Below are 44,897 nucleotides of genomic sequence, written 5' to 3'. Positions count from 1 at the left end.
CTGGGAAAAGACCGAGCTCGTGCGCAAGTCCCCGGCCGGGCTGACGGTTTCGTCGATCTCCAAAAGGGCCGCGGCGAGGCTGAAGCCGATCGCCGCGGCGATGAGGCGCGGCTGGTCCTGGCCACCCTGGCGAATGAGCTCGAGGATGCTCGAGTAGCTGTCCGCCGTGGTCTCCAAAAAGCGCCGGGCGTTCTCAAAGCTCTCGCCCTCTTGAGCCTCCATCTTGTTCACCACCTCGCGGAGGTCGGACGGGTAGATGTCCAGGCTGGCGTGCTGCTGCTCGGAGCCGATGGCGAAAAGGTGCAGCGCGCTATGCGGGTCGAAGGCCTCGCCCTGCCGCCGCCGCACCTCGACGGTGAGCTCGGGCATGATCCACTGAATCGGGAGATAGTCCTCGTTCAAGATGACCGCGGCGAGGTCGCCTGCCGGGCTCTCGAAGCTGACGTAGGAAACCGCCATGCCCTCGTCCGACCTCGTCCCTTGGTAGTAGGCCGCGTTGCCGAGGCGCCGCGAGTAGAAGAGCAGATCGTTCTGGTTGGTGGCGCTCAGCACCAGCGAGGACGCTGCTATGTCCACACACGCGCCAGCTATGCAGCTCTCGCCTGCCGAGCAGCAAACGTCACCGCAGATGTTCTCCTCTGCACAGCAAACGCCGCCCTTGCAACTCTCTCTTTCCGCGCAGCACTTCCCGGCGCAGAGGTATTCCGGCGGACAGGGCGGAGCCCCGCACGGCGCGATGCAGCGCGAGAGCTCCGCCGGAGGATCGCTGCAGCAGCCGCTATTGGGCGCGTCGCAAAAGTAGCCCGCGCCGAGATAGGCGCAGTCGGCACTGCTCGTGCAGAGGGGCAGATAGCAGGTATTCGGCAGCTGACCACAGCGGATGTCTCCCTCGGCGCTCAAGACGCAGAGACAGGTCTCTTCCTCGTTGCAGTACTGACGGCTACCGCAGGCCGAGGCGACAAGGCAAAGCTCGGCGGTCTCGGTCTGGCAGGTGCCGTCGGTGCAGCTTTCGCCAGCTTGACAGCAGGCGTCGCCGCACACGGTCGTCCCCTCGGGACAGGCAGGCTCCGGCGGTCTGCTCGAGCTGCCGCAGCCGACGCCCAAGGTGGTGAGCAGACCGCCGGCAACGGTTACGGAGAGGAGCCTTAGCGCCTCGCGCCGGGACGTCGCCCGCCCGAGGTCGCGGGTGAGGCTGTCGAATATCCCGCCGTCAGGTACCTTGTCTTTTGCCATGATGTCTTTTTCCATGATCCCGCGCTTTCTCGGCAGCTTGCCGTAGGCTATGGGCGGCGTACATGATCATTATGAAACCGGCTTGGAGATGGCTCTTGACCACGTTGTCCTCCTTTGGCCCTTTGGGCCTGAACTTGCCTTTGTTATCTCGATCCCACACAGCGTCAACCGCAAGCCTTGCTTAGCGTCCCTCCTCCCCACAGCCCAGACTCGAGTGGCTAACGTTCTACGCCCTCACAGAGAAGCATGACAAAGCTAGCGTGACTGGCGCGTGACTGGGCTGTGACCGGCAGCAAACCATCAGGGGCGACCCGGTGGATCGCCCCGTGAAAGAACCGTTTAGCTGCTTACGGCGTCAAGTCTTTAAAACTCGCCCTCTTCGGACTCAGGCCCTCCAGGAAAGCCGTAGTTGACGAGGCGAGCCGTAACCAGGTTGAGCAGCGCGTCGCCTTGTGTCTGGCTGCTAGAGGCCAGGCGGCCCGCGGAAACGAGCGAGCCGGTCGTGAAGCCCGCCTCGTTGAGGGCCGCTTGCGTGTCGGCGGGGAAGGTGAAGCTGCCGTCGTCTCGAGCGTAGCAGGCAAAGGACACGGTCTCAGCCTCACCCACTTCGCCTGAGCCGAAGAGCACCACGGCGATATTCGTGCCGTTCGCGCCGCCCGACCAGGTGAAGGTGGTGCCCGTGGTGATGGCGGTGGTGTCTTCCGGCCCGGTCAGGGCAAAGGCGGCCACGCTCGGCAAGGCCACGCCCGCAAAGGCCGGGAAGCCGTCCTCCGCCCCCGGAATGTCGAGGGTCAGGCCGGTATCGGGCAGCGGCGGCGCCGGAGGATTCATGAAGTCCGTGATGTAGCTGTAGAGCGTCTCACCCTCGACTTCGGAGGTCTGGCGCGTCAGGGTGGCGTAGACCGAACCGTTCGCGTTGACGGTCAGCGGGTCTCCGGCGTCTAAAGACCTGCCCTCGAAATCGGGCAGAGGATCAATAGGGCCGGGGCCCTCATCCGTGAGGACAAAGCAAGTGTCCAGCAGGGGCGCGAGAAAGTTGCCGTCACCCGGCACGGACTGATTCGTCTCGATAAAGGAGCCAACGCCGTTCACGAAGGCAAAGCCATTCATCCCGGCAGAAGAACTTTCCGCCAGGAAGACGTTCCCCACCTTGCCGCCGGTGACCACGGCCTCGACGTTCACGGTCGCGGTGGCCGTCACCGAACCCGCGTCGTTGCTGGCGGTCAGGGTGTAGGTCGTCTGCACCGTGGGAGAAACCAGGGCGCTGCCGGTCGCGTCAACCGCGCCGATGCCCTGGTTGATGCTGACGCTGGTCGCATTGGTCACGCTCCAGGACAGGGTGCTCGAGCCGCCGGGCTCAACCGTCACGGGATTGGCGCTAAAGTTCTCGATGGTCGGCGGATCGCCCGACGCGCTCCCCACGGTTACGGTAAAGGTCGCGGTTTTGGGCGTGAGAGAACCGCTGGTGCCGCGCACGGTGAGGGTGTAGGTGTTCGGCGGCACCTCGTCGCCCACGTTGACGGTGAGGGTGCTCGCAGCCGTCGCCGGATTGGGAGTGAAGCTGCCGCTGATCTGGCTGGCTCCGTCTCCCACGACTCCGTCCGGGCCCTCGAGGCTCAGCTGAACCGCGCCGGTAAAGTCCCCGGTGCGGGTGATGGTTACGGTCACCGTGGTGCTGCCGCCCTGCGCGACCGAGCGGCTGCCGGGTTGCACCGTGAGGTCGAAGCCGGGGGTCGGGGTGCCGCCCCCGCCGCAGGCCGACAGCAGCGTTGCCGTCAAGAGAATAATGACTACCACGTAAACGTTGCGCATGCTTTCCTCCTTGTGCTCGCCCCTTCTCAGGGGCGACGGAGCAAGCTTAGGCGGGCGTGCGTGACTGGAGCGTGACTGGGCGTGTTCGCACAGCACCCCGAAGGGACGGCGATCAACAGCTACGAAGGCCAGGCCGCGGGGACGTCGAGGCCGGCGAGGCGAGCAGCCCCCAGGATGGCCTTGTTCACCGGGTTGTCTTCCAGGAAGCTGCGACGGTACTCGAGCGGGACGTCGCGGTCAGCTACGCCTAAGACCCAGTTCACGCACGTTCGAAGGTGGTCGGGAGCCGTGGGATCGTCAAGTGCGGCCAAGACCCGGTAGTGGGTGAAGAGCACTTCGCCGAGGTAAAAGTCGACGGGGTGGCAAGCCTCCAGCAGAACCATGCTTGACTGCACGTGCCGAAGGGCTTCGTCCGCTCTGTCCAGGTCAAGAAGGGCTTGTGCGCAACGGACTTCGGCGGCAATCTGGAGACCGGCGAGCTCGAGCCTCTTGGAGGCCGTCAGCGCTTTGCAGGCAAGCGCATATCCCGCCTCCGGCTCAAGCTGTGGAGCCTGTAGTATCCACAGCTTGCACGAGAGAGATGGTTGCTCGGCCGTGCGTAACAGCTGGTCCAGCTCCCTTAAGGTGTCACCGGGATCCTCTTGTCGGCTTGCCAACAGCTTGGCGCGGAGGAGGAGGGCGTCACTGCGCTTTTGGTGCGTCAGGTTTGGTTGACTGAGGGCAGCCTCGACGTGAGCCTCTGCTTCACGGAAGTTGCCAAGCTCGGTAAACAGCGCGGCGAAGCACCTGTGCATCGGTTCCAGTTCGATTCCATGGCTGTCCAGTTCCCGAACGCGTTCCAGACAGCCTAAGGCATGTCTGTAGCGGTTGAGGTGCTGCCAACAGCAACTCATGGTCAAAAGCACCTTGGGTTGGGCTGTGCCGCCGCCGCCGAACTTCGTGAGCAAAAGATCCGACTCGGCGAGAGTGTGCAGTGCGTCTTGCACGAGACCCAAGGCGAGCTGGCTGGCAGCCGCATTTCTGAGTAACAGGGGCCGCGCCCAGAGTTTTTCGCCCCAGTCTTGAAGCGCTTGGTCGGCGCGGCGATGTAAGGAGACGGCTTCGCGGTGGCGGCCGAGCTGGTCGAAAAGGAGACCCAGGTTCGCGAGAGCGGCAACGGAAGCCTCTTTATGATCCAGCCGCTCGCTCAAGGCGACGAACGTTTGATGTGGCTCGATGGCTTCGGTGATGCGACCTTGTCCGAGCAAGGCGACACCGAGCAACTGCTGAAACTCGGCTTGCAGCAAAAGGTGCCCGGCGGTGACAGCGTAATCGCAACCCATGCGGGCAAGCCGTTCTACCTCGGTAAACCGTTTCGCCAGCAGGTAAAATTCGGCCTGCTTAACCCATACCCTGGCTTGCGTTTCCGGTGTTTGACTGAGGTTTTGCAATTTGTCGAGTACTGCCTGGGACCTTGCGCCCACGTCAAAGCGGCCAAGCAACTCGGCACAAGCTTCTAACGCCTCAAAGGCGCCCTGCTTATCTCCTCGAGCCTCGAGGCCGTTCGCCGCCCGCTCGTAGAATTCGGTAGCTTGAGTGAACTGGAAGGCCTTTTCGGCCTCTTTGGCTGCCTTTAAGAGCCACGGTACCGCTCTTGGTTCATCTCCCGCTTCCACATAGTGCTGGGCAATGCGCGCAGGATTGGCCTCATGAGCCTCGAGATACCCGGCGCAGCGGCGGTGCAGCAGGGCTTTGACGGGCGCCGGGATGGTGGTGAGCGCCGTCTCGTAGAGGAGGTCGTGGCTGAACCTGTCGCCCGCAAGGATATGGCGCGTCTCCAGCTCCCGCCAGCTTGCGGAGAGCTCGAGGGGGGCGGTGTCCAGCAGGTGGGCGGCCAGCTCGAGGTCGAAGTCCTCGCCGGCGACCGCCGCGCTCCACAGGAGCCTGCCGGCTTGGGGCGAGAGGCGCTCCAGGCGCTGGCGAATCAGGTTGCTCACCCGACCGCTTGGGGGCAGCGGCGCGAGCGCCTGAGCGGGGCTGTCGGCGCTCAGCTTGCCCGCTTCATAGAGGCTCTTGACCGTCTCGACGATAAAGAGCGGGTTGCCGCCGGTAAAGCGGCTCAGGGCCTCGCTCAGCCCCGCGCCGGTGGGGAGCTTGAAGCCGTCGACGAGGACGGCGACCGCCCGCTCGTCGAGGGGCTTGAGCTCGATCAGTGCGGCCGTCCCCGCTTCGACCAGCCGCTCGATATAGGCGGCGGCTTCAGCGGCGAGTTCAAAGCTGCGGTAACAGTCGATAAAGCGGGGCAGCCCGCCGGGCCGTCCAAAGGGTGCGTACTTGCCGGTCAGGTAGACGGCGACCTCGCTGCTGGCGAGATCGTAAAAGTGCAGGTCGTCGATGATGGCGGCGGCCAGACCCCGCAAGCCCAACAGGAGCAGCTCGCCTTGGGCGTCGAAAAAGCGCAGCTTGTCGGTCTCGCTCGCCAGGGGCGGAGGCGCTTCGCCCTGCTCGAGCTCGGGCAGGAGCCGCGACAGCTCGACGCGCAGCCAGGGCTCGAGCCCTAGCTCGGGTCGCGCCGCTAAGATCTGCCGCCAAGCGCGGGCGTTGGCGGCATAGGGCACGGCCGCGTCGCCGGGGCGCCCGGAAAAGCGCAGGTAAGGCCCTTTGGACGCGGCGAAGTCGTGCGCCAGCCGGGTCTTGCCCAGCCCCGCTTCGCCCGCGATAAAGATGAACTGGCCCGCGTCCCAGGCCTCCTCGAGCCTCTCCCAGTCCTCTTCCCGGCCCGCCAGGACGGGCGGCCGCTGGATCGCCAGCGGAATCGGCCGGCGCGCCCCGGCGACCGGCTTGGGCAACAGGCCGCCCGCCGCGATCTCATCGGCCAGCCGCAGCGTCTCGGGCAGCGGCTCGACGCCCAGTTCGCGCCGCAGCAGCTCGCGGCAACGCGCAAAGGCCGCGAGCGCGGCGGCGCGGTCGCCCGAGAGGTAGTGCAGGCGCATGAGTTGGCGCTGCGCCTCCTCCGAGACCGGGTCCTGGGCGACGAGCGCGGCGGCGAGGCCGAGCGCGCCCTGAACGTCGCCCTGGCTCTCGAGGCGGCTCATCTCGCCGCTCAGGGCCTCCCGCCTCAGCTTCAGCAGCGTTTCGCGTTCGGCGAAAAGCCAGTCGGCAAAGTCCGGGAGGTCGTCGTAGTCGAAGGGGGCGAGGAGTTCGCCGAAGAGCGCCAGGGCCTCGCGGTTGGCGCCGGAAAACATCAGCACCTTGAACCGCGCCGCGTCCGCCTGGACGGCGGCGCCGAGCTGCAAGACGTCGCCGCCCGTCACCAGCTGCTCAGCCGTATCGGCACGCAAGCGGTGCAGACACTGCCTCAAGTTGCCGCGGGCCTTGTCTTCGGGCCGGTCGGGCCAGAAGAGCCCGGCCAGCCTGGACCGCGATGCCTGCCCCTCGAGCGCCAGATAGGTCAAGAGCGCCGCCGTCTTGCGCTCGAGGGCAAGCCGCTTGCCCTCTCCCTCGAGGCAGACCTCGCCGAGCACCCGCAACTGCCAGGTGGTCATGACAAGAGTATAGGGCAAAGGCCCCGTGGAGGTAGTACGTCATCGTTTTGGCCTTGCTAGGGCCTTGCGGCACAGCCTGCCGGAAGCTCGAGGCCGGCTACCTCGGTGAGTTCGTAGCTCCAAATGGTCGTCTCCTCGCCGCGTCTGCCCCTGATCTCGTACTTGACGAGGGTGCCGCCCTCCCGCGCCAGCCACAGCTCCCCTTCCAGCGCGTCGTAGTTGGGGCTGTAAGGGGGCGGGTCGAGCGTGTAGCGGTCGGCGAGGATGCCGCCCACGCTCTCACCTGCCGCTGCGAGCGTCGCGCTCTTGAAGCCCGTGGTGTCGGCGACGCCGATCATGGGCTCGAGCTCCCGAAACTCGGGCATGGGCTGGCAGATGGCCTCGCCGCCCTCTGGCGCGGCGTAGAAGACGGCCTGGCCGCCGACCTGGTAGCTGGCCCTGCTGAAGTTTTGGGGGGCGCCGAAGCGTTCCCGCGCGTGCCGGTCGCCCAGGGCGGTCAGCTCGTTTATCCACTCGTAAATCTCCTGCTGCCCCTGCGCGCCCTCTCTCACCATCACATAGTGCTGGCGGTAGGCCGGCAAGTTCTCCAGGCCCCTAGACACGTCGCTCAAGTAGACGTCCGCGCCGTACTCGAGGTTGAGGGTTGGAGGCTGGGCGGAGGCCATGCCAAGCAAGGCAAAGACGATCAAGACAAGGCTGAAAAGTTGCATGTTCTATCCTTTCACTGCCTTTTCAGGCGCTCGAGCCAGCCCCTGTCGAAGCTCGGGTCGAAGCTCAGGTCGAAGCTCAGCCCGCTGCTCGGCGCGCTCACCAGCCGGCTGATCGCAAAGTCGATGTCGCTCACGCCCTGGCCGGGAACCGCGGCGACAGTCTCCGGGTATTCGCCGTAGTAGTCGCCCGCGTCGATCTCATCGTTGTCGTTCTCGTCGGACCAGGCCACCACGTAGTGCTCGCCGGGCGGCACCGCCAGGGTATAGCTGGTGATGACGCCCTGGCTCCCCTGGAAGCCGGTCAGGACGAAGTCTCCCCCGGCCTCCTGGAAAGCCACCACCACCATCGGCCCCAGCGGACCTGCCGGCGGCGCGCTCCCCTTGCGGAAGAGGACGGGCAGGCGGAACTCCTCGGCGCCGGTCCCAACCACCAAGTCGAGGCGGTAGGAGCCGTCCGCGGCCGCCTGTGAGCGGTCCACGCCGACGACAGTGCTGACGCTGCCGCCCGCGGGGAGGCTGCCGCTCGCCGGCGCCCCCTCGCCTAGGTAGAGGACCCCGTCTAGAACGTCACCGGGGTTGCCGGCAGCGGGCTCGTAACCGACGATCTCCCAGCCGAGGCTCGAGCCGCTGCGGTTGGTGAGGGTCAGGGCGAGCTCCTCCGAGGAGGCGGCAAAGTCCAGCGGGTCGGGGTTGAAGACGAGCCCCTCCGCGGGCGGCGGTCCGCTGCTCACCGCCGTGACGGCCGCGTGCGCGTCGATCAGGCCGGCGCCACAAAACGCCGGAGGATGGCCCGCGCAGGCGTTGCCGGTCAGGGGCCGGGCCATCACCTTGAGGACGCTCAGGATCTCGGCGGCGGTGAGCGTGGGCTCGAGGCCCTTCATGAGCGCCGCCACGCCGGCCACGTGCGGCGCGGCCATCGAGGTGCCCTGGCTGAAGCTGTAGCCGAACTCCCCGCTGCTGTCATCGAAGCCGAGGCTGAGGACGCCATCGGGAAAACCGTCGCCGCTCAGGTCCACCCGCACGTCGCCGCCCGGCGCCATGACGTCGATGCGCTCGCCGTAGTTGCTGTAGTGGGCGCGCTGCCCCAGGTAGTCGGTGGCGCCCACGGTGACGACGCCGCTGCAGTTGGCCGGATAGAAGCCCCCCGCGTCGGCATTCTCGTTGCCGGCGGCGACCACGACCACGGCTCCGCGCGCCAGGACCTGGTTGAAGGCCTCCTGCTCAAAGGCGCCGCAGCGGCCCGGTCCCCCGAGGCTCAAGTTGAGGACGGCGGCGGGGTTGGCGTTCTCCGGCACCCCGGCGACCCCGAGGCCCGCCGCCCAGAGCAGGCCTTCCATGATGTCCACGGTGGTGCCGCCCTCCAAACCCAGCACCCGCACCGGCAGAATCCGAGCGCTCCAGTCCACCCCGGCACCGCCAAGCCCGTTGTCCGTCGCGGCGGCGATCGTCCCCGCCACGTGGCTGCCGTGATAGCCGGTCAACGCGGCGGGACCAGGGTCGTAAGGGTCGGCGTCGCGCCCGTCGCCGTCGGCGGCGTTCTTGGGGTCCGAGATGAAGTCGTAGCCCGGCAGCACCTTGCCGGCCAGATCGGGGTGCGAGGCGGCGGCGCCCTCCCGGTAGAGGATGCCCGAGTCGAGCACGGCCACGACCGTCCCCGCGCCCGTCCCCACACCCGTAGTGACGTCCCAGGCGGCGGGCAGATTGATGGCGGGGTAGTGCCACTGGAGGGGATAGAACTCGTCGTTAGGGGTCTTGAAGGGCCGCCACAGATAGTTGGGCTGGGCGTAGAGCACGTCGTCGCGGGCGTTCAGCGCGCGGACCAGCTCGAGCGTCTCCTCCTCGTCCAGGCCCGTGGTCCGGTAGAGCTGCGCCGAGGCGAAGGCCAGCGGGCGGACGCGCTGGAGTTCGAGCCCGTTCACGCTGAGGCTAGAGAGCGACTGCGCGCTGAGCGACCCGAACCTGACGATGACCTCGCCGGGCACGAAGGCCGACTCGGCGCTCACCTCGGCGCCGGTCGCCCGGCTGAGGTTCGCCAGCGCCCTGACGAGGCTCGAGCTCCCAGTCCCGGCGACGCCGACGGTGCCGGAGATGCTCGTCGCGCCGGCCGCCTCGACCGTGAGGCTGAGCGTCGCGCTGTCGCTGAGACCGCCGCTACTGCCGACGACCGTGAGGCTGTGCTGGCCGGGCGCCGCGCCCTCGCCGGCCGTGAGCGTCAGGGTGGCGCTCGCCGACCCCCCGGCGACGATGACCGGAGGGGCGCTGACGCCCGCCGGCGGCGACGCCAGCGATACGGCGACGTCGCTGCCGAAGCCGCCCGTCCGGCTCAGGACGACCGTCACCGCGGCGCTGCCCCCCCGAGCCACGGCGAGGCTGGGGGGCGAAAGCTCGAGGCTGAAGTCGGGCGGAGGCTCACCGCCGCCGGGGCCGGGGCAGGCGGTGAGGAGGAGGCTCAGGGCGAGGTAAAAACTTGCAAACTTGCGCATGCCGCCTCCTAGGGTTGGTTGAACTGGGCGTAGCGCGCCAGCCGGTAGTTGGTCCTCACGCTGCCGCCACAGAACTCGGTGTGACTGGCCTCGTAGCCGATGCGCGGATTGCCGGCGCTATCGAGGGCCAGCAGGTAGTCGACGAGCGTCCAGCCGGCAAACGCACAGCCGGTGCTGGGGTCGACCGGCCAGCTCTTGTCGACCTCACCGCCCGAGTCGAAGACCAGGCTCTGCCAGGACGACCCCGATGCCTCGCAGTCAGCGCTGCACCAGGCGTAGACCCCACCCGTTCCCGCACCGTCGAAGACCAGGCGCGGCCGGTTCTGGCCGTCGAGCGCCAGGTCCACGTCCATGCCCTGGTCTTGCCCAAAGCCCAGCTGGTAGCCGTCCCAGTTGTCGCCGTTGCTGCAAGACGTGTTGCACCAGATGTAGTAGAGCGCCTTTCCTGCCAGCCCCCGCTCCGCGTCCAGGTCGCCCGTGTAGAGGACCATGCGAGGGCGGCCCGCCGCGTCGAGCTTCATGGCAAAGGTGCCGACCGTCGGCTCGAGGGCGAACAGGGGCGTCTCCGTCCAGCCAGCCGCGTTGTCGCAGCCGGCGTTGCACTCGAGGTAACCCACGAACGGCACGTCTTGCCCGTTGACCTCGTAGTAGTCGTAGAAGGCGAGGCGGGGCTGGCCCGCGGGCGTCAGGGCCAGCATCGGGCGCTGGAGGACGTAGGGGCTGAGCCGCAGCCTGCGCCAGTTGGCGCCGTCCGTGCAGGAGGCGTCGCAGTAGACGTAGAAGGTGCCGTTCTCTGCTTCGATATGCGAGTTCTTGTAGGTGTAGACAAAGCGGGGTCGCCCTTGTGCGTCGAGCGCGAGGAGGCGCTTGCTCGTCTCGGTGAGGTCCTGGCCCGTCGGGATGGTGGTCAGCGTCCACGCCGAGGCGTCGGTGCAGTTGGCATTGCACTCGGCGTAGCGAAAGGCCTGATAGACGTCCCAAAGCATCCTGGGCCGGCCCTGAGGGTCGAGGACGAGGTTCACCTCGAAAGCGGATTCTCTGGCGCCGAGCGCGACCAGCGTGAACCTGCTCGCCTCGGTGCAGTCTCCGGGGCAGTAGCCGTAGAACATCGGGTGATCGTCTGAGGCGCTGGCAAAGTCGTGCGCCACGTGAACGCCGCCCGCGGCGTCCACGGCGACCTTCGGCGCCTCGGTGTTGTAGATGGTGTCGCCCATCTGGACGAAGGGGAGAAAGAAGGTGCTGATGGCACCGCCCCCGCCGCCGTCAGCCGTGACCCTCACCGTGGCCTTGGCGCTCACCGAGCCCGCCGCGTTGGTGGCGGTGAGGGTGTACTCCGTGGTCTGGGCAGGCGATACCGCTGTGCTCGAGCCCGTCACCGCGCCCACGCCCTGATCTATGACGAGGCCGGTCGCGCCCGTTACGCTCCAGGAAAGCGTGCTCGCCTGGCCGGGAGCGATGGTCGCCGGGTCGGCAGCGAAGGCGTGGATGATCGGCCGCTCACCACTGCCGTTATTGCCGCCGTTATTGCCGCCGCCCTCACCGACCGTCAAAGCGAGCGAGGCCATCCGGCTCACGTTGCCGCTCGAGCCCTGGACCGTCAGTGAAGCGGGGCCGCTGGCGGCGCTGCTCGCGGCGCTGAGCGTCAGCTCGGCGCTCACCGCGTCGGCGGGAATCGTCAGGGGCGCGGCGCTGATGCCAGCAGGAGGATTGTGCAGCGAGACGCTCACGGCGCCGGTGAAGCCACCCGAGCGCTCGAGCGTGACCGTGGTGGTGGCGACGGCGCCCCTAGCGACGCTCAAGCTGGCGGGCGTGAGGGAAAGCTGGAAGTCGCCACTGCCCGGCGGCGCGGAGGTGCCGCCGTTGCAGGCGGCGAGAAACGCCGCCACCAGCACCACGAGCAGGGTCAAGTTGCCTCTTATTTTCATCTTCTCCTACCTCCTGTATTCCCTTGCAAGAACCGTGAGAGCAGGCTAGTCGAGGAGGCGTGACTGGAGCGTGACCGGCCCGAACAGGGTGAATCGGCACGATGCAGTGTCCGCTCGCGTGGACAAGAGCCAGAGAGCAAACCGGCAAGCATCAGGCTCAGCGCTAGAAGCTTAAAATGCATCGCTCGCTCAGTCTCCCCGATAAAAGATCGATGCTTCAGGGTATTCCGGGTCGATGTCGAGGAGGCCATCTCCACCTAGCCTTAAGTTCGTCACCTCGAGAACTGTCGAGCCGTACTCGTCCTTGTCTATGCTCCAGAGGAGATACCTGGTCTCGAGCGGGTCATCGCGCTCGTAGTTCCAGGACTCGTTGCAGGTGTCCTGGCTCTTGAACTTGTTGACTCCCTGCCTGAGCATCATCACCCGGTCCTCGGTCAAGACCGTTCCCGCCTCGTAGGCGAAGATGGTGGTGGTGCAGGCGTACACGCTCGACTGCATCATGCCGCTGTACTCGTAGCGGCCGTCCGGGTAGAAGGTGTAGCTGAAGCCGCTACCCGTCGGCGGCGCCCAGGCACCGCTGTTCGGGTCGTAGTACTGCGTGGCCGAGCCAGACCCTTGCGACCAACCGCCCAGCAACTGGCTGGGAGGTCTCGCCGCGCCCCCTGGGGGCGCCGCCTCTCCAAAGCGAAGCTCGATACCTTCGGCCGGAGGGGTGATCAGGCTGGGCTCGGTGCCGCCTTGATAGAAGACGAGCTCGTGCTCGCCCATCTCGCCATCGCCATCACCGTCTTGCCAGGCGATGAGCAGATACGGCCCGGCGCTCAAGCCCTCGAGCCGGTAAGGGGCGCTGGTGCCGCTGTGACGAATCTCGACGTGGCCGCTTCGCGCCTCGTCGCAGCCGCCAGCGCTCGGGTAGCAGGCGATGACGACTGTCCCGGCAACGCCTCGTGGCGCAAAGACCGTGCCCGCGATGAAGCTTTCGTTTTGCGCCAGGCCGGGCATGAGGGCCATGAACGCCAGGGTCAGGCTTAATCTTCTCGTCACGTCAGGTCTCCCCTCGTCTCACCGAGAGGATAGGAAAAGGAGCGTGACTGGAGCGTGACTGGCGCTTGAGGTGGTTAGCGGGAAACGGCCAGACCCGCCTCCCGCGCCTCACCTAGGGGGTGACTGACGGGCGGCGCGAAGCCGGCGCAGGAGTCGTCTCAGGTTGCCGCGATCAGCGCCGGCTGCTAGTTGTTGGCTATGACCTTGAGGCTGAACTTGCCCGTCTTGGCGACCTGGCCGTTGCTGGCGCCGACCGTGACTTCGACCGGGGTGTCGCCCGTGAGCGCCGCGTTCTTGGCCGCCTTGAGCCTGAGGACGCCCTTGTCCGCGAAGATCTCGACGTCCTTGGCGGTGACGCCGTCGGGGGGGTCGATTAGCTTCACGGTCACGGGCCGCGCGTAGAGCGGGATGACATAGCTGACCTTGACCGTCACCGCAACCTCACCGCCGCGCTTGATCTCGACGATCTCGTCGTCCAAGCCGATAGTGTACTCGAGCATGGCGCGGTCGATCACCACGCCCTCCAGACCCATCCCGCAGCCCGTCAGCAGGCCGAGGACCAGCACCAGCGGCAGAAGCCGCACCTTGACGACACGTCCCATCCCAGTCTCCTTTCTCAAGACCTTTCTCAAGATCTTACGAGGACACCTTAGCGGGAGCAGCGTGACTGGAGCGTGACCGGCTAGGGCGGCTCGCCGGAAGGACCCTTGGCCCTTGGGCAATTTTGTTATAGTGCTAGCTTGACACGGGAGAGCGTGCCGGTAGCCGGGCGTGACGCCAGGGCTGACCGGTGCTTGAACTGCGAACGTCGTACCGTTTCCCGCTAGAGGAGGTTTTGGTGAATGCAAGAGCAATCGTAGTGACGTCGGGCAAGGGAGGCGTCGGCAAGACGACCACCACCGCCAACGTGGGGGTGGCGCTGGCCAAGCTGGGGGAAAAGGTCGCGGTCATCGACACCGACGTGGGCCTGCGCAACCTGGACGTGGTGATGGGCTTAGAGGGCCGGGTCGTCTACGACCTGATCGACGTGTTCGAGGGCAAGTGCAAGCTCAAGCAGGCCTTGGTGCGCGACAAGCGCGTCGAGACCCTGCACCTCCTGCCCGCCTCGCAGACCCGCGACAAGAGCGCCTTGAGCGAGGAGCAGATGCAAAAGACGGTCAGGCTGCTCTTCGAGGAGGAGGGCTTCGACCGGGTGATCATCGACTCGCCGGCGGGCATCGAGTCGGGCTTCCAGACGGCGGCCTCCGCCGCCGACGGCGCCCTGGTGGTGGTCAACCCCGAGGTCTCGTCGGTGCGCGACGCCGACAGGATCATCGGGCTCTTAGAGGCGCGGCAGATCGCCGAGGTCAAGCTGATCATCAACCGCCTGCGCCCCGAGATGGTCAAGCGCGGCGACATGCTCGAGGTCAGCGATGTCTTGGAGATCCTGGGCGTCAAGCTGATCGGCATGGTCCTAGAAGACGAGCAGGTGCTGGTGTCCACCAACCTGGGCTCGCCCGCCAGCCTGAACGGCGACTCCAGGGCCGGTCAGGCCTTTCGCGACATCGCCAAGCGCATCCACGGCGAGGACGTGCCCTTTGCGAGCAGCGAGCAGAGCGGCGGCCTTATGGGCCTGCTCAAGCGGCTGTTTGGAGGCAAGTGATGTTCCGGCGGCTGTTCGGACGCGAGAAGAGCAAGGACAAGCTCAAGGACCGCCTCAAGCTGGTCCTGGCCTACGACCGCGCCAACCTCTCCCCCAGGCAGATGGAGAACTTTCGCGACGACCTCCTGGGCGTCATCAAGCGCTACTTTCCCTCCGAGGGCGACTACGACGTCAAGCTCGAGCAGCACGGCGACAAGATGGTCCTGGTCGCCAACATCCCCATGAACCAATAAGATGATTAAAAATTGAAGATTAAAGATTTTGAATTTTCAATCTTCAATTTTTAATTTTAATCGCCCTTCAGCAGCTGATGACCGCGTTCTCGGTGCCCTGGTCGTTCCGCACGGTTCCGTCGGCCGCTTCGTCGTTGATGAAGTCGCGCTGGCCGCCGCGAACGAGCATATAGCGGAACTGGTAGTCGCGGCCCGGCTCGACCTCCTGGACGAGCTTCCACTTGCCGCCCTTGACCTTTTCGAAGGGGACGGGCTTCCAGCCGTTGAATTCGGCGAGGAGGTGAACCTCGTCGGCCTGGTGTCCGGCGGGGAGTTCGAAGGTCAGTTTGCACACGTTGCGCGACTTGACCGTCTGCTTTTTGATCATGGTGATAACTCCTAAGCCTGCTCCAGCTGCAAGCGGGTCAAAATTGCAGTCTGGAACCCGGTTGCGCGCAGTCTATGTTGAAGACGCTCGGCAAGTCAAGTCCGGCTTTCACGGTCGCCAAATCCCTTTTGGGCATAGCGCAAGCTTGCCGGCCCCTTTACGCCCGCCAGATGGTATAAGCAGTCATGATCCGTCTCGACGTGCAAACCCTACCCGAACGCCCGGTGGACGACGTCGCCGTGGTGATCGACGTGCTCAGGATGACCACCACCGCCGGCCTGCTCTTCGCCGAGGGCCTGGCGGAGCTCTGGGTCGTCGCCGCGGTCGAGGCGGCGCGCGAGCTCGCGGCGGGGCGCGGGCTGCTGCTCATGGGCGAGCGCCAGGGCAAGGCGCTGCCGGGCTTTCACGGCGGCAACTCGCCGCTCGAGTACACCCGAAGCGTCGCCGGCAGGGGCGCGGTGCTCTGCACCAGCAACGGCTCGAGGGCCGTCGAGTTCGCCGGCGGGGCGCGGCACCTCCTGCTGGGCGCCATCGTCAACGCCCGCGCGGTCGCGGCGCGCGCGCTCGAGCTTGCGCGAAGCGAGATCAGCCTGATTTGCGCCGGCACCGGCGACCGGCTCTCCTTTGACGACGTCTTGGGCGCGGCCTGCATCGCCCGCGAACTGATGAGGCTCGAGCCCGCCCTCGAGCTGAGCGACGGGGCGCTCCTGGCGCTGGCAGCCCTGGAGAGCAGCCCCGACCTTCACCAGGGCCTCAAGAGGGCGAGGCACGGGCGGCTGCTCGTGGACATCGGCTTTGGTGACGACCTCGCCTTCGCCGCTAAGCTGAACAGCCTTGCGGTCGTCGCCGAGCGCAGCGGCCAAAGCCCGGCGCGCTTTGTCAAGGCTCCGTCCACCGGGGCTCCGGTCACCAAGGCTCCGGCCACCGGGGCGGCGTGAGGCCAGAAGACGCCCGCTACGTCGTGGCGGTCGCTGCGGTCATCTTCAGGGGCGGCAAGGTCTTAGCGATGCGCCGCGCCGCCCACAAGGACGCCGGCGCCGGTCTCTGGGAGACGCTGTCGGGCCGGGTGCATCCCGGCGAGGAGCCCGTGGACGCGGCCAGGCGCGAGATCGCCGAGGAGTGCGGGCTCACCGTCGTGCTCGAGGAGCGCCCGATCAGCGCCTACTGCGCCAAAAGGGCCGGCGAGGACATGATCCTGATCCTCTACCGCGCCGACTACCTCGCGGGCGAGGTGATCATGTCGGACGAGCATGACCGCTACGCCTGGCTCACGCCCGAGGAGTTCGCCCGGACGAGCACGCTGGACAAGCTCGCCCAGGTAGTCAGGGCGGAGAGCCTGCGCGAGGTTCGCAAGGGTGCCTGACTTGTCCCTGCGCCTCATGCGGCTCCTCTTCGCTGAGGCGACGCGCTCGCCGGAGCTGGCCGCGCACTACAGCAGCGGCCAGATCGGCGTCTTGCGCTTCATGGTCGCCTACTTGACGCACCAGGCCGACCTCGGCAGGCTGCGGCCGCACGACCCCGAGGCCGCCGCCCGCGCCTTTTTGGAGGCGATGTTCGGCTACGTCCTCAGCCGCGACATTCTGCCCTATTTCAGTGAGGGCCAGCCGGAGTGGGGGCGCTATATCGACGAGGTCGTCACCACCTTCGTGAGGGGGCTCGAGGCCGGTGAGCAGCGCGACCGAGGCCGACCATGATCGAGGTTCGTACCCTGCGCTATTGCTACCCCAAGGCGGCCGAGGCAGCCGTCAGGGGCATCTCGTTTGATGTAAGCACGGGGGAAATCTTCGGCTTCTTGGGCCCCAGCGGCGCGGGCAAGAGCACCACGCAAAGGGTTCTGACCGGCCTCTTGAGGGGCTACGGGGGCAGCGTAAGGGTGATGGGCAAGGAGCTGCGCGAGCGCGGCGCCGACTACTTTGAAACCGTCGGCGTGAGCTTCGAGCTGCCCAACCACTTCCTCAAGCTGAGCGGCTTGGAAAACCTCGCCTACTTCCGCTCGCTCTACAGCGGCGATACCGAGGCACCGGAGGGGCTGCTCGAGCGGCTCGGCCTCACCGACGCCGCCCACCTCCTGGTCGCCCGCTATTCCAAGGGCATGCAAATGCGCCTCAGCTTCGCCCGCGCGCTGCTCAACAAGCCGCGCTTGCTCTTTCTCGACGAGCCGACCTCGGGTCTTGACCCGGCCAATGCCAAGGTCGTCAAGGACCTCATCCTGGAAAAGAGGACGACGGGCACCACCGTCTTTCTGACCACCCACAACATGAGCGCCGCCGACGAGCTCTGCGACCGGGTCGCCTTTATCGCGGACGGCGAGATCAAGGCCGTCGGCGCGCCCAAGACGCTCAAGCTCGAGCACGCCGAGCGCACAGTCAGGGTCGAGTACGGCGAGGGCAGCAGCGCAAGCCGCGACTTTTCTCTAGACGGCCTAGGTCAAAACGCGGACTTTCTGAGGCTCCTGCGCCAGGAGACCGTCCAGACCATCCATAGCCAGGAGGTCACCTTGGAAACGGTGTTCCTCCGCGTCACCGGTCAGGGGCTGGCGTGACAAGGGCTGACGTAAACGGCTTCACCGCCACCTTGCGGCTCGACTTGGCCCTGCAGCGGCGCAACCACCTCTACCTCTTCACCGCCCTCACCACCGTGCTGCTCGCGGTCCTCCTGCGCGCCTTCGTCCCCGGCGAGGCTTTGGCCGAGTTCCTGCCCGGCCTCTTTTTCCTGTGGCTGGGCAGCAGCACCTTTATGTTCTGCGCCGCCATGTTGCTCTTCGAGCGGGGCGAGGGCAGCCTGGACGCGCTCGCCGTCACGCCGCTGCCTCCTAGGGCCTACCTGCTCTCGAAAGTTGTCAGCCTGACGCTTCTGGGCACAGCCGAGAGTCTGGTCATCCTCCTCTTCGCTTACGGCAGCTTGCCAACGCTGTCCGCGGTGAACCTGTTCTTCCTGCTGCCGGGTCTCGTCGGTCTGGCGGCCCTCTACACCCTGCTCGGCCTCGTCGTGGTGGTGCGCTACCGCTCGGTGACGCACTTTGTCGTCACAGCGCCCTTCGTCGTGGCGCCCCTTTTCATCCCGGCGTTGGGCCTGATCGGCCTCTGGCACCCCCTCTTCTACCTCTGGCCGACGCAGGCGCCGCTTCTCCTCTTGCAGGGAGCCTTTGGCGGGCAGGGGTCCTGGCAAATCCTCTACGCCGTCCTCTACACGCCCTTGACGCTGCTCGCCGCCTTCGTCTGGGCGGAAGGCGCATTCGACCGTCACGTCATCGAGCGGCGAGCGGCCTAGCCGTGCGCCCGCTCACGCGCATCTTGCGCCTCGGCGCCAACGACCTGCGGCTGGTCCGGCGCGACGCCTTCTTGCTTGTCATTGCGGCCGTGCCGCTCCTGACCGCGCTCTTCCTCCGCTTCGGCCTTGTGCCCCTGAGCCTCTGGTTGGAGGCCCATTGGGGGCTCGAGCTGGCAGCGCACCACGGCTTCATCGTGAGCTACTTGGTCGTCCTGATGACGCCGTTCGCCGTCGGCATCGTCCTCGGCTTCATGCTGCTCGACGAGCGCGACGAGCGGACCCTGGAGGCGCTTCGGGTCACACCGGTGCCGCTGCGCGGCTATCTGCTCTACCGGACGGCCGCCGCCGCCCTCTTGAGCGCCGTGCTCACGCCCGTCGCCTGGTCCCTGGCGGACCTGGTGCTGCTGGCGCCGGGCAGGCTCCTGGCGACTGCGCTCGTCGCCTCGCTAATTGCGCCCCTCACGGCGCTCCTCTTCGTGGCGCTCGCGGAAAACAAGGTACAGGGCTTCGGCGTCATGAAGGTGCTCAACGCGCTCACCCTTCTACCCGTCGCCGCCTACACCCTGCCCCTGCCCTGGCAGTACGCCGTGGGCCTGGTCTTTCCGCCCTACTGGCCGCTCAGGGCCCTCTGGAGCTTTGTGGACGGCAGCCCCGGCGCGTGGTTCTTCCTCGGGTTGGGGCTCATCACGCAGCTCACCCTGCTCGCCTTCCTGCTGAGGCGCTTTGACCAGCTCATCTACGCGCGCGGCTACTGAGCGCGATTGACTTCGCCTTTTCGCCCTGCTAGGATTCCAGGATGCCGACGCCCCTGCCCCTCGACAATTCCGACGATCGGGTGCTCGGGACATAGGCGCCGGTCGTAGCGCGCTTGAACCCCGAGCTCAGCCTCGGGGATTTTTCGTTTTGGAGGATTTATGGTGACAGCAGGAGAACACGTGACGGAGGGGGCTCGAGTCTTAGTCGCCAATCTCGGTGAGTACGTCGGGCGGGAGGTGAGCCTGCGGGGCTGGGTGCACAGCCGCCGCGACCTGGGCGGGGTGCAGTTTCTCTTGCTTCGCGACCGCAGCGGCGTGGTGCAGTGCGTCTTTCACAAGACGGCCATTCCGATAGGCGAGAGCTGCGTCAGGGTCGAGGGCAAGGTGGTCGAGGCGGCCAAAGCGCCGGGCGGGCTCGAGCTTCAGGCCAGCGCGCTCACCGTCCTCTCCCCCGCCCTGGAGCCCGCGCCCATCGAGATCTCCAAGGAGGACTGGCACGCCAACCCCGAGACGCTGTTGGAGTACCGCCACGTCTCCCTGCGCGGCCTCAAGGCGCGCGCGACTTTGAAGGTCCAGGCCGAGCTGGTGCGCGCCTTTCGCCGCTATCTGAACGCGGCGGACTTCACCGAGATCTTCACCCCCAAGCTCGTCGCGGCGGGCGCCGAGGGCGGCGCCAACCTCTTCGAGGTGGACTACTACGGCAAGCGCGCCTACCTGGCGCAGTCGCCGCAGCTCTACAAGCAGATCATGGTGGGCGTCTATGAGCGGGTTTACGAGGTGGCGCCCGTCTACCGCGCCGAGCTCTCCCACACCAGCCGCCACCTCTCGGAGTACTTGAGCCTCGACGTGGAGATGGGCTTTATCGACTCCGAAGACGAGGTGATGGATCTCGAGGAGGCGCTCCTAAAACGTATGATGGCCGACGTCGGCGAGAGTTGCCGGGCTGAGCTGGGGCTGATGGGTAGGGCGCTGCCCAACCTCGAGGTGAGCTTTCCCCGCATCCCCCTGCTGGAAGCGCGCGAGCTCGTCGCCGAGCGCTACGGCCACAACACGGGCGGCAAGGACCTGGATCCCGAGGCCGAGCGACTGATCGGCCGCTGGGCACTTGAGGAGCATGGCAGCGACTTCGTCTTCGTGACCCGCTACCCGCAGGCCGCCCGGCCCTTCTACACCTACCCCACTGGGGACGGCCTCAGCCGCGGCCTGGACCTGATCTTCCGCGGCGTCGAGATCACCAGCGGCGGCCAGCGGATTCACGACTACGCCATGCTGGTAGGGGAGCTCGAGCGGCGTGGCCTGGACAAGGAAGCCTTTTCCGGCTACCTCGAGGTCTTCAAGTACGGCATGCCCCCTCACGGCGGCTTCGCCATCGGCGCGGAGCGGCTGACGGCCTTGCTGCTGGGCATCGGCAACGTGCGCTTCGCGCGGGCCTTTCCGCGCGACGGCAGCAGGTTGCAGCCCTGAGCTTTCGCTGCGAGACGAGTTTTCTGGCCCCTTGCCCCTCCTCTTGACAACTCTCCCAAAGCCTATTAGACTACTAACTCAATGGAGAATATAGGGTAGTCGTTATGCTGACCAAAAAGACCAAGTACGCGCTCAAGGCGCTCACCTCCCTCGCCCAGGAGTACGACCGCGGCCCGGTGCTCATCGCCGAGCTCGCCCGGCGCGAGCGGATTCCCCGGAAGTTCCTGGAGCTCATCTTGCTCGAGCTCAAGAACCAGGGCATCCTGCGCAGCAAGAAGGGCAAGGGCGGCGGCTACGCGCTCGGCCGCAAGCCCGAGGCCATCAGCCTGGGCCACGTCATGCGCGTGCTCGGCGGGCCGCTGGCCCCTTTGCCCTGCGTCAGCCAGAGCGCCTACCAGCCCTGCGAGGAGTGCCTGGACGAAGCGAGCTGCCGGATTCGCCTGGTGATGAAAGACGTTCGCGACGCCACCACCGAGATCCTCGACAACACCAGCCTCGCCGACCTGATGCGGCGCGGCGACGCAGCCCCTTTGCCCCTGGAAGTCATCGCCCCTGGAAGTCATCGCTTGAGCGCTGGCGCTGTAAGCCTTGCGCTAGACGAGCCCCATAGAGAGGATGCTGATGATGAAACCTAGCCCGCGCTCATCTGAACCCCAGCCCCGAGAAGGGCTCGAGGAGGCGATCCTGGCCGCCCTAAAAGGCATCCGCTTCGGCTCGGTGGAGATCACCGTGCACGACGCCCGCGTCGTGCAGATCGAGCGCAAGGAGCGCTTTCGGCCCGGTGACGAAGGAGGCGCCCCTATCGGCAACGTAGCCAGCTAGGACAAGAACGATTTTTTCGGTGCCGACCAGATCGCTGGAGGCATAGCCAAACACCACAAGCAGACACCACAACCAGAACTGACCAGACCACTGGAGGTTCTCATGAGGGAGGTTGATTCCTTGAGACACGTCCATGGTTTTTTCTTTGTGTGCGCCAAGCCGCACGTCGAGCCGCCCGCGGCGACCAGGTTCCATGAGCCAGGAACGGGATGAAGCCGTCGCGGCGGCCAGCGAAACCGTCAGGAGAATTCTCGCCGCCATCAAAAGCCTGCGCTACGGTTCGCTCGAGATCACCGTCCATGACGGTCGCGTCGTGCAGATCGAGCGCAAGGAAAAGATGCGCCTCGACAGGAAAGGGGAAGAGGAATAAGAGCCTAAACCGTAGTTTGAACTACAGTGTTTTTGTTAGGCAGGCCCAAAATCACGCCTAATCCCTTTCAATCTCTTTGCCTGGCCTCAGTGACCGCTAGCCTCTCACTCGAAGACCGCTCTATACCTCCACCTGCTCCTCCGAAAGGACCCCTGCTATGCGCACTACCGCTGCCCGTTTCATCGTCTGCCTGTTGACCTTCGGCTTTTCGGCCCTCGCTTCCGCTCAGAGCGTCACCCTGCTCAACGTCTCCTACGACCCGACCCGCGAGCTTTACCAGGAGTTCAACACCGCCTTCGCCGCGTACTGGCTGGCCGAGACGGGCCAGAGCGTCACCGTCAACCAGTCGCACGGCGGCTCGGGCTCACAGGCCAGGGCGGTGATCGACGGGCTCGAGGCCGATGTGGTCACGCTCGCCCTAGCTTACGATATCGACGCCATCAGCGACCGTGGGCTCATCGCGCCGGACTGGCAGACGCGCCTGCCCGGCAACGCCTCGCCTTACACCTCCACCCTGGCCTTTTTGGTACGGGAGGGCAACCCCAAGAACATCCAGGACTGGGACGACCTCCTGCGTGACGACGTCGAGGTCATCACTCCCAACCCGAAGACGTCTGGCGTCGCCCGCTGGAACTACCTGGCGGCCTGGGGCTACGCCCTGGAGAGCTCGGGCGGCGACGAGGCGGTGGCCCGCGACTTCGTGGCGGGGCTCTACCGCAACGTGCCCGTGCTCGACTCGGGCGCGCGCGGCGCCACCACCACCTTTATCGAGCGCGGCATCGGCGACGTCTTGATCAACTGGGAAAACGAACTGCTGCTCGCCGTCAACGTCCTGGGTCCCGACGACTTCGATATCGTCGTGCCGTCCGTGAGCATCCTCGCCGAACCGCCCGTTGCGGTGGTCGACCAGAACGTCGACCGGCGCGGCAGCCGCGAGGTAGCGGAAGCTTACTTGGAGTACCTCTACACGGAGGAGGGCCAGGAGATTGCTGCCAGGCACTACTACCGCCCTACCTTGGAGGCGGTAGTAGTGCGTTACGCCGAGCAGTTTCCTGAAGTCAACCTCTTTACCGTCGATGAGGTCTTCGGTGGCTGGCGCGCGGCGCAAGAAGCGCACTTCGCCGACGGCGGCTCCTTCGACCAGATCTACACGCCCGGCAGGTAAAGAAGGTTTGTAACCTTACAACCTTACAAACGCTTTTCATCTCTACCCTTACCCACGGGAGAAGCTATGACTTCAGTTCTTAAAAAACGCAGCGTCCTACCCGGCTTCGGGCTGACGCTCGGCTTCAGCCTCTTCTACCTGGGCGTCCTGGTCCTGATCCCGCTCGCCGCGCTCGCCTTGCGGAGCAGCAGCCTGAGCCCGGCGGCCTTCTGGGCGATCATGAGCGACCCGCGCGTGCTCGCCTCCTTTCGCCTCTCGTTTGGCGCCTCCTTTGTCGCCGCCAGCCTGAACGCCGTCTTCGGCCTCCTGGTCGCCTGGGTCTTGGTGCGCTACACCTTTCCCGGCAAGCGGGTCGTCGACGCGCTCGTCGACCTGCCCTTCGCCCTGCCTACGGCGGTGGCGGGCATCGCGCTGACCGCCATCTACGCGCGCAACGGCCTGATCGGCGGCCTGCTCGAGCCCTACGGCCTGAGGATCGCCTTCACCCCCCTCGGCATCATCATCGCGCTCACCTTCATCGGCCTGCCGTTTGTGGTGCGCACCGTCCAGCCCGTCTTGCAAGACCTCGAGAAGGAGATCGAGGAGGCCGCCGCCAGCCTGGGCGCCAGCCGGTTGCAGACGTTTAGCCGCATCCTCCTGCCGACGCTGCTGCCCTCGCTGCTGACGGGCTTCGCGCTGGCCTTCGCGCGGGCGCTGGGCGAGTACGGCTCGGTGGTCTTCATCTCCGGCAACATGCCCATGCGCACCGAGATCGTGCCGCTTTTGATCATCACCAAGCTCGAGCAGTACGACTACGCCGGCGCCACCGCCATCGCCGTGGTCATGCTGGTCATTTCGTTTGCGCTGCTCCTCATCATCAACCTCCTGCAGAGCTGGAGCGGGCGCAAGCACGCGCCGCACTAGGAGACCCGGTGATTCAAACCATCAGCGACCCGCGCCCCGCCCTTACGCCCGCCGCGACCGGCGAGTCCCCCCTCGTCCGCTGGGGGCTCATCGGCCTGGCGCTCGCCTTTCTCGGCCTCTTTCTCTTCTTGCCGCTCGTCACGGTCTTCGCTCAGGCACTGTCTCGAGGTCTGGCCCTCTACCTGAGCTCCTTTACCGACCCCTACACGCTCTCCGCCATCCGCCTGACGCTGCTGACCGCCGCCATCGCCGTGCCCTTAAACCTCGTCTTCGGCGTCGCCGCGGCCTGGGCGATCGCCAAGTTCGACTTTGCCGGCAAGAGCGTGCTGATCACCCTCATCGACTTGCCCTTCGCGGTGTCGCCGGTCATCGCCGGGCTGGTCTTCGTCTTGCTCTTTGGCGCGCAGGGTCTCCTGAGCCCGTGGCTCCAAGAGCACGACATCAAGATCATCTTCGCGGTGCCGGGCATCGTCCTAGCCACCATGTTCGTCACCTTTCCCTTCGTGGCGCGCGAGCTGATCCCCCTCATGCAGGAGCAGGGCAACGACGAGGAAGAGGCGGCGCTCATCTTAGGCGCCAGCGGCCTTCAGACCTTCTGGCGGGTGACCTTGCCCAACATCCGCTGGGGCCTCCTCTACGGCGTCATCCTCTGCAACGCCCGGGCGATGGGCGAGTTTGGCGCGGTCTCGGTGGTATCGGGCCACATCCGCGGCCTGACCAACACCATGCCGCTCCACGTCGAGATCCTCTACAACGAGTACAACTTCGTCGCCGCCTTCGCGGTGGCCTCGCTCCTGGCCTCCTTGGCCGTCTTGACCCTCATCGCCAAGAGCATCGTCGAATGGCGCGCCGAGCGGGAGCTGGCCGCCGCCACCCTCGAAGCGAGAAAGGAAGCACCATGAGCATCGAAGTGAAGGGCATCAACAAACGCTTTGGCCACTTTGCGGCCTTAGACGACCTCAGCTTGGAGGTCGAAACGGGCGAGCTCTTGGCGCTCCTAGGACCGTCGGGCTCCGGCAAGACCACGCTCCTACGAATCATCGCCGGGCTCGAGGGCGCGGACACGGGCACGGTTCATTTTCACGGCGAAGAGGCCACTTCGCGCAGCGTTCAGGACAGGCAGGTCGGCTTTGTCTTCCAGCACTACGCGCTCTTTCGCCACATGAACGTCTTCGAGAACGTGGCCTTCGGCCTGCGCGTCAAGCCCCGGCGCACCCGGCCCTCGCCGGTCGAGTTAGAGCGCAAGGTCCGGGAGATCTTGGAGCTCGTGCAGATCGACTGGCTGGCGCGGCGTCACCCCAGCCAGCTTTCGGGCGGCCAGCGCCAGCGCGTCGCGCTCGCTCGCGCCCTCGTCACCGAGCCCAAGGTGCTGCTCCTAGACGAGCCCTTTGGCGCCTTGGACGCCAAGGTGCGCAAGGAGCTCAGGCGCTGGCTGCGCCGGCTCCACAACGACATGCACATCACCAGCGTCTTCGTCACCCACGACCAGGAGGAGGCCCTCGAGGTGGCCGACCGGGTGGTGGTCATGAACCGCGGACGCATCGAACAGCTCGGCACGCCCGAGGAGGTCTACGACCACCCCGCCAGCCCCTTCGTCTACGAGTTCTTGGGCGACGTCAACCGCCTCTCGCGCGGCGTTCATAGTGGCGTCCCGGGTGAGGTCTCCTACGTGCGGCCGCACGACCTCGAGGTGAGCCGCCACAGCGCCCACCCCGAGGCGGTAAGGGCCGTGATCGACCACATCGTTCCCATCGGGCCGACGGTCAGGCTCGAGCTCAGGCACGCTGACGACGACAGCACCATCGAAGCGGAGATGAGCAAAGATCACTACCGGTCCCTAAACCTCGCGGAGGGCCAGCAGATCTTCGTCACGCCGCGCCGGCACAAGGTGTTCACGCCGGCCTAGCCGCGGACGCGCGCGCTGAGCGCAGCGAGCTCGAGCGTCCCTCATGCTCCTTCCTTTTTGCCACGCCTGCGAGCGTACATCTACCCATTTACAGGGCCACGGACCTGGGAGGTGACTCATGAGGGGTCTTGACCATCTCACCGTAGAACCAAGCCAAGCGTTCAAATTTCTGAAGATGGGATATGAACTCAGCCGTACGAGCAATTTTGGCGATCTCGACGCCATCGCCTTGGGAAAAAAGTTGGGCTTCAAAAACAAGACGAGCCGGGCCATTTGTGCCTATCTGGCCCGTAAAGGCTTCATCAACTGCGTAACGGCCGACCGGCGCTTTCGCATCTCCAGCAAGGGCTTGGATGAAATCGAATGGTCGTTGGCGCGTCTGGGACATTTCTATGACTGAGCCTCCGGAAGATCAAGGCTGCCCCGCTTACCAAAGAGGTGCCTGCCTCGGATACACTGTCGTACACGGTGACATCACGGTTGACGGATGAGCTTCTTTAGCACTCTCCTGCTCAGATGCGATCTGCCGAAGCGTGTTCCGGCTGTGCCCAAGGTCTGCCGCACGTCTACTTATACTTACGGCCATCACCAAGAACCAGCCTTGGGTGATCGCTTTAAAAACGCGGCTTGCCGAGCGTGATAGGATGATAGCCGCACAACATAAAGAAAGAGGGTGAACGTGATGAGGCTGTTTAAGGTTTTTCTGGTCGTTCTAGCTGTCTTGGGTTTTGCACTTGCCCAGTATCCGGAGAGGGCCCTTACCTACGTCATTCCCTTCGACCCCGGAGGCGAATCCGACATCACTGCGCGGTTGCAGCAGCCTCATCTAGAGGACATGCTCGGCGTCGGCATCACCGTGACGCACCGGCCCGGCGGCGGCGGCGCAGTGGGCTGGGGCGAGTTCCAGCGCAGCGCCCAAGCGGACGGCTACCAGATTATCGGAGTGAATACTCCCCACATCATCGCACAACCATCGCTCCGCGGCGACGCCGGCTACGAGACGGACGGCTTCGAGCTTATCAGCTGGTTCCACTTCACGCCGAGCGCCCTCATCGTGCGTCAGGACAGCCCCTTTGAGACCCTGGACGACTTGATCGACTTTGCGCGGAACAATCCCCAGGTGGTGACCGTTGCGGGCACCGGCACCTTCACCCATAACCATTTTCAAACCCTCCGCCTTGAACGCGAGGCGGAGATTGACTTGACCTACATTCCTTTTTCGGGTACCGGCGCGCTCAAGCCCGCCATTTTGGGCGGCCACGTCTCCGTGCTTATGACCAACAGCACGGCGGGGGTCGAGCTTGGCGATGAGGTGCGCATTCTGGCCGTCGCCGCCGAGGAGCGCGTCCCCGCCCTGCCCGACGCGCCCACCTTCCGCGAACTCGGCTACGACATCGTCGGCGGCGCCTACCGGGGCGTCGCGGCGCCCACAGGCACCCCGCCGGAGATCATCGAGGCGCTGGCGGACGCCTTTGGTAGGGTCAACGAGATCATCGGCGAACAACAGGAACTGCAGGGCTACGTGATGACGGACCTCAGGGGAGACGAGGCCGTGGCACTGATCGAGCAGATAAGGGAGGATTACGAAGACATCCTGCAAGAGGCCGGCGAGCAGTAAGGAAGTGGAGCTACTTCAAGCCGCTTTTATTCAGCTTATCCAGCCTCACATGCTGCTGATTATCCTTGGCGGCGTGACGGTCGGGCTCTTCGTCGGAGCCATGCCCGGCCTGACGGCAACCATGGCGCTGGCTTTGCTCTTGCCCTTTACCTTCACCATGGCGCCCTTGCCCGGACTTGCGGCTCTCGGCGCAGTCTATATGGGGAGTATTTACGGCGGCTCGTTTTCCGCTATCTTGGTCAACACGCCGGGCACGCCTTCCTCGATTGCCACCGCCTTTGACGGCTACCCCATGGCAAAGAGCGGGCGGGCCTTCGAGGCTATCGGCGCAGCGACCATCGCCTCAGTCATCGGCGGCCTCTTCGGGGTGGCGGTGCTCCTCTTGTTGGCGCCACCTCTCGCTCGCTTCGCTCTCCGTTTCGGGCCCACCGAGTACTTCTGGGTGGCGATGCTGGGGCTTACGCTGATCGCCAGCCTGTCCAGCGGGTCCTTGCTGAAAGGGCTGCTCGGTGGCGCCCTCGGCATGCTCTTAGGCACCATCGGCGTGTCGCCAATCGGCGGTGAAACGCGTTTCAACTTCGGCCTGCCCGTGCTTCAGGGGGGCATCGAGCTGGTCGTGGCCCTCATTGGCCTCTTTGTAGTGCCCGAACTCCTCCTGATGGCAGCTCGAGGCAAGGCCGCGCTCACGGCTGCTGGGGCAGCGGACGCCGACAGGGGAGGCTTTTTCAGAACGCTGACCACCGTGTTGTCGATGCCCGGCAACCTGATCCGCTCATGTCTGATCGGCCAGATTATCGCCATGATCCCCGGTGCCGGCGGCAATATCAGCAGCCTCGTCGCCTATAACGAGGCAAAGCGCGCCTCAAAACACCCCGAGCGGTTCGGCAAGGGCGCAATCGAAGGCGTCGTGGCCTCGGAGTCGAGCAACAACGTGGTCGTCGCCGGCAGCATGGTACCGCTCCTGACCTTAGGTATTCCCGGAGCACCGCCTGACGCGGTTATTTTAGGTGTGCTCATGATGCACGGCTTGAGGCCCGGGCTCGAGCTGTTCACAACGAGCGGCATGCTCACCTATGGCTTTATTCTGTCCATGGGCCTGGCGGCTCTCGCCATGTTGCCCATCGGCTTTTTAGGCGGACGTGTTCTTTACCAGATGATTCTAAAGACGCCCTACTACTTTCTCGTGCCGAGCATCGCGCTGGTTACCATATTGGGTACCTTTTCGCTCAGAAACAGCATGACCGACGTTTTCATCATGTTGGCCCTGGGGCTCGCGGGCTACTTCCTGAAGGCATTGGGTGTCGGCTCCGCGCCAATCGTACTCGGCATCATTTTAGGCGTCATCGCCGAAACGGGCTTTGTTCAGTCGCTTCTTCTCGGCGCGGCTTATCCTTATCCGATTCTCAAACTTTTCGAAAATCCTCTCGCCAGAGTGCTCATCGCCCTGACGCTGCTGTCGCTCATCTCGCCCTACCTTTCAGGGTGGCTGAGGCGCAAACGTGAGCGGGAGTGATCAGGTGACTAAGGGCGTCAACACCCATCTCATCAGCGGCTCTATCGGCTTAGCGGTTTGTCTCATTTTCTGGTTCGCTCGAGGCAACCTCTCCCCCTTCAGCCTCATGTTTCCCAACGCCGTGCTACTCATTATCGCCACAGTTTCCGCGGCGCTCGTGGTCGTGGGCTTGCGCCGTCCCGAGATGCAGCCGCTCTTTGCCGAGGGCAGCCGCCGCCGACTCATCGTCACCGCGCTCACGCTCCTCTTTTGGTTTTTCGCGATCGGCCTGGTGGGCTTTTTCACGGCCAGCGTCGTCGCGTTTTCCTTTTTGGTCTGGTACTTGGCATCGGCTAACCACCGCGTCGGGCCGTCACGACTCGCCCTCTGGGTCGTCATCGTTGCCGCTGAGGTGGGGTTTTTTTACCTCGTCTTTACCCGTCTTCTCCACGTCCCCTTGCCGCGGGGTCTGTTCTTTTGAATTGGACGCAAGACGAGCGCAGGATAGACTGCGACGTGACGGCGTCCGGAGACGAACTCGTGTGACCGCGCTCGGTCTAATGGCGCTCGTCGCGGTCTTCTTCTTCACCAGCGTCATCGGCGTGGTGACCGGCGCCAACTCGCTCATCACCGTGCCCGCCATGCTCCAGGTCGGCATCGACCCGCGCGTCGCCATCGCCACCAACATGCTGGCGCTCACCTTCTTGAGCATAGGCGGCACCTTGCCCTTTCTCGGCAGGGGCGTCCTCGACCGGCGGCGGCTGCCGCTCTTGGTCATCCTCACCCTGGTGGGGTCCGTCCTGGGCGCCCTGCTCGTCCTCGTGGTGGCAGTGGAGGCCTTGCCGCTGCTCATCGCCCTCTTCATGCTCGTCATCGTCCTCTTCATGCTCTTCAACAGGGGCGCCGGGGTGGCGCCCGCGGCGGCGCCCACGCGCGCGGGCGAAGTCGCCGGCTACGCCGCCACCTTGGCGCTCGGCGTCTACGGCGGCTTTTTCAGCGGCGGCTACGTCACCCTGCTGACGGCCGCCTATGTCGCCTTCTTCGGCATGAGCTTTCTCCAGGCGGTCGCCGTCACCAAGCTCGTCAACGTCTTCTCCTCGCTGGTGGCGACGCTCGTCTTCGCGTTCCAGGGGCTGATCGACTACCGGCTGGGACTCGTCCTCAGCCTCACCATGTTCGTCGGCGGGCTCAGCGGCGCGCGCCTCGCCATGAGGCTGGAGGGTCCCTGGCTGCGGCGCCTCTTCCTCGCCATCGTCATCCTGCTGGCGCTCAAGACGCTCCTCTACGACGTCTTGTGGCGCGCGCTGGGATAGCCAGACCCGCCCTAGAGCGGCCAGACCATCAGGATGACCGGCACCGCCACCGCCGTGACGAGCAGCGAGACCGGCAGGCCCATGCGCCAGTAGTCACCGAAGCGGTAGCCGCCCGGTCCCATCACCAGGGTGTTCGACTGGTGGCCGATGGGCGTCATAAAGGCCGCCGAGGCGCCGATGGCGACGCCCATCAACAGCGGGTCCACCGACACCCCCAGACTGCGGGCCAGGCTGATGGCGATCGGCGCCATCAAGACCGCCGCCGCCGCGTTGTTGATGATGTTCGAGAGCAGCATGGTGAAGACCAAGAGGGCGGTCAGGGTGAGGACGGGCGACATCTGTCCCGCCAGGCTCAAAAAGCTCGAGGCGATGAGCTCGGCGCCGCCGCTCGTCTCGAGCGCCTCGCCGACGGGGATCATAGCTCCCAACAGCACCAGGATGGGCAGGTCGAGGGCGCCGTAGGCCTCGCGCAGGGTGAGCAAGCCGACAAGCACCATGAGGAGCGCGCCCAGGACGAACGACACCTGGATAGCCATGACGCCCGTCATCGCCGCGGTGATAGCGCCGCCGAAGATGAGCGCGGCCGGGATGAGGCGCCGCTTCTGGCCGAGCCGCAGGCCGCGCTCGGCCAGCGGCAGGCAGCCGAGGTTTGCCAAAGACTCCCCCACGGTTTCGCTGCCGGCCTGCAGGAGCAGCACGTCGCCGGCGCGAAAGCGCACCTTGTCGAGCCGCTGTTTGAGACGCTCGCCGCGGCGCGCCACCGCCAGCAGGTTGATGCCGTAGCGCCAGCGCAGGTTGAGGCTGCGCACGGTGCGGTTTTCCATGATGGCGCCGGGCGAAACCACCGCCTCGATCAGGCTGATGCGCTCGGAAGACAGGTCGCTCGGCCTCACGTTCTTGCTGCCGACGAGCTCGAGCCCGGTCGCCGCCACTATGGCCTCCAAGCCGTCGGGGTCGGCCTCTAAGATGAGCACGTCGCGGGGCCGCAAGACCTCGAAGCGCGACGGCGCGGCGTAGCGCTGCTCGCCGCGCACCAGGCCGACCACCACCACGTTGGCCTCGCCAAAGGCTTTGATGTCGTAGAGCGCCCGCCCCGCCAGCTCCGACTCGGCGGGCACGCGCACCTCGGTGATGTAGTCCTCGATGCGAAACATCGCCCCCTGCGAGGCCTGACCCTGGCGCTGGGGCAGGAGACGCCAGCCGACCAGCATGATGAAGAGGATGCCGGCGGCGGTGACCGCCAGGCCCACGGGCGCGAAATCGAACATGCCGAAGCGCTCGCCGCCCGCCTGCGTCCGCAGGGTCGCGATGATGATGTTGGGCGGCGTGCCGATGAGGGTGATCAGCCCGCCCAAAAGGGAGCCAAAGGCCAGCGGCATCAGCAAGAGCGAGGGCGAGTTGCCGCTTGTGCGCGCTACCTTGATGGCGACGGGCATCATGATGGCGAGTGCGCCCACGTTGTTCATGATGCTCGAGCAGGCCGCCACGAAGCCGGTGAGCGCGCCGATCTGCAAGCTGGGCCGGTCGCCGACGCGAGCCATCTGTTTGGCGATCACGTCGACTAGGCCAGCGTTCATGAGGCCGCGGCTGAGGACCAAGACCGCCGCCACGGTGATGACGGCCGGGTGACTGAAGCCCATAAAGGCGCGCTCACCATCGACGATTCCGGTCGTGGTCACCACCAAGAGCGCCGCCAGCGCCACCACGTCGTAACGCCAGCGACCCCAGATGAAGAGGAGCAAGGCGCCCAGCAGCGTGGCGAATACGATGATCTGTTCTACCGTCATAGCGTCATAGTCTCATAAGCGCCTCGTAAGCGTCCGGCTTGCCAGCATACCCGCTGGGCAACCAGGCCATCTTGGGATGAACGCGACGGAAAACACCGCGATATGGCCCGCAGTCCTCGAGCCAGAGCGGCACGGGCTCGCCCGGCAGCTATCGCACCACCGCTCTAGGCGACGTCGCGCCGCGTGAAGCTCCAGGCCAGCAGGCCCCCGAAGAGCAGCCCGTAGCCGAGCAAGACAAGCGCCGCGCGGCCAAGGTCGGCGGTGAAGAGGCCCGCCAGCGGCCCGCCGAAGGCGCCGGCACCGAAGACCTCGCCCAGCTCGGCGAGCGGCCGCCGCGCCGGGGCGTAGAGGTTGGTCGAGAGAAAATACTGCGGCAAGGTCTCGGCGAGCTGGCGCAGCCGGAGCGCCTGGAGCAGCGCAGTGATGCGGTTGGTGAGATTCAGGCCCGAGGTGACCAGATAGAAGCTGACCGCGCCCTCGAGCATAGCCGGCAGAAAGAAGATCGCCACGATGGCCACCGGCAGGCTGCGGATGAGCCAGACGAGCAGGGAGGCGAAGAGCACGGCCGCCAGAGCAAAGGCCCACTGCAGCAGGTAGAGCCCGGCCAGCTCGCCCCAGGCGCCCGCGGGCGTGGTCGGCAAGAAGAGCGTGCCGAGCAGCCCCAGGAGCAGCCCGAAGAGGTAGGCGCCCAGGAGCAGCACGCCCAAGACCAGCATGAGGGCGACGACCTTGCCGGCGAGCACCGCCAGGCGGTTCGGCTGATTGGTCAAGACGGCCTTCCAGGTGTTGTTGGCCCGCTCCTCGCCGATGAGCAGCGCCGCCAACAGCGCCACCACCACCATGAGCAGGTTGGGCGAGGAGTTGCCGAGGAGCAAGAGGACGTTGCGCGACAGCGCGTAGGGCGAGGCGATGGCTTGCACCAGGGCGTTCAGGCTCACCGCGTCCTCGACGAGGGCGCCGCTTATGCGCGTCTGCACCAGCCAGCCGACGAGCAAGAGGAGCGCCGGAAAGAGCGCCCACAAGAAGAGGGCCATGAGGTAGGCGCGGCGTTTGCGGGTGACCTTGAAGAGCTCCGCCCGGACGACGTTCACGGTAGCGCTCAGACCGGCGCCCAGACCGGCGCTCACGAGGGCCTGCCGTCCTCGCGCAGGAGGCGCAGATAGGCGTCCTCGAGGCTGTCCTCCAGGCGCCGGGCCTCCGTGACTAAGACGCCCTCGCCGGCCAGCCGCGAGAGCAGCGCGGAGGCCTCGCCCTCGGGCAGGGAGGCGCGCAGCCGCCCACTGTGCGTGTGCGCGACGCCGAGCGTATCCGCCTGGTAGCCAAGCCGCGCCAGCGCGGCCTGTAAGGCTGCGCTATCGGTCGCCTCGAGCACGTAGCTCACGCGGGCGCCCGCCAGGCGCCGGGTGAGCTGCGCCAGCGGCCCGTCGAAGCGCAGCCTGCCCCGCTCGATCACCAGCACGCGCGGGGCGAGCTTTTCGATCTCGGCGAGGATGTGGCTCGAGATGAGAACCGTCACCCCCTCCCGGGCGATGGCGCGCAGGTTCTCGCGGATCTCGGCGATGCCCACCGGGTCCAGGCCGTTGGTGGGCTCGTCCAGGATCAAGACGCGCGGCCGCCAGAGCAGCGCCCGCGCCAGCCCCAGGCGCTGGCGCATCCCCTGCGAGTAGGCCTGGACCCTCTTCTTGGCGGCGTTGTCGAGCTTGACGAAGCGAAGCGTCTCGTCTATGCGCGCCTCGCTCACCCCGCCGTGCAACAGCGCGGCGTGCTTGAGGTTGGCGCGGCCGGTCATGTAGGGGTAGAAGCTCGGCTCCTCGATCATGGTGCCGACCTCGCGCAGGCTCGGCCCCGGCACCGCCGCTCCCAGGACCCGCGCCCGGCCGCTCGTAGGGCGGATGAGCCCGGTGAGCATCCGCAAGGTGGTGGTCTTGCCCGCCCCGTTGGGCCCCAAAAAGCCGACGATCTCGCCCCGCGCGACCTCGAAACTCACCGCGTCGACGGCTCGAGCCCGGCCGTAGTGTTTGCTCAAACGTTCCGCCACGAGTGCGGGCATGGGTTCTCCTTATCCGCTTGGGCGCAGCCTTGATACGGCAAGGGGCGCCGAGAAGTCAGAGTACAGAATACAGGAGACGGAAGAGGGTGTTATGCCGGCGCCTGCTTCCCCGGACGCCAATCCTCAAGAAATTGACCCGCAACGCTGCGAGCCGCTCTTGAAGACGGCGCTCTTGAAGATGCCATGGGGAAACAGAGCCATGCGGCAGCCGGGCTCATCAAACAGGGCGCTGTTCGCGAGGCTTGTGAAGGTTTGACACCGTCTTGGCACCGTCACCGTCCTGGCAACGTCAAGGTAAGCTCGCCTCGAGCCCCTCCACCGTCAGGCTGCGCGCCCGGACGTGTCTCTTGAGATGCTCGACGAAGGGCGCCGCGGGCACGCCGTTCCTGTCGGCCTCCTTGCGGCTCCTGAAGGACACCGCCCCGGCATTCATCTCCTTGTCTCCGACGATGGCGATATAGGGCACCTTGTAGAGTTCGGCGTCGCGGATCTTGCTGTTCATGCGTTCACTGCGGCCGTCCACGCTCGCGCGCAGGTCCGCCTCCTCGAGCCTGGCCTCGAGCGCCCGAGCGTACTCGACATGCCGGTCGGCGATGGGCACGATGCGGACCTGCTCAGGGGCGAGCCAGAGCGGCATGTCGCCGGCGAAGTGCTCGATGATCACGCCCATGAAGCGCTCGGTCGAGCCGGTCACGGCGCGGTGCAAGACGACGGGCGTGCGCCGCTCGCCGTTCTCGGCGATGTACTCGCAGCCCAAGCGCGCGGGCTGGATAAAGTCCACCTGGATGGTCGAGAGCTGCCACTCGCGCCCCAAAACGTCCCTGGCCATGAAGTCGGCCTTGGGACCGTAGAAGGCGGCCTCGCCCGCGGCCTCGGTATAGGGCACGCCCTCGGCGTCCAGGGCGCCCTGGAGCGCCTGCGTGGCTTTGGCCCAGTTGTCGTCGTCGTCGACATATTTGCCTTCGTCGCCGCGCAGGCTGAGGCGCACGGCGTAGTCGCTGAAGCGGTAGGTGTCCAAGACCTCGCGGATGAGCCGCAGGGCGCGGGCGAACTCCTCTTGGATCTGCGCCTCGGTGCAGAAGATGTGGCAGTCGTCCTGGGTCAGGGAGCGCACCCGGGTGAGGCCGGTCAGCTCGCCCGACTTTTCGTAGCGGTAGAGGGTGGCGAACTCGGCGTACCGGAGCGGCAGCTCGCGGTAGGAGTGCAGCCGACTGTTATAGAGGGTCATGTGGCTGGGGCAGTTCATCGGCTTGAGGCGCAGCCGCACCCCCTCGTCCTCCATCGGCGGAAACATCGAGTCGCCGTAGTTGTCCAAATGGCCCGACTTTTTGTAGAGCGACTCCTTGACGAGGTGACCGGTCCAGACGTGCTCGTAGCCGTGGCGGGTCTGCACCTCGCGCACAAAGCGCTCCATCTCATGGCGGATTACCTCACCCCTGGGCAGGAAGAGGGGGATGCCCGCGCCGATGTCCTCGGAGAAGGTGAAGAGATCGAGTTCGCGGCCGAGTTTGCGGTGGTCGCGCTTTTTGGCCTCTTCCAGTTGCCAGAGGTGGTGCTCGAGCGCTTCTTTGCTGCTGAAGGCCACGCCGTAGATGCGCTGGAGCATGGGCCGCGACTCGTCGCCGCGCCAGTAGGCGCCGGCTATGCTCATCAGCTTGAAGTGGTTGGGAATGTCGCCGGTCGAGGGCAGGTGCGGGCCGCGGCAGAGGTCGGTGAAGCCCTCCCCCCCGCCCTGCTCGTAAAAGGTCAGCGGGGCATCCTCGGGCAGGTCGTGGATGAGCTCGAGCTTGTAAGGGTCGGCCAGCCTCTCATAGCGCGCCAAGGCCTCGGCGCGGCTCAGGCCGTACTTTCTGAGGGGCAGCTTGGCGTCGATGATCTCATGCATCCGCGCTTCGATCTCACCCAAGTCCTCGGGCGTCAGGCTGCGCGGCAGGTCGAAGTCGTAATAAAAGCCGTGCTCGATGACCGGCCCGATGCCCATGCGCAGCTCGCGGCGCTCGAAGCCCTGGCTCACGAAGTATTCCGTCACCGCCTGGGCCATGACGTGGGCGAGGGTGTGGCGGGCCAGATGCAGCACTTCGGGGTCGCGCTTGGTGAGGATGGCGACCTCGGCGCCGTCCGGCAGCTCGCTGAGGAGGTCTTGGACCTGGCCGTTGACCCTGGCCCCGAGGGCCGCCTTGGCGAGGCCCGGGCCGATCTTCGCGGCCACCTCGCGGGGGGTGACGGTGGCACTGAACTCGAGGGCTTTTCCGTCGGGAAGCAGGACTTGCATCGATCACCTCTCAAAGCAAAGGAAAGGTTTGGAGCATAAAACATTGCGAGCACAAAACATGTGGGCTGTTCGGATGAAGACAAGATGAAGACAAATCGGAAGACAAATTGAAGAGGCTCGCCGCTAGCGGCGAGTTCGCGGCGCGCGGCCCGGCCCAGGCGGGCGGGCGATCCGACTTAGGGTCCGGCTACACGGGGTCCGGCTACACAGCGTCCGGCTACACGGGGTCCGGCTTGGGAAGGTGAGCGCGCTCATGAGGCCAGCCTAGCATATCTCGAGCGCGATGACCCGAACCCCGTTCGCCTCGATAGTGTAGGGCCACTAGGCCCCCGCTAGTGCGGGTACTACACCCGAGCGAGCCAGGGACGCGCGCGGGCGGCGCTGATTTCATATACTGGGGCGTGCAACTCGTCGCTCTCTTCTGTCACGACCCCCAGCTTCGCAGCCTCTTGCAAGACCTGCACCGGCGCGAACCCGCCTTGAGCGACCTGCTCCTCCACCCCGTGAGCGAGGGCGTCAGCAGCGACAGCGTCTTTGCGGCGCTCAGGCCGCTCAACTTCGCGGGCGCACTCGTCCTCGACGACGTCACTCAGCGCGAGGCCTTTGCCGCGGCGGCGAGAACGAGCTTGGACGCTCAAGAGGTGGGCGCGGCGGACGCGCTCGCGGTCACGCCCTTCGGTCTTGTCGGCGAGTACACCTTTGGCCGCGCCGCCGGTCGGGCGCTCAGGAGAGCGGGCTGGGACGGCCGGGGCGCGTCGGCGGTGGTCCTGGGCAGCGGCGTCCGGGCGCGCGCGCTCAGCCGCGAGCTGGCGACCTTGGGCGTGAGACAGCTCGCGGTTCTCTCCTCGAGCCGCCCCCTGGCCGAGGAGACGACGCGGCTCCTTGCCGCCACCACCCGCATCGTCGCCAAGGCGCAAGACGACAGCCTCACCCGCAGCCTCATCGAGAGCGCCGACCTGCTGGTGCGCGCGGACAATGCCGGCGACATAAGGTCCGCACTGCTCGGACCGCACCTCACCGTCGTCGACCTGGAAGGCGGCGCCATGAGCGCCCTGCGCCGCCAAGCGACCGAAGTGGGCGCGCTCTCGCTCTCGCTCCGCGACGTGCAGGCCGAGCAGCTGGCGCTGGCACTCGGCCACCTCTTGGAGGCCCGGCTCGAGACCGGTCTCTTCTTGGAACTCTTTCATAACCTTTAGGTGCAGGAACTTTGGGTGCAGGGATCAGGAGGTTTTATTCTGACCCCCGACCCCCGACCCCTGACCCCTCCGCCCTCACCAAAAGCCAAACCCCAGCCTCTAGACTGCCCATCTATGAAACTCTCCCTCCGGCTGTACCTCCTCCTCGGCTTCGCCCTTTTTGGCGTCGCCGGTGCTCAGGACCGCCTCTACCTGGTGCCGCCGAGCATGGTCACCGAGTCGCCCGCTGCCTTGCAGATCCAGCACGGCGACACCCATATCGCCTACATCGACGGCCTCGGCTGGCTGCCCTACGGCCCTGACATCCCGCCCCTGCGCGAGGGCGGGCAGGTCTATGTGAGCGAGCTGGTCTTGGAGGCCCTCGCCCCTTCCCTGCCACGACTGACGGGGGTGCGCATCGGCGAGACGAGCAGCGTCCGGGTGGTGCTCGATCTGGCCGGGGCACTGGGCGGAGAGGCGCTCGAGGGGGTGCGGCAGGAGGGCAGGCTCGAGGACCAGGGCCTAGCCAGCATCCCGCTGCCCGATCTGCTCGTCCCCAGCGACCTCGGGGGGCGCATCATGGGCGGCGACAGCGTCGATGTCGTGCTCGACAGCCGCGGAGACGGGCTCCGCCTCCTCGTCGCGGGCTCCGGGCTGGTCTACCAGGCCTTTCCTCTCGCCGAGCCGAGCCGTGTGGTCGTCGATCTCGACTTTCTGCGCTTCGCCGACGTCCAGGAGGAGACGCGCCAGGTTCGCCCCGGCGTGTCCTACCGCCGCTTTACCGCGCCCACCAGCCTGGGCAGCAGCGGCGTTCACTTAGTCGAGATCGCGCCGGGCTACGGGCACTTCCGGGTGGTCGGCGAGACCGCGCTGGCACGGCCCCTGAGCCAGCTTGCCGGCGGCAGCCTGGCGGCCGTCAACGCGGGCTTCTTCGACACCCGGACCGCCGCGGCCATCGGCCTCTTGCGGGTGGATCACAGCACTCGGTCGCTGCCCTTTCCCGGCCGCGCCGGCGCGGCGGCCTATCTCGGGCGAGCCACTATCGGCTTTGGCGGAGGCGCACCGACCATCGAGCGGGTCCGCTCGGACATGACCTTGCGAGTTGGCGCGCGTGGCTACGCGCTGAGCCAGCTGAGCGCGCGGGGCGAGGTGCACGTCCACAGCCAAGTAGGCCAGCAGGTGGGCCAGGAAGCCGGCCGGGCGCTGGTGGTGGCGGACGGGCGGGTGAGCGACAACGGCTACGGCGCGCGCACCGTGCCGCCGGGAGGCTTCGTGGTGAGCTACGACCCGGGCGTTGTTGAGCTGAGCGCGGTGCGGACGGGCGTCAGGGCGAGCCTCGAGGCCAGCTTCAGCCCTGCCGCCTTCGGCAGCCTGCCTTACGCGGTCGAGGCCGGGCCGCTGCTGCTTCAGGGTGGCCGGCCCGCCTATGCGCCGGACAGCGAGGACTTTATCGGCGACATGCTCACCAAGCGCACCGACCGGAGCGCCATCGGCGTGCGCCCGGACGGGACGGTGCTCCTCGTCACCGCCGACGGCATGACCGCCCGTGAGCTGGTGCCGCTCTTCTTGAGCCTCGGCGCCGAGCGCGCCATGAACTTGGACGGGGGCGGCAGCACCACGCTCTTTTTGGATGGCGAGGTGGTCAACCGGCGCTTCGAGCGCCCCATCGTCAGCGCCATCGTCTGGACGCCCCACCTGCCCTCCTCCCGCTAGCTCCGCCCGGAGCCCGGTGACGACAGCGGTCTCAAAAGGCACCTGCTAGACTCAGGTGTGCGGCTTGTCTTGTTCATTGCGCTCTGGCTCAGCCTGCTCCTGTGGACAGGTTCGGCCTCGGCGCAGAGCCGGCTCATCACCGTGGAGCTGGGCGTCGCCGGCGAGATGACGCCGGGAGCCTGGAACCCTTTGCGGGTGAGCCTGCGCGACCAGCCGCCCCTCGATTTCATCTTGCAGATCGACCAGGGCAGCCTTCGCGAAGGTCCCCGCCTGGTGCGCTACAGCGCGCGGCTTACCGGCGGCAGCGGCATCCGCGTCTTCGAGGACGATGTCTTTTTGCCCGCCTGGCGGAGCATGAGCTGGCAGCTGCGCGACGGCGCCGTCGTCTTGGTCAGCGGCTCCTTCGAGCGGGGCCCGCTGGACTTGGGCCCGCTGCAGCTCGTCGTCGCCGAGTCGCTGGGCGCGCGGCGGGCGCTGCTCGAGCCCGAGCTGCGCGCGGTGGACGTCCTGCCCTCCGAGCTGCCCGAGCGTCTGGCCGCCTATGACGGCGTGGCTACCGTCATCATCGACCCTTCGGCGGCGGCGCCCCGGCCCGAGGCGGTGGTCGCGGCGGCGGCGGCGGGAGCCACCGTCGTCCTGCTCGAGCCCCTGAGCGCCAGCCACCGCGCCTTGGCGCGGCTGGCGCCCGAGCCCGCGCAGCGGCTCGGCGTGGGCTGGCTGGTGCGCGCCCCCGAAGCGGAGGCGGCCCGCTACCTCCGCGAGCTCGACCGCCTCGACACCGGCGCCCTGACGGGCTCGCTCATCTCCGCCGAGCTGCGCCAGGGTCCCACCGTGGTCCCGCTGCTCACCGTCTTGCTCCTGGTGGCGGGCTACAGCACGGCGGTCTTGCTGTTCGTCCGCTACGGCGGCATGGCGGGCTATCTGGCCAGCCTGGCGCTCGCGCTCATCGTCGGCCTGACCGCCTACGGCAGCCTGCGGCCCGAGCAGGAGGAGGCCTTGCGGAGCCGGCAACTCGTCTTAGGGGGTGGCCCACTGGCCTGGCGCCAGCCCGTGCAGGTCTACTTCAGCCTGGCCGACGGCAGCCGGCGCTTCGAGGGACCGGCTCGCGCCTTGGAGGCCAGCGAGTGGCAAGCCGACCAGGCCGGCCTCGAGCTGGCGGTAGCGCGCTGGCGAAGCGTAGCCGTGGCGCAACGGCCAAGCCTGCAGGAGGCGGGCCTGCGCTGGCGGGAAGGCCGCCTGGAAAACCTCACTTCGGCGCCTCTGACCGATGTCTACGTCTTGGGACTCGGACCGCAGAGCGACCTGGGCAGTGGCGACGCGCTCGAGCCCCGGCGGGACGTGAACAACACCTCAGAGGAGGTCGCCATGATGGGAGAAAGCTACGCGGCCCTGGCGGCGCTCTTGCCCGAGGGCAGCGCGCTGGCGCGGCGCGGCGCTGCGGTCCACGTGGCCCTGCCGCCCCCAGGGCCCCGGCTTGTGACAACACAGGAAACGGCGCGGGAGACAGCCTGGGGAACAGTACGGGAGACGCCGTGAGCGGCCTCGGCCAGCGGCTCGGCGAGCGCCTGGGCCAGCCGGACACGGTGCAGGTGCTCTTGGGCTACCTCGCCCTCTCTACCGTCATCATCGCGCTGGCCTGGCCGAGCCAGCCCCTCGATGCCAACGACGCCTGGTTCAGCCTGGTGCAGGCCAAGAGCCTCTTTGCCGCCTTTGTCTCGCTCGCCTACGGGATGGGCTACGCCCGCAGACCCAAGCAGGAGAGCACCCTCATCCTGCTGGCGCTCTTTGCCCTCTTCGTGCTGAGTTTGCCGCTCGAGGCCGTCGCCTGGATGAGCAGCGTCCCACCGCTGCCCCTCTGGTGGTCGCCGCTCGTCCACAGCCTGGTCATCCCCGCCTACTTCGCCCTGGGCCTGGGGCTCGGCCAGGCACTGGCGCGCCTGGGCCTGCTCGCGCTCGCGCCGGTCCTGGCCCTGCTGCTGCTCGTCGGCGCCTTTTTCGCCGACCTCGCCCTCGGCGTGGTGCTCTTCAACCCTGCTACCGCCGCGACCAATGTCTCACCGCTTCACCTTGCCTTTACCACTTCTCTGCTAGCCTTGTACCTAGTGATGACGTTGAGAAAGAGGCACAAACCGTGAGCCGCGCCGCCACCAGCTTTCCCTGGCTGCGCCTGCACAGCCGCCTGGCCGCCACACGCTACTGGCAGGAGCGCCTGACGGTCTGTGGCCTCGGCGCCCTGCTTCTTTCCTTCGTCGCCTGGCTCTTGGGCGCGCACCTCCTCTGGCACCTGGGCTTTATCGCCCTGGGCAGCGCTCTGGGCTTCCTGCCCCGCCTGCGTTCGGGGCAGGGTTGGGCGCTCCACTGGCTCGACACCCACCTGGGCCTCTCCTACCGCACCGCCCTCGAGGTGCCGCGCGGCGATGACCATTACGGCCTCTATACCGCCCTCCACCGCCGCGTCGAGCGCGCCGGCAAGAACCTCGAGCGCCCCAGCCCGCAGCCCTGGTGGCTGCCGCTCTTCGCCGTCGCCTTTGGTCTCCTCCTGGTGCCCAACGCACCCTGGTCGGCTGCCAGCCCGCTCTCGACCGCACCCGGCATGAGCGGCCCGGAAGTGCCGCCCGCCGCCGCCGAGGATCCGGATGAAGCGAGCGCCGAGGAGCCGCCGGGCGACGAGCCCGAGAGCCCTGAGGGGGCGGACGCGCCGGCCGGCGATCCCGGTGACCCGGACGGCCCCGAGGGTGAGGGTTCCGGCGCCCCCGGCCAGGGCGGCCGCGCACCCGAAGGGGGCGCCGGAAGCGAGCGCCAGGCCCTCGAGGACTTCCTGCGCTCCGTAGAGGAGGCCGAAGAGGACGAGGGCGGCTCCGAGGGCGCACCCTCAGGCGCACCCGACGAGAGCGGCGAGGAAGAGGGGCGTGAAGGCCCGACTCAGGCCCGCGAGGCGGATAGAGAGGATGACGGCCGCGAGCCTGGAGACTCTGGAGAGCCCGGCGAGGGCGGCGAGCCCGGCGAGGGCGACGAGGCGCAGGCCGCCGAGGCGGCTGAGGGTGAGCAGAGCGCGCCCCAAACCCAGCCGGCCGGCGCGGAGGAGGGCGAAGAGGGAGACGACGGCGCTGAGCAGGGCCAAGGCGAGGAAGAGGGGCTCGAGGATGGCGGCGAGGAGGGCCTGGGCGAGGGCCCGAGCGACGAAGGCGCGGAGGCGCAAGGGCAGCCGGGCGGCGAGGACGCGCCGGGCCCCGAGGGAGACGCGGAGGGCGGCGACTTGGACCCCGGCGGAGGCGTCGGCGCGGACGGTCTCGCCCCTGACGCCGAGGGCCTGTTCGAGACCCTGGAGCGCGAAGAGGACCGTCCCGAGTTCGTCCCCGGCCAGCGCGATGACGGCGGCCGGGCCTCCTCCGGCGTCGTGCGCCTGCCCGGCGGCGGCCAGGCCGAGGGTCCTGCCGGCGCCGCCCCGGAGAGCTTTGAACGCGGCCTCGAGCGCGCCATCACCGAGGGGCGCATTCCGGTCGAATACCACGAGGTCTTGAGGGACTACTTCCGCTAGACAAGCAGCACCTGACTGGTTGAGAGGCGGCTAACCGGGTTCTTCTTGCGAGAACCCAAAGGTGTTCTCTACGACGCCGGGAAGAATGCTGTAGATGGACCGGCCTATGGCGCTCTCAAAGCTCTCCTGAAGCCCCAGATAGGCCTTCCAGCGTGGAATCGTGTGCTCGTTGAAGCCGTGCCTCGTAACGACATCGACAAAACGCTTTTCGATCAGACAAAAGCCGGAGGCCACAGCCAGGCAGTCGCAGAGCTGCAAGAGCCGGTCATAGTCGCTATAGGCTACGGCCTCGAGGTAACTGTCGACGAAGGCGAGCTCTTCCGCCGAGCAGTCCCATGTTCCGGCGGCAGTCTCGGCGCGCCGTTGTTCCGCCATCGGAAAGGAATGGGTCAGGCAAATTTGCGCGGCGTCGGAGAAACCCCGCTCGTTCAAAATGGTGTAACCGTCAAGGGCATGGCGCATGTCGGTCACGCCTTCCTGTCGGCCGATATCGTGCAGGTAGCCGAGAATGAGCGCCGTGGTCGGGTCGAGCTCAGGGTGATAGGAAGCGATAGCTTCGGCAGCTTTGGCGACGTAGATGGAGTGCTGGACCCAGGGCCCGGAGTTGCGCCTTTTCGCTTCCGACAGCAAAGCCTCTGCTTCTTGTAGTGAGGGAACACGCATGGATCAATCTCGTCTTAAACTCTGTGCCCTCATGCAGCCCTCAGCGCAGGTGCTAGGGACACCACAGAAGAACAAGCGCGCGGCCTAGGCGAGGAGGTCGGCTACCGGCATCGACCAGCCCGGTAGAGCAGGCTCGGCTTCCGCCAGGTCACCGCCGCGGTAAACCACGGGATTTTCAGGGTCGTTTGCGCGGTAGACGCGCACCACGTTTTCTTTCAGCACATCGACGTCCCATACTACGAACGTTCCGGCGGCAAAATAGTCGGCCCGTTTGGCTGCCATGTCCCACTCGGCTTTTGCTCCATAATCACCTTCGCTTCTGACTTCGGCAACAAACACGGGCGCGCCCTCGAGAAACTTTCCTCCTTTCAGCTCTCCGACGTAAAAGGCCGCGTCAGGGCTAAAGGAGCGACGGTGTGGCAGCTTCACGACAAAGCCGACATTGTCGGGAAACGCGTACCCGCCGCCACTGCTACGCTCATAATCATCGAGGCTGCGATAGATTCTTCCGCTCGCTCGCCCCGGCACCCCTCCAGTAGGCGACATCAGCAGCAATTCCCCATTGACTATCTCGGCTTTGCCGTTATCCGGCACCCGGTACAGGTCTTCGATGGTAGCTTCTGTTCTCGTGCTCATCACAAGCTCCTCGAGCGCCACTATACGCTTCATTGCCGAGTTCTGTCTTCTGTCTTCAAACCCGCCAACGACGGCTCGAGGCCTCAGCGCAGGTGCTGGAGCGGGTCGATAGCCTTGCCCCCTCCTGCAGCTCGAAGTGCAGGTGCGGGCCGGTCGAGAAGCCAAGCGTCTCGGGTGACCTTTTCCGGCGCCGCACTGGCGTGACAAAAGCGGACGCCGGGCCTAAGCCTGCGCCGCCCAGCGTTCGGCGACGGCCTCGCGCAGATAGGCGACCACGTCCTGGGTGTTGGCGCCGGGCGTGAAGATGGCGCCGACGCCGAGTTCCTCGAGCTTGGGCAGGTCCTGCTCGGGGACGATGCCGCCGCCGAAGACCAGGATGTCCTCGGCCTTGCGCTCCTTGAGGAGCCGACTGACCTCGCGGAAGTAGTGCATGTGGGCGCCGGAGAGAATCGACAGGCCGATGGCGTCCACGTCCTCTTGGACCGCGGCGTTGACGATCATCTCGCCGGTTTGCCGCAGGCCGGTGTAGATGACCTCCATGCCGGCGTCGCGGAGCGCTCTGGCGATCACCTTGGCGCCGCGATCGTGGCCGTCGAGGCCGGGTTTGGCGATGAGTACGCGTATCTTGTGGTTTTCCATGATGCAGCATCTTACCGTAGCGGCAAAGGCTTTCACAACATCTCGACCACAACGTCTCGACCACAACGTCTCGACCACAACATCTCGACCACAACATCTCGGCTCGGCAGTGGGGCCATGGCCCTGCTGTCGACCCTTGGGTCACGCATCATGCAGGGCTGCATGACCAGGCGTGTAGCCGGCGCTTCCCCCGGCACCAGACATGGTCGGGAAGCCTTGAAAGGAACCCGGTGCCCCGGCTCCGCCTCTAGACCAGCACCGGCTCCTCGTAGACGCCGTAGACCTCACGCAGGATGTCCATCTGCTCGCCCAAGGTGCAGTAGGCGTGGGCGCAAGCCATAAAGGCGGGCATGGTGTTGTGGCCGTGCTTGGC

42 protein-coding genes are annotated in these 44,897 nt (G+C 66.4%); 26 read left to right on the top strand and 16 right to left on the bottom strand.

The window, feature by feature from the left end:
* The 8 genes from M3498_11110 to M3498_11075 all read right to left on the bottom strand — a co-directional run.
* A partial coding sequence (locus M3498_11110) for a hypothetical protein (protein MDQ3459832.1) occupies positions 1-1,233 on the bottom strand: 1,233 nt, incomplete at its 3' end.
* Positions 1,234-1,596: 363 nt separating this feature from the next.
* The gene (locus M3498_11105; GenBank protein MDQ3459831.1) at positions 1,597-3,045 is read right to left on the bottom strand and encodes a hypothetical protein; all 1,449 of its coding nucleotides are present in this window, start codon (positions 3,043-3,045) and stop codon (positions 1,597-1,599) included.
* Between the two features lie 119 nt (positions 3,046-3,164).
* Complete coding sequence (locus M3498_11100; GenBank protein MDQ3459830.1) at positions 3,165-6,569, bottom strand: transcriptional regulator; 3,405 nt, start codon at positions 6,567-6,569, stop codon at positions 3,165-3,167.
* 56 nt (positions 6,570-6,625) lie between these two features.
* Complete coding sequence (locus M3498_11095; GenBank protein ID MDQ3459829.1) at positions 6,626-7,279, bottom strand: hypothetical protein; 654 nt, start codon at positions 7,277-7,279, stop codon at positions 6,626-6,628.
* 11 nt (positions 7,280-7,290) lie between these two features.
* A complete protein-coding gene (locus M3498_11090) occupies positions 7,291-9,762 on the bottom strand; it encodes a S8 family serine peptidase (GenBank protein MDQ3459828.1) in 2,472 nt (823 codons plus the stop codon).
* A gap of 8 nt (positions 9,763-9,770) precedes the next feature.
* A complete protein-coding gene (locus M3498_11085; protein MDQ3459827.1) occupies positions 9,771-11,687 on the bottom strand; it encodes an Ig domain-containing protein in 1,917 nt (638 codons plus the stop codon).
* A 189-nt stretch (positions 11,688-11,876) separates the two neighbouring features.
* Complete coding sequence (locus M3498_11080) at positions 11,877-12,731, bottom strand: hypothetical protein (GenBank protein ID MDQ3459826.1); 855 nt, start codon at positions 12,729-12,731, stop codon at positions 11,877-11,879.
* Positions 12,732-12,916: 185 nt separating this feature from the next.
* Entirely contained in the window at positions 12,917-13,333 is a 417-nt protein-coding gene (locus M3498_11075; protein ID MDQ3459825.1) for a hypothetical protein, read from the bottom strand.
* Positions 13,334-13,569: 236 nt separating this feature from the next.
* Here M3498_11075 and minD point away from each other — a divergent pair, with 236 nt between their 5' ends.
* Together minD and minE are read left to right on the top strand one after the other, a co-directional pair.
* Positions 13,570-14,373 carry a septum site-determining protein MinD gene (gene minD, locus M3498_11070; GenBank protein ID MDQ3459824.1) on the top strand — a complete coding sequence of 268 codons (804 nt, stop codon included), beginning with the start codon at positions 13,570-13,572 and terminating at the stop codon, positions 14,371-14,373.
* Positions 14,373-14,606: a cell division topological specificity factor MinE gene (gene minE, locus M3498_11065; protein MDQ3459823.1), complete on the top strand. Its 234-nt coding sequence runs from the start codon at positions 14,373-14,375 to the stop codon at positions 14,604-14,606. The genes minD and minE overlap by 1 nt, the downstream gene beginning before the upstream one ends.
* A gap of 67 nt (positions 14,607-14,673) precedes the next feature.
* On the opposite strand, the gene M3498_11060 is transcribed toward minE, so the two are convergent.
* Positions 14,674-14,973, bottom strand: a complete 300-nt coding sequence (locus tag M3498_11060) for an isoamylase early set domain-containing protein (GenBank protein MDQ3459822.1) — start codon at positions 14,971-14,973, stop codon at positions 14,674-14,676.
* Between the two features lie 185 nt (positions 14,974-15,158).
* Between M3498_11060 and M3498_11055 the strand changes: the two genes are divergently transcribed.
* From M3498_11055 to M3498_10965, 19 genes are all read left to right on the top strand, one after another.
* Positions 15,159-15,911, top strand: coding sequence for a 2-phosphosulfolactate phosphatase (locus M3498_11055; GenBank protein ID MDQ3459821.1), 753 nt, complete (start codon positions 15,159-15,161; stop codon positions 15,909-15,911).
* The gene (locus M3498_11050) at positions 15,908-16,336 is read left to right on the top strand and encodes an NUDIX domain-containing protein (GenBank protein ID MDQ3459820.1); all 429 of its coding nucleotides are present in this window, start codon (positions 15,908-15,910) and stop codon (positions 16,334-16,336) included. The genes M3498_11055 and M3498_11050 overlap by 4 nt, the downstream gene beginning before the upstream one ends.
* Positions 16,329-16,667 carry a TetR/AcrR family transcriptional regulator C-terminal domain-containing protein gene (locus tag M3498_11045; protein ID MDQ3459819.1) on the top strand — a complete coding sequence of 113 codons (339 nt, stop codon included), beginning with the start codon at positions 16,329-16,331 and terminating at the stop codon, positions 16,665-16,667. The genes M3498_11050 and M3498_11045 overlap by 8 nt, the downstream gene beginning before the upstream one ends.
* Positions 16,664-17,515 (top strand): ABC transporter ATP-binding protein, encoded by an 852-nt coding sequence (locus tag M3498_11040; GenBank protein MDQ3459818.1) that lies wholly within the window; start codon positions 16,664-16,666, stop codon positions 17,513-17,515. Before M3498_11045 ends, M3498_11040 begins: the two co-directional genes overlap by 4 nt.
* Positions 17,512-18,243 (top strand): ABC transporter permease, encoded by a 732-nt coding sequence (locus M3498_11035; GenBank protein MDQ3459817.1) that lies wholly within the window; start codon positions 17,512-17,514, stop codon positions 18,241-18,243. Before M3498_11040 ends, M3498_11035 begins: the two co-directional genes overlap by 4 nt.
* 2 nt (positions 18,244-18,245) lie before the next feature.
* Complete coding sequence (locus M3498_11030; GenBank protein MDQ3459816.1) at positions 18,246-18,998, top strand: hypothetical protein; 753 nt, start codon at positions 18,246-18,248, stop codon at positions 18,996-18,998.
* A gap of 159 nt (positions 18,999-19,157) precedes the next feature.
* Entirely contained in the window at positions 19,158-20,462 is a 1,305-nt protein-coding gene (gene aspS / locus M3498_11025) for an aspartate--tRNA(Asn) ligase (GenBank protein ID MDQ3459815.1), read from the top strand.
* Between the two features lie 104 nt (positions 20,463-20,566).
* Positions 20,567-21,097 (top strand): Rrf2 family transcriptional regulator, encoded by a 531-nt coding sequence (locus M3498_11020; protein MDQ3459814.1) that lies wholly within the window; start codon positions 20,567-20,569, stop codon positions 21,095-21,097.
* Positions 21,084-21,284: a YezD family protein gene (locus M3498_11015; protein ID MDQ3459813.1), complete on the top strand. Its 201-nt coding sequence runs from the start codon at positions 21,084-21,086 to the stop codon at positions 21,282-21,284. Before M3498_11020 ends, M3498_11015 begins: the two co-directional genes overlap by 14 nt.
* Positions 21,285-21,477: 193 nt before the next feature.
* Entirely contained in the window at positions 21,478-21,654 is a 177-nt protein-coding gene (locus tag M3498_11010) for a YezD family protein (protein MDQ3459812.1), read from the top strand.
* A 157-nt stretch (positions 21,655-21,811) separates the two neighbouring features.
* A complete protein-coding gene (locus M3498_11005; protein MDQ3459811.1) occupies positions 21,812-22,819 on the top strand; it encodes a sulfate ABC transporter substrate-binding protein in 1,008 nt (335 codons plus the stop codon).
* Between the two features lie 66 nt (positions 22,820-22,885).
* A complete protein-coding gene (gene cysT / locus M3498_11000) occupies positions 22,886-23,722 on the top strand; it encodes a sulfate ABC transporter permease subunit CysT (GenBank protein MDQ3459810.1) in 837 nt (278 codons plus the stop codon).
* An 11-nt stretch (positions 23,723-23,733) separates the two neighbouring features.
* The gene (gene cysW / locus M3498_10995) at positions 23,734-24,624 is read left to right on the top strand and encodes a sulfate ABC transporter permease subunit CysW (GenBank protein MDQ3459809.1); all 891 of its coding nucleotides are present in this window, start codon (positions 23,734-23,736) and stop codon (positions 24,622-24,624) included.
* The gene (locus tag M3498_10990; GenBank protein MDQ3459808.1) at positions 24,621-25,628 is read left to right on the top strand and encodes a sulfate ABC transporter ATP-binding protein; all 1,008 of its coding nucleotides are present in this window, start codon (positions 24,621-24,623) and stop codon (positions 25,626-25,628) included. Before cysW ends, M3498_10990 begins: the two co-directional genes overlap by 4 nt.
* Positions 25,629-25,746: 118 nt before the next feature.
* Complete coding sequence (locus tag M3498_10985; protein MDQ3459807.1) at positions 25,747-26,028, top strand: hypothetical protein; 282 nt, start codon at positions 25,747-25,749, stop codon at positions 26,026-26,028.
* 282 nt (positions 26,029-26,310) lie between these two features.
* Positions 26,311-27,246, top strand: coding sequence for a tripartite tricarboxylate transporter substrate binding protein (locus M3498_10980; protein ID MDQ3459806.1), 936 nt, complete (start codon positions 26,311-26,313; stop codon positions 27,244-27,246).
* A gap of 49 nt (positions 27,247-27,295) precedes the next feature.
* Complete coding sequence (locus M3498_10975; GenBank protein MDQ3459805.1) at positions 27,296-28,759, top strand: tripartite tricarboxylate transporter permease; 1,464 nt, start codon at positions 27,296-27,298, stop codon at positions 28,757-28,759.
* Positions 28,760-28,763: 4 nt separating this feature from the next.
* Complete coding sequence (locus tag M3498_10970) at positions 28,764-29,219, top strand: tripartite tricarboxylate transporter TctB family protein (GenBank protein ID MDQ3459804.1); 456 nt, start codon at positions 28,764-28,766, stop codon at positions 29,217-29,219.
* 61 nt (positions 29,220-29,280) lie between these two features.
* Entirely contained in the window at positions 29,281-30,051 is a 771-nt protein-coding gene (locus M3498_10965; protein MDQ3459803.1) for a sulfite exporter TauE/SafE family protein, read from the top strand.
* A gap of 11 nt (positions 30,052-30,062) precedes the next feature.
* Here M3498_10965 and M3498_10960 read toward each other — a convergent pair whose 3' ends face one another.
* From M3498_10960 to thrS, 4 genes are all read right to left on the bottom strand, one after another.
* On the bottom strand, positions 30,063-31,838 hold the full coding sequence (locus M3498_10960) for an SLC13 family permease (GenBank protein MDQ3459802.1): 1,776 nt from the start codon (positions 31,836-31,838) through the stop codon (positions 30,063-30,065).
* Positions 31,839-32,002: 164 nt separating this feature from the next.
* The gene (locus tag M3498_10955) at positions 32,003-32,965 is read right to left on the bottom strand and encodes an ABC transporter permease (GenBank protein MDQ3459801.1); all 963 of its coding nucleotides are present in this window, start codon (positions 32,963-32,965) and stop codon (positions 32,003-32,005) included.
* Positions 32,962-33,888: an ATP-binding cassette domain-containing protein gene (locus M3498_10950; GenBank protein MDQ3459800.1), complete on the bottom strand. Its 927-nt coding sequence runs from the start codon at positions 33,886-33,888 to the stop codon at positions 32,962-32,964. Before M3498_10950 ends, M3498_10955 begins: the two co-directional genes overlap by 4 nt.
* Positions 33,889-34,177: 289 nt before the next feature.
* A complete protein-coding gene (gene thrS / locus M3498_10945; GenBank protein ID MDQ3459799.1) occupies positions 34,178-36,160 on the bottom strand; it encodes a threonine--tRNA ligase in 1,983 nt (660 codons plus the stop codon).
* Positions 36,161-36,561: 401 nt separating this feature from the next.
* On the opposite strand from thrS, the gene M3498_10940 reads away from it, so the two are divergent.
* From M3498_10940 to M3498_10920, 5 genes are all read left to right on the top strand, one after another.
* A complete protein-coding gene (locus M3498_10940; protein ID MDQ3459798.1) occupies positions 36,562-37,356 on the top strand; it encodes a hypothetical protein in 795 nt (264 codons plus the stop codon).
* Between the two features lie 114 nt (positions 37,357-37,470).
* Positions 37,471-39,048 (top strand): phosphodiester glycosidase family protein, encoded by a 1,578-nt coding sequence (locus M3498_10935; protein MDQ3459797.1) that lies wholly within the window; start codon positions 37,471-37,473, stop codon positions 39,046-39,048.
* 57 nt (positions 39,049-39,105) lie between these two features.
* Complete coding sequence (locus M3498_10930) at positions 39,106-40,584, top strand: hypothetical protein (protein ID MDQ3459796.1); 1,479 nt, start codon at positions 39,106-39,108, stop codon at positions 40,582-40,584.
* Positions 40,581-41,183 (top strand): hypothetical protein, encoded by a 603-nt coding sequence (locus M3498_10925; GenBank protein ID MDQ3459795.1) that lies wholly within the window; start codon positions 40,581-40,583, stop codon positions 41,181-41,183. Before M3498_10930 ends, M3498_10925 begins: the two co-directional genes overlap by 4 nt.
* Positions 41,180-42,586 carry a hypothetical protein gene (locus M3498_10920; GenBank protein MDQ3459794.1) on the top strand — a complete coding sequence of 469 codons (1,407 nt, stop codon included), beginning with the start codon at positions 41,180-41,182 and terminating at the stop codon, positions 42,584-42,586. The genes M3498_10925 and M3498_10920 overlap by 4 nt, the downstream gene beginning before the upstream one ends.
* Before the next feature lie 30 nt (positions 42,587-42,616).
* On the opposite strand, the gene M3498_10915 is transcribed toward M3498_10920, so the two are convergent.
* The 3 genes from M3498_10915 to M3498_10905 form a co-directional block, all read right to left on the bottom strand.
* Complete coding sequence (locus M3498_10915) at positions 42,617-43,249, bottom strand: HD domain-containing protein (GenBank protein MDQ3459793.1); 633 nt, start codon at positions 43,247-43,249, stop codon at positions 42,617-42,619.
* Between the two features lie 84 nt (positions 43,250-43,333).
* Positions 43,334-43,906 (bottom strand): Uma2 family endonuclease, encoded by a 573-nt coding sequence (locus M3498_10910; protein ID MDQ3459792.1) that lies wholly within the window; start codon positions 43,904-43,906, stop codon positions 43,334-43,336.
* 201 nt (positions 43,907-44,107) lie between these two features.
* Positions 44,108-44,524 carry a cobalamin B12-binding domain-containing protein gene (locus M3498_10905; protein MDQ3459791.1) on the bottom strand — a complete coding sequence of 139 codons (417 nt, stop codon included), beginning with the start codon at positions 44,522-44,524 and terminating at the stop codon, positions 44,108-44,110.
* Positions 44,525-44,897 lie beyond the last annotated feature (373 nt).

It is taken from the genome of Deinococcota bacterium, from assembly GCA_030858465.1.
In the GTDB taxonomy this organism is placed as follows: Bacteria; Deinococcota; Deinococci; order Deinococcales; family Trueperaceae; genus JALZLY01.
Note: the sequence above shows the minus strand (reverse complement) of the source record. Positions and strands in the feature narration are given on the sequence as shown.

What these genes read in the sequence shown, in the direction of transcription:
- M3498_10960 (MDQ3459802.1), bottom strand. Translation starts at nt 31,838, where the DNA reads ATGACGGTAGAACAGATCATCGTATTCGCCACGCTGCTGGGCGCCTTG.
- M3498_10950 (MDQ3459800.1), bottom strand. Translation starts at nt 33,888, where the DNA reads ATGCCCGCACTCGTGGCGGAACGTTTGAGCAAACACTACGGCCGGGCT.
- M3498_10915 (MDQ3459793.1), bottom strand. Translation starts at nt 43,249, where the DNA reads ATGCGTGTTCCCTCACTACAAGAAGCAGAGGCTTTGCTGTCGGAAGCG.
- M3498_11005 (MDQ3459811.1), top strand. Translation starts at nt 21,812, where the DNA reads ATGCGCACTACCGCTGCCCGTTTCATCGTCTGCCTGTTGACCTTCGGC.
- M3498_11095 (MDQ3459829.1), bottom strand. Translation starts at nt 7,279, where the DNA reads ATGCAACTTTTCAGCCTTGTCTTGATCGTCTTTGCCTTGCTTGGCATG.
- M3498_11010 (MDQ3459812.1), top strand. Translation starts at nt 21,478, where the DNA reads ATGAGCCAGGAACGGGATGAAGCCGTCGCGGCGGCCAGCGAAACCGTC.
- minE (MDQ3459823.1), top strand. Translation starts at nt 14,373, where the DNA reads ATGTTCCGGCGGCTGTTCGGACGCGAGAAGAGCAAGGACAAGCTCAAG.
- M3498_11055 (MDQ3459821.1), top strand. Translation starts at nt 15,159, where the DNA reads ATGATCCGTCTCGACGTGCAAACCCTACCCGAACGCCCGGTGGACGAC.
- M3498_11015 (MDQ3459813.1), top strand. Translation starts at nt 21,084, where the DNA reads ATGATGAAACCTAGCCCGCGCTCATCTGAACCCCAGCCCCGAGAAGGG.
- M3498_10990 (MDQ3459808.1), top strand. Translation starts at nt 24,621, where the DNA reads ATGAGCATCGAAGTGAAGGGCATCAACAAACGCTTTGGCCACTTTGCG.
- M3498_11040 (MDQ3459818.1), top strand. Translation starts at nt 16,664, where the DNA reads ATGATCGAGGTTCGTACCCTGCGCTATTGCTACCCCAAGGCGGCCGAG.
- aspS (MDQ3459815.1), top strand. Translation starts at nt 19,158, where the DNA reads ATGGTGACAGCAGGAGAACACGTGACGGAGGGGGCTCGAGTCTTAGTC.
- M3498_10980 (MDQ3459806.1), top strand. Translation starts at nt 26,311, where the DNA reads ATGAGGCTGTTTAAGGTTTTTCTGGTCGTTCTAGCTGTCTTGGGTTTT.
- cysT (MDQ3459810.1), top strand. Translation starts at nt 22,886, where the DNA reads ATGACTTCAGTTCTTAAAAAACGCAGCGTCCTACCCGGCTTCGGGCTG.
- M3498_10985 (MDQ3459807.1), top strand. Translation starts at nt 25,747, where the DNA reads ATGAGGGGTCTTGACCATCTCACCGTAGAACCAAGCCAAGCGTTCAAA.
- M3498_11085 (MDQ3459827.1), bottom strand. Translation starts at nt 11,687, where the DNA reads ATGAAAATAAGAGGCAACTTGACCCTGCTCGTGGTGCTGGTGGCGGCG.
- thrS (MDQ3459799.1), bottom strand. Translation starts at nt 36,160, where the DNA reads ATGCAAGTCCTGCTTCCCGACGGAAAAGCCCTCGAGTTCAGTGCCACC.
- M3498_10935 (MDQ3459797.1), top strand. Translation starts at nt 37,471, where the DNA reads ATGAAACTCTCCCTCCGGCTGTACCTCCTCCTCGGCTTCGCCCTTTTT.
- M3498_10905 (MDQ3459791.1), bottom strand. Translation starts at nt 44,524, where the DNA reads ATGGAAAACCACAAGATACGCGTACTCATCGCCAAACCCGGCCTCGAC.
- M3498_11105 (MDQ3459831.1), bottom strand. Translation starts at nt 3,045, where the DNA reads ATGCGCAACGTTTACGTGGTAGTCATTATTCTCTTGACGGCAACGCTG.
- M3498_11075 (MDQ3459825.1), bottom strand. Translation starts at nt 13,333, where the DNA reads ATGGGACGTGTCGTCAAGGTGCGGCTTCTGCCGCTGGTGCTGGTCCTC.
- M3498_11090 (MDQ3459828.1), bottom strand. Translation starts at nt 9,762, where the DNA reads ATGCGCAAGTTTGCAAGTTTTTACCTCGCCCTGAGCCTCCTCCTCACC.
- M3498_11100 (MDQ3459830.1), bottom strand. Translation starts at nt 6,569, where the DNA reads ATGACCACCTGGCAGTTGCGGGTGCTCGGCGAGGTCTGCCTCGAGGGA.
- M3498_11060 (MDQ3459822.1), bottom strand. Translation starts at nt 14,973, where the DNA reads ATGATCAAAAAGCAGACGGTCAAGTCGCGCAACGTGTGCAAACTGACC.
- M3498_11020 (MDQ3459814.1), top strand. Translation starts at nt 20,567, where the DNA reads ATGCTGACCAAAAAGACCAAGTACGCGCTCAAGGCGCTCACCTCCCTC.
- M3498_10975 (MDQ3459805.1), top strand. Translation starts at nt 27,296, where the DNA reads ATGCTGCTGATTATCCTTGGCGGCGTGACGGTCGGGCTCTTCGTCGGA.